The sequence below is a fragment of the Corallococcus sp. CA049B genome (assembly GCF_003611685.1).
In the GTDB taxonomy this organism is placed as follows: domain Bacteria; phylum Myxococcota; class Myxococcia; order Myxococcales; family Myxococcaceae; genus Corallococcus; species Corallococcus coralloides.
The window spans coordinates 1-47098 of the sequence record NZ_RAWC01000050.1 but is presented as its reverse complement, the minus strand read 5'-3'; the positions used below and the strand labels follow the sequence as shown (position 1 = coordinate 47098).

The 47098-nt window shown below is 69.2% G+C and carries 43 protein-coding genes; 30 read left to right on the top strand and 13 right to left on the bottom strand.

The window, feature by feature from the left end; translation table 11 throughout:
• The 13 genes from D7W82_RS14225 to D7W82_RS14165 form a co-directional block, all read left to right on the top strand.
• A partial coding sequence (locus D7W82_RS14225) for an ABC transporter permease (RefSeq protein WP_147439336.1) occupies positions 1 to 1179 on the top strand: 1179 nt, incomplete at its 5' end.
• Positions 1180 to 1181: 2 nt separating this feature from the next.
• Positions 1182 to 2306: an ABC transporter permease gene (locus D7W82_RS14220; protein ID WP_120618871.1), complete on the top strand. Its 1125-nt coding sequence runs from the start codon at positions 1182 to 1184 to the stop codon at positions 2304 to 2306.
• Between the two features lie 34 nt (positions 2307 to 2340).
• Entirely contained in the window at positions 2341 to 3108 is a 768-nt protein-coding gene (locus D7W82_RS14215; protein ID WP_120618870.1) for a hypothetical protein, read from the top strand.
• Positions 3109 to 3216: 108 nt separating this feature from the next.
• Complete coding sequence (locus tag D7W82_RS14210; protein ID WP_120618874.1) at positions 3217 to 4671, top strand: hypothetical protein; 1455 nt, start codon at positions 3217 to 3219, stop codon at positions 4669 to 4671.
• Positions 4672 to 4736: 65 nt separating this feature from the next.
• Positions 4737 to 5651 (top strand): class I SAM-dependent methyltransferase, encoded by a 915-nt coding sequence (locus D7W82_RS14205; protein ID WP_120618869.1) that lies wholly within the window; start codon positions 4737 to 4739, stop codon positions 5649 to 5651.
• Positions 5648 to 6172 carry a hypothetical protein gene (locus D7W82_RS14200; protein ID WP_147439335.1) on the top strand — a complete coding sequence of 175 codons (525 nt, stop codon included), beginning with the start codon at positions 5648 to 5650 and terminating at the stop codon, positions 6170 to 6172. The genes D7W82_RS14205 and D7W82_RS14200 overlap by 4 nt, the downstream gene beginning before the upstream one ends.
• Positions 6173 to 6258: 86 nt before the next feature.
• A complete protein-coding gene (locus D7W82_RS14195) occupies positions 6259 to 7053 on the top strand; it encodes a hypothetical protein (RefSeq protein WP_147439334.1) in 795 nt (264 codons plus the stop codon).
• Between the two features lie 162 nt (positions 7054 to 7215).
• Positions 7216 to 7437, top strand: a complete 222-nt coding sequence (locus D7W82_RS14190; RefSeq protein ID WP_120618866.1) for a hypothetical protein — start codon at positions 7216 to 7218, stop codon at positions 7435 to 7437.
• Between the two features lie 44 nt (positions 7438 to 7481).
• Positions 7482 to 7703, top strand: coding sequence for a hypothetical protein (locus D7W82_RS14185; protein ID WP_120618865.1), 222 nt, complete (start codon positions 7482 to 7484; stop codon positions 7701 to 7703).
• 51 nt (positions 7704 to 7754) lie between these two features.
• Positions 7755 to 10739: a DUF1611 domain-containing protein gene (locus D7W82_RS14180; RefSeq protein WP_120618864.1), complete on the top strand. Its 2985-nt coding sequence runs from the start codon at positions 7755 to 7757 to the stop codon at positions 10737 to 10739.
• Between the two features lie 17 nt (positions 10740 to 10756).
• A complete protein-coding gene (locus D7W82_RS14175) occupies positions 10757 to 12541 on the top strand; it encodes an ABC transporter ATP-binding protein (RefSeq protein WP_158617662.1) in 1785 nt (594 codons plus the stop codon).
• Between the two features lie 26 nt (positions 12542 to 12567).
• Positions 12568 to 12858, top strand: coding sequence for a hypothetical protein (locus D7W82_RS14170; protein ID WP_120618862.1), 291 nt, complete (start codon positions 12568 to 12570; stop codon positions 12856 to 12858).
• Entirely contained in the window at positions 12855 to 13553 is a 699-nt protein-coding gene (locus D7W82_RS14165; RefSeq protein ID WP_120618861.1) for a S8 family serine peptidase, read from the top strand. The genes D7W82_RS14170 and D7W82_RS14165 overlap by 4 nt, the downstream gene beginning before the upstream one ends.
• Positions 13554 to 13558: 5 nt before the next feature.
• Here the strand turns inward: D7W82_RS14165 and D7W82_RS14160 are convergent, their stop codons facing one another.
• Positions 13559 to 16159, bottom strand: coding sequence for a carboxypeptidase regulatory-like domain-containing protein (locus D7W82_RS14160; protein WP_158617661.1), 2601 nt, complete (start codon positions 16157 to 16159; stop codon positions 13559 to 13561).
• A 192-nt stretch (positions 16160 to 16351) separates the two neighbouring features.
• Here D7W82_RS14160 and D7W82_RS41510 point away from each other — a divergent pair, with 192 nt between their 5' ends.
• From D7W82_RS41510 to D7W82_RS14135, 4 genes are all read left to right on the top strand, one after another.
• Positions 16352 to 16729 carry a 2Fe-2S iron-sulfur cluster-binding protein gene (locus D7W82_RS41510; protein WP_233587532.1) on the top strand — a complete coding sequence of 126 codons (378 nt, stop codon included), beginning with the start codon at positions 16352 to 16354 and terminating at the stop codon, positions 16727 to 16729.
• Positions 16730 to 16740: 11 nt separating this feature from the next.
• On the top strand, positions 16741 to 17949 hold the full coding sequence (locus D7W82_RS14145; RefSeq protein WP_147439332.1) for a DUF6068 family protein: 1209 nt from the start codon (positions 16741 to 16743) through the stop codon (positions 17947 to 17949).
• A 123-nt stretch (positions 17950 to 18072) separates the two neighbouring features.
• The gene (locus D7W82_RS14140) at positions 18073 to 19632 is read left to right on the top strand and encodes a hypothetical protein (RefSeq protein ID WP_120618858.1); all 1560 of its coding nucleotides are present in this window, start codon (positions 18073 to 18075) and stop codon (positions 19630 to 19632) included.
• Positions 19633 to 19792: 160 nt separating this feature from the next.
• A complete protein-coding gene (locus D7W82_RS14135; protein ID WP_120618857.1) occupies positions 19793 to 21991 on the top strand; it encodes an RCC1 repeat-containing protein in 2199 nt (732 codons plus the stop codon).
• Between the two features lie 162 nt (positions 21992 to 22153).
• Here the strand turns inward: D7W82_RS14135 and D7W82_RS14130 are convergent, their stop codons facing one another.
• From D7W82_RS14130 to D7W82_RS14115, 4 genes are all read right to left on the bottom strand, one after another.
• A complete protein-coding gene (locus D7W82_RS14130) occupies positions 22154 to 24400 on the bottom strand; it encodes a hypothetical protein (protein WP_120618856.1) in 2247 nt (748 codons plus the stop codon).
• Positions 24397 to 25179 (bottom strand): hypothetical protein, encoded by a 783-nt coding sequence (locus D7W82_RS14125; RefSeq protein WP_120618855.1) that lies wholly within the window; start codon positions 25177 to 25179, stop codon positions 24397 to 24399. The genes D7W82_RS14130 and D7W82_RS14125 overlap by 4 nt, the downstream gene beginning before the upstream one ends.
• An 80-nt stretch (positions 25180 to 25259) precedes the next feature.
• A complete protein-coding gene (locus D7W82_RS14120; RefSeq protein WP_120618854.1) occupies positions 25260 to 26945 on the bottom strand; it encodes a hypothetical protein in 1686 nt (561 codons plus the stop codon).
• A gap of 87 nt (positions 26946 to 27032) precedes the next feature.
• On the bottom strand, positions 27033 to 27677 hold the full coding sequence (locus D7W82_RS14115; protein WP_120618853.1) for a TetR/AcrR family transcriptional regulator: 645 nt from the start codon (positions 27675 to 27677) through the stop codon (positions 27033 to 27035).
• 96 nt (positions 27678 to 27773) lie between these two features.
• Between D7W82_RS14115 and D7W82_RS14110 the strand changes: the two genes are divergently transcribed.
• The 6 genes from D7W82_RS14110 to queD all read left to right on the top strand — a co-directional run bounded on the left by D7W82_RS14110 (position 27774) and on the right by queD (position 31587).
• Positions 27774 to 28589 carry an alpha/beta fold hydrolase gene (locus tag D7W82_RS14110; protein WP_120618852.1) on the top strand — a complete coding sequence of 272 codons (816 nt, stop codon included), beginning with the start codon at positions 27774 to 27776 and terminating at the stop codon, positions 28587 to 28589.
• Between the two features lie 16 nt (positions 28590 to 28605).
• Positions 28606 to 29607 (top strand): PHB depolymerase family esterase, encoded by a 1002-nt coding sequence (locus D7W82_RS14105; protein ID WP_120618851.1) that lies wholly within the window; start codon positions 28606 to 28608, stop codon positions 29605 to 29607.
• Between the two features lie 164 nt (positions 29608 to 29771).
• Complete coding sequence (locus D7W82_RS14100) at positions 29772 to 30314, top strand: hypothetical protein (RefSeq protein WP_147439331.1); 543 nt, start codon at positions 29772 to 29774, stop codon at positions 30312 to 30314.
• Positions 30315 to 30408: 94 nt separating this feature from the next.
• Positions 30409 to 30726, top strand: a complete 318-nt coding sequence (locus tag D7W82_RS14095) for a helix-turn-helix transcriptional regulator (RefSeq protein ID WP_014394264.1) — start codon at positions 30409 to 30411, stop codon at positions 30724 to 30726.
• Positions 30723 to 31127, top strand: a complete 405-nt coding sequence (locus D7W82_RS14090) for an SRPBCC domain-containing protein (protein WP_120618849.1) — start codon at positions 30723 to 30725, stop codon at positions 31125 to 31127. The genes D7W82_RS14095 and D7W82_RS14090 overlap by 4 nt, the downstream gene beginning before the upstream one ends.
• A 61-nt stretch (positions 31128 to 31188) precedes the next feature.
• On the top strand, positions 31189 to 31587 hold the full coding sequence (gene queD / locus D7W82_RS14085) for a 6-carboxytetrahydropterin synthase QueD (RefSeq protein WP_120618848.1): 399 nt from the start codon (positions 31189 to 31191) through the stop codon (positions 31585 to 31587).
• A gap of 8 nt (positions 31588 to 31595) precedes the next feature.
• Here the strand turns inward: queD and D7W82_RS14080 are convergent, their stop codons facing one another.
• The 3 genes from D7W82_RS14080 to D7W82_RS14070 are packed head-to-tail and all read right to left on the bottom strand — an operon-like array spanning position 31596 to position 34446.
• Positions 31596 to 32297 (bottom strand): SDR family NAD(P)-dependent oxidoreductase, encoded by a 702-nt coding sequence (locus tag D7W82_RS14080; protein ID WP_120618847.1) that lies wholly within the window; start codon positions 32295 to 32297, stop codon positions 31596 to 31598.
• Complete coding sequence (locus D7W82_RS14075; protein WP_120618846.1) at positions 32290 to 32790, bottom strand: 6-carboxytetrahydropterin synthase; 501 nt, start codon at positions 32788 to 32790, stop codon at positions 32290 to 32292. The genes D7W82_RS14080 and D7W82_RS14075 overlap by 8 nt, the downstream gene beginning before the upstream one ends.
• Positions 32791 to 32829: 39 nt before the next feature.
• A complete protein-coding gene (locus tag D7W82_RS14070) occupies positions 32830 to 34446 on the bottom strand; it encodes an NADP-dependent glyceraldehyde-3-phosphate dehydrogenase (RefSeq protein WP_120618845.1) in 1617 nt (538 codons plus the stop codon).
• Between the two features lie 143 nt (positions 34447 to 34589).
• Between D7W82_RS14070 and D7W82_RS14065 the strand changes: the two genes are divergently transcribed.
• The 6 genes from D7W82_RS14065 to D7W82_RS14040 all read left to right on the top strand — a co-directional run bounded on the left by D7W82_RS14065 (position 34590) and on the right by D7W82_RS14040 (position 41701).
• The gene (locus tag D7W82_RS14065; RefSeq protein WP_199727749.1) at positions 34590 to 36614 is read left to right on the top strand and encodes a von Willebrand factor type A domain-containing protein; all 2025 of its coding nucleotides are present in this window, start codon (positions 34590 to 34592) and stop codon (positions 36612 to 36614) included.
• Positions 36615 to 36625: 11 nt separating this feature from the next.
• On the top strand, positions 36626 to 38470 hold the full coding sequence (locus tag D7W82_RS14060) for a HAMP domain-containing sensor histidine kinase (RefSeq protein WP_120618844.1): 1845 nt from the start codon (positions 36626 to 36628) through the stop codon (positions 38468 to 38470).
• Complete coding sequence (locus D7W82_RS14055; RefSeq protein ID WP_014394255.1) at positions 38467 to 39171, top strand: response regulator transcription factor; 705 nt, start codon at positions 38467 to 38469, stop codon at positions 39169 to 39171. The genes D7W82_RS14060 and D7W82_RS14055 overlap by 4 nt, the downstream gene beginning before the upstream one ends.
• Positions 39172 to 39189: 18 nt before the next feature.
• Positions 39190 to 39546, top strand: coding sequence for a carboxypeptidase-like regulatory domain-containing protein (locus tag D7W82_RS14050; RefSeq protein WP_120618843.1), 357 nt, complete (start codon positions 39190 to 39192; stop codon positions 39544 to 39546).
• A gap of 53 nt (positions 39547 to 39599) precedes the next feature.
• A complete protein-coding gene (locus D7W82_RS14045; protein WP_120618842.1) occupies positions 39600 to 40361 on the top strand; it encodes a type 1 glutamine amidotransferase domain-containing protein in 762 nt (253 codons plus the stop codon).
• A gap of 128 nt (positions 40362 to 40489) precedes the next feature.
• The gene (locus tag D7W82_RS14040) at positions 40490 to 41701 is read left to right on the top strand and encodes a glycoside hydrolase family 19 protein (protein ID WP_120618872.1); all 1212 of its coding nucleotides are present in this window, start codon (positions 40490 to 40492) and stop codon (positions 41699 to 41701) included.
• A gap of 4 nt (positions 41702 to 41705) precedes the next feature.
• On the opposite strand, the gene D7W82_RS40520 is transcribed toward D7W82_RS14040, so the two are convergent.
• The 4 genes from D7W82_RS40520 to D7W82_RS14025 form a co-directional block, all read right to left on the bottom strand.
• On the bottom strand, positions 41706 to 42740 hold the full coding sequence (locus tag D7W82_RS40520) for a HEAT repeat domain-containing protein (RefSeq protein WP_158617660.1): 1035 nt from the start codon (positions 42738 to 42740) through the stop codon (positions 41706 to 41708).
• Positions 42741 to 42837: 97 nt separating this feature from the next.
• Positions 42838 to 43224, bottom strand: coding sequence for a VOC family protein (locus D7W82_RS14035; protein ID WP_120618841.1), 387 nt, complete (start codon positions 43222 to 43224; stop codon positions 42838 to 42840).
• 32 nt (positions 43225 to 43256) lie between these two features.
• Positions 43257 to 43823, bottom strand: coding sequence for a DNA-3-methyladenine glycosylase I (locus D7W82_RS14030; protein WP_120618840.1), 567 nt, complete (start codon positions 43821 to 43823; stop codon positions 43257 to 43259).
• A 73-nt stretch (positions 43824 to 43896) separates the two neighbouring features.
• On the bottom strand, positions 43897 to 44601 hold the full coding sequence (locus D7W82_RS14025) for a bifunctional 2-polyprenyl-6-hydroxyphenol methylase/3-demethylubiquinol 3-O-methyltransferase UbiG (RefSeq protein WP_158617659.1): 705 nt from the start codon (positions 44599 to 44601) through the stop codon (positions 43897 to 43899).
• Between the two features lie 109 nt (positions 44602 to 44710).
• On the opposite strand from D7W82_RS14025, the gene D7W82_RS14020 reads away from it, so the two are divergent.
• The gene (locus D7W82_RS14020) at positions 44711 to 46366 is read left to right on the top strand and encodes an FAD-binding dehydrogenase (protein ID WP_120618838.1); all 1656 of its coding nucleotides are present in this window, start codon (positions 44711 to 44713) and stop codon (positions 46364 to 46366) included.
• Between the two features lie 55 nt (positions 46367 to 46421).
• Here D7W82_RS14020 and D7W82_RS14015 read toward each other — a convergent pair whose 3' ends face one another.
• Positions 46422 to 46871 carry a GFA family protein gene (locus tag D7W82_RS14015; protein ID WP_120618837.1) on the bottom strand — a complete coding sequence of 150 codons (450 nt, stop codon included), beginning with the start codon at positions 46869 to 46871 and terminating at the stop codon, positions 46422 to 46424.
• Positions 46872 to 47098 lie beyond the last annotated feature (227 nt).

Here is a 47098-nt window from a genome sequence, read left to right as displayed (position 1 = left end):
AGACTCAGCCGGAGCCCGGCCGCGCCACGGGTGGACCGGGCCGGGCTCCGGCTGAGTCTGGGCCGGCTGCTCGCGTATGCCTCCAACGAGACCAGTCAGATCCTCCGCGACAAGGTCCGGCTGGCGTTCGCCTTCATCGGCTCCGCGGTGTTGATGCTCGTCTTCGGCTTCGGCATCACGACCGACGTCGAGAACATCCGCTATGCCGCGCTGGACCTGGACCAGTCGCCCGAGAGCCGCGCGTACCTGGAGCAGTTCAGCGCGGCGAAGCCCTACTTCGCCCCGACCCCTCCTGCCCAATCCGCGGACGAGGCGCTCCGCAGGCTCCAGTCCGACGACGTCTCCGTGGTGATGGAGATTCCGCCCCGCTTCGGCCTGGACCTCCGCCGGGGCTCCGGCCCCGATGTGCTGGCGCAGGTGGACGGCGCCATGACCTTCCGTGGCGACACCGTGGAGCAATACGTCCAGGGGGTCCACAACCGGATGCTCCGGGATCCCGCGAGCGGCTTCCACTCCGCCAGCGCGCGGAAGTCCACGGCCAACATCGAAGAGCGCTACCTCTACAACCCCACCTTCAAGAGCATCTACTCCATCGTGCCGAGCGTCCCGGCGCTGCTGCTGCTGCTCATCCCGGCCATCCTCATGACGGTCAGCATCGTGCGTGAGAAGGAGCTGGGGTCCATCATCAACTTCTACGTCACGCCCACGGGGCGGCTGGAGTACCTGCTCGGAAAGCAGCTGCCCTACGTGGCCATTGGAATGGCCAACTTCTTCATCCTGACCGCGCTGGCGCTGGTCGTCTTCGGCGTCCCCATCAAGGGCAGCTTCCTGACGTTGGTGGTCTGCGCGCTGTTCTACGTCACGGCGACGACAGGCATTGGGATGGTGACGTCCACCTTCACCGGCAGCCAGGTCGCGGCCGTCTTCGTCACGGCCATCCTGACCATCGTGCCGACCATCCAGTTCTCCGGCCTGCTGCAGCCGGTCTCCACGCTCCAGGGCGGGGCCAAGGTCGTCGGCTCCATCTGGCCGGCCACCTATTACATGCACGCCAGCCTGGGCGCCTTCACCAAGGGGTTGGGCGCGGGCCTCATCCTGAGGGACGTCGCCTTCCTGGCCGTGTGCGTTCCCCTCCTTCTGGCCATCAGCGTCCTCGGCCTGAGAAAGCAGGAGAAATAGCAGTGAACTCGCTGCTGAACATCCTGTGGCTCGGGCTCAAGGAGATCCGCAGCCTGCTCAGCGACGCGGTGCTGGTCGTGTTCGTCGTCTATGCGTTCACCCTGGCCATCTACGTCCAGGCCACGGGGACCTCCAGCGAGGTGAACAACGCCTCCATTGCCTTCGTCGACGAGGACGGGTCCGCGTTGTCCAAGGAGCTGCTCAACGCGTTCTATCCGCCCCGCTTCATGTCGCCGGAGGTCATCACCTCGGAGGACATCCAGCCGGACATGGACCGGGGCCGGTTCATGTTCGTCGTGGTGATTCCGCCGCGCTTCGAGCACGACCTGCGCGCGGGGCGCAACCCGGACGTCCAGCTGAACATCGACGCGACCGCCATGCAGCAGGCGGGCATCGGCTCCGGCTACATCAAGAACATCCTCAATGACCGCATCTCCTCCTTCCTCAAGCGCACGGAGGAGACGGGGCCGAAGCCCGTCAACCTGATTGTCCGCAAGCTCTTCAACCCCAACGGGGTGTCGTCCTGGTTCAAGAGCGTGGTGGCCATCATCAATCAAATCACCCTGCTGACGGTCGTCCTCACGGGCGCGGCGGTCATCCGCGAGCGCGAGCACGGAACGCTGGAGCACCTGCTGGTGATGCCGCTGACCTCGTTCGAGATCGCCATGGCGAAGGTCTGGGCCAACGGCCTCGTCATCCTCGTCGCGACCGGGGCTTCGCTGTTCCTGGTCGTGCACCTGGTGCTGAAGGTGCCGTTCGCCGGCTCGGTGGTGCTGTGGTTCGTGGGCGTCGTGCTCTACCTGTTCTTCGCCACGGCGCTCGGCATCTTCCTGGGGACCATCTCCCGCTCGATGGCGCAGTTCGCGCTGCTCATCATCCTGGTGGTCCTGGTGCTGATGCTGCTCTCGGGCGGCAGCACGCCCGTGGAGAGCCAGCCGAAGTGGCTGCAATACGTCACGTACCTGCTGCCGGCCCGGCACTTCGTCAGCTTCTCGCAGGTCATCATCTACCGAGGCGGAGGGCTGTGGGCCGTCTGGCGCCAGTTCCTGATGGTGAGCGCGGTGGGCGTGGGGTTCTTCGTCTACAGCCTGGCGCTGTTCCGCAAGTCCATCGCGGTGAGCAAGTAGGGCCGGGCGCGCGGAGGCTCTATCCTGTCCCGCGATGCCATTTCTGCCCCGCCTCCACCTCTTCGAGTTCCTCGACCAGTCCTGGCTGCCCGCGCCGCTGCGCCGGGGCGAGGTCGACTACCTGCACGTCGTGCTCGACAAGACGCGCCCCTATGACGGCATGGCGACGCAGCTGGCGGCGCTGCTGCGCATGGCCGGCACGAACCAGATTGTCGACCTCTGCTCCGGCACCGGCGGTCCGTGGCGCACCCTGCTCCCGGTGCTCCAGAAGCAGAACGCCGAGGCCGAGGTGCTGCTCACCGACCTCCACCCCACCCCTGGACTGGAGCTGCCTCCGGGCGCGCACTACCGCGACACGCCGGTGGACGCCACGCGCGTCCCCGAGGAGCTGACGGGCGTGCGGACCCTCTTCGAGGCATTGCACCACCTCCGCCCGCCGCAGGTCCGCGCCCTCCTGGAGGACGCCGTCGCGCGCCGGGTCCCCGTCGCCGCCTTCGAGCTCACGCAGCGCTCACCGCTCTACATCCTCTTCCAGCTGCTGCTCGTCATCCCCCTGGTGTGGGGCTTCACCCCGCTCATCCGCCCCAGGCGCTGGTGGCGATGGCTGCTCACCTACCTGGTGCCCATCATCCCCCTGCTCGTCCTCTGGGATGGCGTGGTGTCGTCGCTGCGGACCTACGCGCCGGAGGACCTGGAGAAGCTGACGGCGGGGCTCGACGCGAATGGGTACACCTGGCACACGGGCGTCCACCGCGCGCGGGGAATGGCCATCACCTACCTCATCGGGCAGCCCGGCGAATAAGGGGCGCCCCGCCCCGGCCTCGCGACACTCCCACCTCCTTGGGGGCCCCCTTGGAAGGCAAAGCCGTGCACCCCACCCTCCGCGTTTCCTGGACCGGGAGGCGTGGACATGCATGCAAGGAATTGGGGTGCCCTGCTGGGGTTGGGCCTGGCAGGGGTGGTGGGCTGTGGGGGATTGCCGGAGGCGGTGGAGGACGGCTCCCGCGAGGTGACCGCCCAGGCGTGCCCACCGGGAGTGGCGGCCCGGGTGGCGACCATCATGCCCTCGGCTTCCGCGGGCTTCATGGGGGAGCTCACGAACGTCCAGGGCACCCTCTACTTCGTCACCTCGGGCTTCGACGCCGGGTCGGTCCTGTGGCGCAGCGACGGCACGGAGGCAGGAACCGTCCAGGTGAAGGTGTTTCCGGGGCCCCCCGGCGTCTATCAGCCCCAGAACCTCGTCGCGGTGGGCAACAAGCTCTTCTTCCAGACCCGTACCGACACCACCGGCATGGAGCTGTGGAGCAGCAACGGGACGGAGGCGGGGACCCGGCTGGTCAAGGACATCACCCCGGGCGCGGAAGGCTCCGTGATGACCAACGCCACGGAGCTCAATGGCCGCCTGGTGTTCTTCCGCTGGGTGCCCGTGCCGGGAGACGGGGCCCGGCCGGAGCTGTGGCGGTCCGATGGCACGGCGGCCGGCACGCTGAGGGTGAAGGACTTCGGCGGACTCACGAACCTGGGCTACTACACGTTGAAGGCTGGCAACGCGTTGCTCTTCATCTTCTCCGAGGACACGGGCACCACGCTGTGGCGCACCGACGGCACGCACGCCGGGACGACCTCCGTCAAGCGGCTGGACGCGGGGAACGCCTACCTGTCCGGGGTGAGCAGCCCGGGTGAGCCGCCGTTGTTCATCCTGGAGGACGGCCCCAACTCCGAGGTCTGGAAGACGAATGGCACCGCCGCGGGGACCGTTCGCCTGGAGGCCTTCGGCAGGCGCGTGCACCTGCTCGGGACGCTGGGCGCGTATGTCTATCTGACGTCCGTGGACAACCCGGTGACGAAGCGGCTGCGCATCGACCGGCTCTCACTGAGCGGCGGCGGCAAGACGGGGATCACCACCCTGCCCAACCCCTACGCATCCGACGAGTACGCGTATCCCGCCGTGCGGTCGTCCGTGGTCTCCGGCGGCGACATCTATTTCTTCGTGAGCATCGGAAGCGATGCCCCCGTGTCCAGGGACGTAGCGCTGTGGGCGACGAATGGCACCGCCGAGGGGACCCGCCAGCTCTTCGACAATCCCAATGTGGAGTACGGGTACCGCTACCCGCTGTTCGCCACCGGCAAGGGCCAGGTCCTGTTCGGCGGCGCGCCGGACCCCCTCGGGCCCGTCTTCCCCTACTTCACCCGGGGCTCCGTGGCGACGCAGGGCCGGCTGGCGGACATCCAATTTCCGGGCTCGTTCACCCGCGTGGGGCATCGCATCTTCTTCACCGGCGTCACCGACGCCGACGAGGGCCAGCTGTGGTCCGTGCCGGCCCACTTCAGCTGCCCGCCCGGGCTGACCGGAGCAAGGGAGTAGGTAGGGCCGACGCCGGGGCGCTGAGCCGCCCCGGCGTTGAGGTACACTCCGGCGCACTCGCTGGAATGCCCTCCGACCTGCTGGAAATCTCAGACCTCATCGTCGACTACGACGTCGCGACGCTCCAGCCGCGTCCGGTGTCCCGGTCAGCGGTGGTGGCGCGGCTGATGGCCAATGGGCAGCGCTCCGCCGCGCGGCTCGTGCAGCGGCTTCCCGCGTCCAACGACACGCTCGACTTCGAGGCCTGCAGCCTGGCCCTGCTGCGCTCCCACATCGAGCTGCAGCGGCTGAGCGAGGAGTTCCTCCAGGCGGACCGCATCCGCTGCGTGCTGCTGCCCCTGTTGCAGGCGCTGCGTGAGTCCGGCGTGAAGCCTCCGCTGCGCATCGTCGATGTCGGCTGCGGGCTCGGCTACGCCGTCCGCTCGCTCGCGGCCCATGGGCGGCTGGGGCGCGACGTTGAACTCATCGGCTGTGACATGAACGTGACGCTGATCGAGAACGCCCGGCGGCTCGCGGAAGAGGAATCCCTCTCATGCGAGCTCCGGGTGGCGAACGCGTTCCAGTTGGAGCAGCCCGGCCACATCTACATCTCCACGGGCGTCCTGCATCACTTCCGTGGCAACGACCTGAACGCCTTCTTCGCCGGCCAGCGGCAGGGGCATGCGTTCGTGCACTACGACATCCAGCACTCGGTGCTCTCGCCCTGGGGTTCGTGGATGTTCCACCAGGCCCGCATGCGGGAGCCGCTCGCGCGCCACGATGGCGTGGTCTCCGCGCGGCGTGCCCATCCCACGGAGACGCTGCTGCCGGCGGCCCGGTCCGCCACGGGGTTCACCTGCGCGTCCCTGGACGGGGCCCGCAACCTCCTGGGCGCCATGCTCCGGCCCATGACCGCCACGGTGGGAACGCGCGCGGAGCTGTGGGAGCCGCTCCAGCGCCACCTGGGCCCGCTGCGCTCACGGCTGGGACCCACTTCATGAACGCCGCCCTTCCGATGCTGCTCGCCCTGCTCTCCGTCACCGACGCCGCGTTCTGCGGCTTCCGGGTGGCCGCGGGCCGGGATGCCCGCGTCTTCAAGGCCGACTACTACCGGGCCGCCGTCCGCCGGGGGATGGGGCGGGGACTCTTCACGACCGCGCTGGTGGGTGCCGGGATCGCCGGGGCCTGCCTGTTCTCACCGGGCCTGTTCCCCCAGCTGCTCGTCTGCGCCCAGGCGATCCTCTGGGTGCTGCTGCCCTACGCGACGCTGACGCTGATGGGCATGGGCGTCTGGGCCGCCGCGGAGGCCGACGTGCGGACGCTGGCGAGCGTGGTGGTCATGGGGCCGTTCACGCTGCTCCGCCCCTGGGTCATCGCCACGGCGGCTGTCGTTGGCGCGTGGAAGGCGCCGGGCGTCACGGCCGCGCTCGTCACCGTCGCGGCGTGCGGCGTCCAGCTCGCGCTCGAACCCTGGCTGAACGTCGGCATGCGGCCCCGGATGCCTCTCGTTCGCAACGGGTAGGAACCCACCCTCACGGGGCGTACGTTACCGGCGGCCCCTCCAATCCATTACCTTCACATCCTCGCCTGATGGCAGAGGGGGAATGGATGGATTGGTCCAGCGTGCTGGGCAGTGCATTGATCGGTGCCGTGGCGGGAGGTGTCGTGGGACTCCTGGGCCGCGTGTTGAAATTGGGGAAGAACGTCTCGGTGGCGCTCGTCACCGTGGCGGCGTTGAGCTCGTCCATGGGCTGGCGCGCATACCAACAACGGCGGCCCGTGGACTACGACAGCATGGTGGAGGCGCTCATCGCGAACGAGTCCAGCGGTGGCCTGGATCGCTATCTGCGGCAATGGGCCCTGGCCACGAAGGACCACCCCGAAATCCGGCAGTGGTTCGAAGTCACTCCCACCATGAATCGCCAGGAGCGGCAACAGCAGTCCATTCAGCTGGCGCAGGCCGGACTGCGCCGGCTCTCCGACCGGATCCTGATACAGCGGGCAGAAGCCCTCTCTCATATCGTGGACCTGGCCGACGAGAAGGACTGCGCCGCGTTCGGCCGTGGCAACGTCACGGATGCAGGACTGAGCCGGATCTTCAGCATCATGGATGACGAGGCACTCGGTCGCATCAGCGTCATCGCGGCCAGTGCCCTGGCAGCGGAGCTGCGGCAGGCTCCCCTGTCCCGGCAGGCCATGGCGACCGACGTGGAACAGGCCTTCGTCGAGATCAGCATCCGTGTCGGCAATGAGGACACACAGCGGCTGGCCAACAACCTGCAGCGGATGAGCACGCTCGCCGATGAAGAGGCCTGTTGGACGACCCGGATCCTCTACAAGCAGATCGCGACCCTCCGGGGCCGCAACCAGGACGCGCTGGCCCTGGCGCTCGTCAGCAACTGAGCCGGGGGATGCCGGGGTTCCCGTGACACCGTGAAACAGGAAAGCGCGCGTCTTTCCTGACACTTCCGGGGACCCTGCCCTGCCCTGTCTTGCCCGCTCCTCCGTCCCTTCCTAGGATTCAGGGCTCCGCTGATCTCCCCCTCATCACCTGGAGTCCTCACCATGCGGTACACGCGCAAGAACATCTCCGAGCTGCTTGGCACCGTGCAGGGCAACCCCGACGTGGTGGGCTTCTGGACGTCCACCATCGGCGGCTACACGTACAACATCACCCCGTCGGCGGGCGGCAACATCCTCCAGGACATCTACAACCCGAATCACCGGATTTGTGAGGACGGCGGCCAGGTCGTCTTCGAGGACCGCGCCCAGGTGGGCTGCTACTAGCGCCCCCCTTCGCCGTTTCCCCACGCCACACCCGGAGCACTCCCATGCGTTACACGCGCAAGAACGTCAGTGACCTGTTGAACGCGGTGCAGGGCAGCCCGGATGTCCAGGGCTTCGGCACCTCCACCTTCGCCGGCTCCACCTGGAACCTGGTGCCCTCCTTCGGCGGCGGCGCTGTCTGGCAGAACTACTGGACCTACCAGTGGACCTGCGAGGACGGCGGCTCCGTCACCGCCGAGGACCGCTCCACGTTCGGCTGCTACTAGCCCCGCGGTCCGCAGTGCCTCCCCCGCTTCCCCCCGTCTCGCGGTCCCCTCATGAACACGCGCCTCACCCTGATCCTCAACACCCACATGCCGCAGGTGTTGGGCGAGGGGCCCCTCTTCGATGAGCCGGAGAACTGGCTCTTCGAAGCGCTGACGGAGACGTACATCCCGCTGTTCCGGATGTTGGAGCGCTGGGACGCCCAGCGCTTCGCCGGCACGCTGGTGATGTCCTTCACCCCGTGCCTCTTCGAGCAGCTCGTCGCCTGCGAGGAGCGCTACACCGGCTACCTCCAGCTGCTGAAGCGCATCGCCACGCGCGAGATGGAGCGCACGTCGCGGTTGGACCTCTACAACCGCTACGAGAAGTACCCCCAATCCCTGTCGGGCGAGGCGCTCGCGCGGGTGCACCGCACCGCGGGCATGTACCTGCGCCGCGTGGAGGACAGCCTCGCGTTCCTCCAGCAGCACAGCCTGCGGGACGTGTTCGCCTCGCTGGGGCGCTCGCGGCCGTCCAACGTGCAGCTGTGGACCTCCACGCCGCAGCACAACTTCCTGCCCTTCTTCCAGCCCGCCGTCGCGGACCGGCTGGTGGCGCGGGGCGTGGAGTCCTTCCAGGACACCTTCGGCCGCGAACCGGACGGCCTCTGGCTGCCCGAGTGCGCCTTCCAGCCAGGGCTGGAGCGCGTGCTCAAGCGCCATGGCATCCGCCGCACCGCGCTCAGCCTGACAGGCATTGGCGCGTCCCAGGCCCAGGACCCCAGCGGCGTGTTCCGCCACGAGGACCTGGAGGTGCTAGTCCACGACTACCGAATCGGGCTGCACCTGTGGAAGTCGCCCGAGTCCACGTTCCCCGCGCACCCGGTGTACCGCGAGTTCTTCCGGGACGTGGGCTTCGACCTGCGGCCTGAATACTTCGAGGAGCTGGGCGTGCCCGTGCCCGCGAACAAGCGGGGGCACGTGTGGACGGGCCTCAAGTACCAGGCGGTGACGGGCCAGAAGGTCGACCTGGGTCAGAAGGCGCTCTACGACGTGGAGGCAGCCCACTCCCAGGTGAAGCACCACGTGCGCGAGTTCTGGGAGCTCTTGGACTCACGCCGCGCGCTCGTGCAGGACGGGCAGACGTTCGTGCTCGCGTTCGACACGGAGCTGTTCGGCCACTGGTGGCATGAAGGCATCGACTGGCTGGAGGGCGTCATGCAGCCCGCCGCGCCCGTCGAAATCCAGGCCGCCACGCCACCGCCCGAGCCGCCGTCGCTGCCCCGGCTCTACTATTCGACGTGGGGGCGCGACTTCTACAGCGAGCACTGGCTGACGCCGGGCAACGCGTGGATGTACGCGCTCATCAAGCTGGTGGAGGCGCAGCTGCCGGAGCCCGTGGACGCGGAGACGCGCGAGACGTGGCGCCGCTTCGAGGTCTTCAGCGGCAGCGACCTGCTCTTCATGATTCCGGACCCGACACAGCGGGACCGGGCACGGGCGCTGTTCCTCGCGCGCTATGCGGACGTCGTGTCGCGGCTGAAGGACTTCTCCTCGGAGCTGCTCACGTCCTTCCCGGTGGACCCCTTCAAGTGCGTGCTCATCCAGGTGAGCAAGGCCGGTGGGCAGGAGCAGCCGCCGTTCCTCCTGCGCCGGCTGTCGCTGGAGGGCGTGAACACCGGGGCGCGCCGGGAGCTGACGTTGGACGCGGAGGTGCTGGAGGTCGCGGGCCTGCGCGTCGCGTTCCAGTACTTCCTGCTGCACCCGCAGGGCCGCTACGCGCTGCGCGTGGAGGGCTCCGAGCGCGAGCACGTCTTCCAGATGCCGGACTACGGCGTGCCGCTGCTCATCGCGCCGGACACGCGCACCTATCCCAAGTACGACCCGGAGGTGCTGTACCGGAAGCTGGGTGAAATCTGGGAGGGCGACCAGCGGCTGCCCCTGAAGATGAACCCCACGCTGCGCAGCCGCCACATGTACACGCGCGCGCAGGTGATGGAGGTGCTCGCGGGCAAGCGGACCGCCGTCTTCAAGTACAACAAGGAAGGCTACGCGCTCCTGCGCTTCCGAGACCGGAGCCCGGCCCCGGCGTGCGTCGTCTTCGACGACACGGTGACGCTCAGCGACGCGGGCACGTACATCCAGGCCGGTGAGCTGTCCGTGCCCGTGGTGAACGACCCGGCGGCCATCGCGAGCCATGACTTCGACGCGGTCGTGTTCACCTGCTCGCTCAACTTCGAGACGGAGGTGCCGCACGTCCGCGCGCTGCTGGAGGTGGCCACGCGCAGGCGGCTGCCGGTGGTGTCGCTGTACGACGACATCCTCTATTACGACCTCTTCGACGGGCTGGAGCCGGACCCCGAGCTGTTCTTCCGCGTGGCGGTGCCGGAGCAGGACGCGCTCGCGAAGCCGGCCCTGGAGGACTACGGCCCACGCAACCTGCTGGGCGTCTTCGGCACGGACACGGTGCAGGGCAAGTTCACCACGCAGGTCTACCTGCGCGAGGCGCTGGCGAAGCACGTGCGCGTGCGCCACCACGCCACGGAGCCCACGGGCATCCTGCTGGGCTCGGACACGGGCTACTCGCGCGTGCTGCGCGTGGAGGGCCCGCAGCGGCTGGCGTTCGAGCGGCGGCTCATGGCGGACCTGGCGAAGGACTGCGACCTGGTCATCACCGGCGGGCAGAACGGCCTGCTCTATGTGCCCCAGGGGCAGGACCGCCGGGCCAACGCCTCCACGCACATCTACGAGACGTTCCTGCCGCGCCTGGTGGTGCTGACCGTGGCGGTGGACACGAAGCCCGAGGACGTCATCGCGACGCGCGAGTACGTGGAGTCGCTGGCCCGCGAGCACCACGTGCCCTGCACGGTGGTGGGCCTGGCGATGATGGGCGGACGCAAGCTCTTGGGCAGCCGCTGGACGGAGACGTGGTTCCTGGGCGTCCGGGATGAAGTCCTGGAGGAGGCGCGGCGGAAGATGGAGCAGCACACCGGCCTGCGGGTCCACGCCATCCCGGAGGAAGTGGACGCGCTGGCGCGGAGCGTGCTCACGCACCTGTGATGGAAGCGGGCGGCGCGATGCGGACAGAAGGGGCTCCCGGGCTGCGGCAGTCGGCGCGCTATCTCGCCGCGCTGCTGCGGCTCTTGCGTCCCGCGTGGGGCTCGCTCGTCAGGAGCGCGCTCCTGGGCCCGGTCATCGCCGCGCTCCTGCTCATCCCGCCCTTCCTCACGCGGCTGCTGTTCGACCACGTGTCGACCCCGCAGGACCTGGGGCTGTTGCACGTGCTGGTGCTGAGCATCCTCGCCGCGTCGGTGGCGGCGGCGCTCGCGGAGTCGCTGTTCGGCTACTACTCCTCGTACCTCACGGTGAAGCTGGAGAGCTCCGCCGCGCTCTACCTCTTCAACCATCTACAGCACCTGCCGGACCGCTTCTTCTCCCGGCGCCAGGTGGGAGAGCTCACCAGCCGCTTCGACGACGCGAAGGCCGGCATGGCGCTGGTGCTGGGGCTCATCCGGCTGGTCTTCTCACAGCTCACCTTCCTGGTCGTCATCCCCTTCACCCTGGCGTCGCTGCACTGGGAGCTGGCGCTCGCGGCCGTGGCCACGCTGCCCTTCGTGGTGGCGGTGCCGCTGCTCATCGGCCGCGCCATGGGGCTCGCGTGGCAGGAGGTGATGGGCGTGCACGGCGCCCTCCAGGCGCTCCAGGTGGAGACGCTGCGACAGAGCCGCACGACGAAGGTGCTCGCGCTGGAGCCGTTCATCTACCAGCGCGCCGCGGGGCTCATGCAGTCCGTGCTGCGGGCGCACCTCAAGGCCCATGGAGTGGAGGGGCTGCTGCGCCTGTTCGAGCGCACGGTGGAGGCCGCGCAGACGGCGCTGTTCACCTGGCTGGGCTGGAGGCTCATCCTCCAGGGGAAGCTGACGCTGGGCGGCTTCGTGGCCTTCGTGGCCTATGCCGCGTACCTGCGCGGGCCGGTCATCGAGGTCATCGGCTTCGTCACCGGCCTGCAGCAGCGCGGGGTCCACCTGCGCCGCTTCTTCGAGTACCTGCACGAGACGCCGGAGCAGGACCCGGCCCGCTCGCTGACGCCGCCGGCGCCGGTGACACAGCGGCTCTCCGGCGGGGTGGAGCTGGAGGACGTGTCCTTCGGCTACCTGCCCGGGCAGGACGTGCTGCGCGAGGTGAGCGCGCGCATCCAGCCCGGTACGGTGGTGACCATCGTCGGCTCCAGCGGCTCCGGGAAGACGACGCTCGCGCGGATGCTGACGCGGCTGGAGGAGCCGGGCCGGGGGCGCGTGCTGTTCGACGGGCAGGACGCGCGGACGCTGGAGCTGTCCGACCTGCGCCGGCAGCTCGCGGTGGTGTGGCAGGACGTGGAGCTGTACCACGGCACCGTGCGAGACAACCTCACCCTGGGGCTCCCCGCCGTGAGCGATGAGGACCTGCGGCAGGCCGTGCGGCTGTGCGCGCTGGAGCCCGTCCTCGACGCGCTGCCGCAGGGCTTCGACACGCCGGTGGCCGAGGCGGGCGCGAGCCTCTCCGGAGGACAGCGGCAGCGGCTGGCGCTGGCCCGGGCGGTCTTGCGCGACGCGCCGGTGTTGCTGCTGGACGAAGCCACCTCGCAGCTCGACGTGGAGACGGAGTCCGCCATCGTGCGGGCGCTGCTCGCGCGGGCCCGGGAGCGCGGCCAGACGGTGCTGTTCATCACGCACCGGCTGGCCAACACGCCCCTGGCCGACGAGGTGTGGATGCTCGCGGGAGGCCGGCTGGTGGGCCAGGGAACGCACGCGGAGCTGCTCGCGCGCTGCGCTCCCTATCAGCGGCTGTTCCGTGCGGGCATGGGCGAGGCGGACGCCGCCTGACGCGGCGTAAAGGAAGGGTCCCGGTCATGGCGAACGAGCTCACACGCCCCACCGCGCAGCCGCTGCCCTCGCGGCTGCCCATCCTGGAGGACCCGGACCACGCCGGCCTCTTCGTCGTGCGGCGGATTGGCACGCTCACGTTGCTGCTCGTCCTGATGTTGGGCGCGGGGATGGTGCTCGCGGGGTCGCTCGTGCACCTGACCGTGTCCGTTCCGGACGCCGTCCCGCCCCGCACGGAGTCCGTGTCGCTGGGCACCTATGTGTTCAGACAGTTGAAGCTCTGGAGCCCTTCGCGGCCGGGAGGCGCCTCGCCGTGAAGAAGGTGGGCATCATCGACAGCGGCGTGGAGGTGGCCTTCCTGCGCGAGCACGGGATGCACCTCGCCGGGGCGGCATCCTTCTCGCTCGACCTGGAAGCGCAGGTGCTGGAGGCGCGCGCCTACGAACGGGAGGAGCTGGAGGCGTGGCGGGACGGCACGGGCACGCTGGACCTGGAGGACACGCATGGGCACGGCACGGCCGTCCTGAGCATCCTCCACGACCAGGTCCGCCCCTGGCCGGACGTGGAGGTCTACGTCGCCCGCGTCCTCGACCGGAACAGCCGCGGACACTCGCTGTGCCTGGTGGAGGCGATGGGGTGGATGCTCGATGAGGTGGGCGTGGACGTGCTCAACCTGAGCCTGGGCACGCCCCACCGCGCGCTGGAGGCGTCCATGCGGGAGCTCACGGACCGCGCGGTGGCCCGGGGCGCCATCATCGCCTCCTCCGCGGGCGGGATGCCTACCCTGCCCGCGCAGCTGGAGTCGGTGGTGTCCGTGGGGGACCCCGCCCTCATGGAGCGCGTGGGCGCGGACGTGAAGGTGGACCACGTCGTGAAGGAGCGGGAGGTGAAGCTCTACATGGGCGGCCACTGGATGCAGGTGCCCATGACGACCAGCTTCGCCTGCGCGGTAGCGGTGGCCGAGGTGCTGCGCGACGGACCTCCCCCGGGCTGGCGGCGCAAGGCGGGCTGAGCGCCTCACGGCGTGGGCTGAGCCACCTCCAGGGTGACGTCACCCAGGTCCAGCTCATCGCCTTCCTTCAGCTTCAGCGGCCGGCGCAGCCGTCCCTGGGACGGGCCGCCCTGGATGATGAGGACGCGCTCACCCGCGCGCACGCCACGGATGAGGAAGCGGCCTTCCTCGTTGGAGGGCTGCGCCAGGGAGGCCTGCTCACCCTCGATGAACATGAACGCGTTGGGGACGGGCGCCTTCGTGGTCGCGCTCAACACGCGGCCTCGCACGGAGGCAGGCGCCGACACGGAGAGCTCCACTTCGAGCACCGCGCCCGTGCCGGGAGACACCAGGGCCTCGCCGACGGAGCCGTCCACCGTGCGCGCCATCAGCTTCACGGGCTCGGGCGGAACGTCGCGCAGCTCGAAGCGGTCGCCGGAGAACTCGAAGGGCCCCGTGCCTTTGGGGAGGAAGCCCTTCTGGAGCTGGAGCGCCAGGGTGAAGCCCCGGACGGGTTCGCCCTTGCGCACCACGCGGCCACGGAGGAAGGCCGAGGGCCGCAGCCGCACGACCACGTCCTGGCCGGCGGTGACGGGCACGGCCTCGCTCGAGCGTCCACCGTTGCGCGCGATCAGCAGCACCCGGCGCGTGGGAGAGCCTCCTCCACGAGAGAGGGGAATGGCGAAGCGTCCCTCTTCATCCGTGGGCGTCATCGACAGGGGAACGCCCTGCCCCTCTACCGCCGTGAGGGTGACGACAGCGCCGGGAGAGGGCGAGCCATCCGGCTCCAGGACGACGCCCCGGTATTCGTTCACGTCGCGCGTCTCCTCCCAGATGAACTCGACCTGGGTCGTCCGCCCCGCCTCCACGCGCACGTGCTCCCGCTGGCCCTGGACGAAGCGTCCGCGCGCCATGAGCAGCAGCGTGTAGCCGCCCGAGGGAAGCACCATCCGGAGTCCGCCGTCCGCGTTGACGACGACATGGCCCACGCCCGGCGCCGGGCCTTCCACGTCATCCGCCAGGGCCGTCACCTCCAGCGTCACGTCCGGCAACGAGCCCCGGGCCGCGCGCACCCGGACCTCCACCGTGCCCGTGCCATCCAACGTGAAGTCCGCCCGGGTCGTGCGGTCCGCCTCCACGACAACGCTCTGGCGGATGCCGACCGTCGACCCCTCGTGGCTCGCGGAGAGCGACAGGTTGCCCGTGGCGAGCCCGTCGAACCGGTAGCGGCCATCGGCGTCGGTGCGGAGTTCCATGGGATGGGCATCCCGTTCGTTGGGCCAGACGTTGATGCCCGAGACACGGGCCGCCGCCACTGGCGCGCCACTCCTGTCGCGCACCTGGCCCTCCACCGAACCGGTGCGGGAGAGCTTGAACTCCACCGGGAAGCGTTCGCCCTGGGCGACCGTCAGCCCCGTGCGCGTGGCGGGCGAGTGATTGAGGGCCGTGACCTTCGCGTCGTACCTGCCGGGCGCGAGTCCTCGCACGAGGAATCGCCCCTCCGCGTCCGACACGGCGACGCCGGGGCCCCCGTCCTCGCCCGAAGGCGTGACGTCGACGCGCGCGTCTGGCACGGGTTCCCCCGAGGACGCCTCCACGACGCGGCCTTCCAGCACGGCGCCCGGTCCCAACTGGATGCGCACATCGCGCACGGTGCTGCCCGCGGCACAGAGGACCGGCAGATCGAGCGCCCCGGTCTCCTCGCCGCGCCGCGCGGACAACGGATGGGAGCCGGGCTCCACCTCCACGGAGAAGCCGCCCTGCGTGCCCGTCGTCACGACCTGGGAGGGATTGCCGCCCACCCGCACCTCGGCGTCCGCGGCGGGCAGGCCCTTCGAGTCCACGACGAAGCCCTCGATGACGCTGGCCAGCCGGAGCGCCAGCGTCAGCGGGCCGTCCGTGGGAATGCGCAGGCGGTTCAGAACCACGCGCGCATAGCCAGGCGCGCGGGCCTCCAGCAGATAGGTGCCCGGGGCAAGGCCGTCGATGCGGAAGCTCCCCCGCTCATCGCTCGTGGCATAGATGCGCTCATCGTCGGGGGCCTCCGCGCGTTGCCAGACCTCCAGCTCGCGAGCGTGCGCGGTGAGGACGACCTCCACGAGCGGTAGCGGTTCATTCGATCCGCGCACCACCGTGCGGCCCGTGAGGGATTGCGCGGGCTCCAGGGAGATGCGCAGCGCCGTGCGCGACTCACCCAGCGGGCGGACCACGTCGCGCAGCAGCGGGGCCCGGTCCGGGGCGCGCACCGCCACCAGATAGCGGCCAGGACCCGCGGCGAGACGGACATGTCCCGTCGGATCCGTGAGGCCGGAGCCCGTCAGCGTCCATGCGGACGCCCGTGCGCCCGGTGCATAGAGCCGCACGGTGGTTCCGGCCGAAGGCTTCCCGCCCGCGAGCACCTCCACGTCCAGGATGCCATCGGCCTCATTCGGGGACTGCGACGTCGGGAGCCCCTCCACAGGGCCGGAGCGTTCCGGTATGGGCGCGAGGTTCGCGGGGCGCTTCCGCGTCAGTGTGGCTTCCGCGTTGCCCTCCGGCGCGGCCGGTCCTCCGGAGCGCAGCGCGAGGAACAGCATGAGGCCGCACGCGACCAGGAGCACCACCCCACCGATGAGCCACCTGCGCATGACCGCCGTCCTCGTCCCCGCCTCCGTGGGGCACATGGCCACCAGTATCCCCCGAAGCCGCGGGCACGTCCCGCCCCAGGACTCCATGTCTCCGGTCGTGTCCCGGATGCTTTCCGCGCTCCGGGTGACAGGTGCCGCACAGGGCTTGCCAGGTCGTTGGGGCCGCCCGTGGCCACGTGCCACACTTTCTCCATGGCTGACACGCTGCCCACGGACGCAGCCCCTCCCCCCAGCGAGCTGGCGGAGGACGCCACACGCGTGCTGCTGCCGGGGGTCTCTCCGCTGCCGAAGCCTCCGAGCAAGTACACCGTGGCCGGTCATCCCACGGGGCGCGTCGACGCACGGGACATCGTCACCGGCGCGGACGTACTCGCAGGCCTTCGCCGCTCGCGACGCATTGCAGGTTACCTGGACTCCTGGTTCTTCGCGCTGCTGCGCAGGAATCCCCAGCCGACCGACGCGGCCATGAGCGACAATGTCTGCCGCTGCGGCACCTACGTCCGCATCCGCGCCGCCATCCACCGCGCGGCGCTGCTGCTTCGCAACGGCGCGGTCCCCCGGGAACGGTGAACAGGGAGCACATGCGGCCGAACCTCCTCCTGCTGTGCACGGTGCTCGTGGCAGGCCCCGCCTGCGTGGGCATGAAGCCCGTCCCCCTTCCGCCGGAGGCCGCAGCCTCTCCGTGGAAGTACGCCCGCGTGGGGGATCGCGTGGAGTACACCTTCAGCAGCACGCTGTTCGATCCCTACATCCCGTTCGACACGCAAGCCTTCCTCCAGGGGAAGATTCGCGAGGAGCCCCCGGGACGTACGAACACGGTCGAGGGCCGGGTGGCGGTGGAGGTCGTGGCCGTGCGGCCTCCGTGGGCCTGGCTCGCCATCACCTTCACGAATGACTGGGGCCGTCCCCATCCCCATCGCGCGCTCACCCAGGCCCATGTGTTGCCCATGCGCATGGAGGAGTCCCAGCCGCGCCCGCCCGTCCCACTCCGGGGCGATGACGTCACCGAGGAGCGGTTCTCCGCCGCGGGACGGACCTGGAGCGCATGGCGCTCCGAGCACGACTCCCGCGTCAGCGATGGCTCGCGGGAGGTCCGCGTCTACGCCTCGGTGCCCGGACCGCTGTACCTCACCCAGGGCCTGCTCGAAGCCAGCAGCGAGCCCGCGGGAATGGGCGTCACCGTCTCCTCCGAGCTCAAGCTCCGGTCCTTCCGCCAGGGCACCCTCGAGCCCGGCGAGGTCCCCACCCTGGAACACCCCCTGGGTCCGGGCACCTGGTACGACATGGTGACGGAGGCGGACAGCGAAGCCCCGAAGCTGCATCGCGCCTGCATGAGCGCGGAGGCCGGCCGGCTGCTGACGACGACGTGGCAGGGCGCCCCAGGCGAAGCGCCTCCCTGCGGCGACTTCCAGGGCGCGGCCAGCACCTTTCTGGGAGCAGCCCTGCACGGCTTCATCGTCCAGGCCGCGACGGTGTTCCCCTGGTGGCCTCCCGTCCTGGGAGAGCTCAAGCCCACAGGGCAGGAGACCGTCACCCGGGGCTCACACGCCATCCCCGCCACCGTCTGTACACAGCAGTGGGGCCAGCAGGACGCCCAGGGCTCCACGGCGCAGGAGGTCCGGTACGCGGTGGATCCCTGGGGCAAGGAGCTCGACGGCCTCTCCAGCTTGATCCGCTTCACGCCGCTGTACGACGGCACCTTCCACGTCCCGGCCCAGGGTCCGCGCAAGCTGGAGTACTCCACGGCCCTGGAGGACTGGGGCGTCTGGTGGAAGGCCGCCGGGAACTGACGCTACCGGGACGCCGGCCGGAACCACGTGGGCTCGGCGCGGACCGTCGTGCCGCCCGTGAACACGCCTCCGGTGCTTGGGGCAGCCCCAGCCCCACCCTCGAGTTGGCTGCACGGCCCGTGCGTGAAGCTCCTGGCGAAGCAGGACATCGCCAGGGAAGTCAGCACCCTGGCGGAGGACCGGACCGACCCGTCGGTGAAGGAGGTCCTCGACGCGCTCAAGGTGCCGCTGATGCGCTCCTGGCGGCTCGACTCCCACTCGAGTGGCGTCTTCTCCCAGATGTACTGCAGCAGCCAGCCTGGATGTGCCTACATGTTTGGGGCCAATATGTGCGGCGGCGTGGCCATCGCGTGCGAGAAGGCCACCACCGAAGCGTTCTGCAAGAAGATCAAGGGCTGCTCCTGGAAGCAGCCCGCTCGCACACCCGGGGACTCCATGCCGAAGCGTGAATTCGACGAGGGCATCGACACCGCGACCCTTCCCCGCATCTCCATCCTGTTCATCCCCTTCGACGCGGCGAAGAAGTTCTACAAGGCCAACACCACCAAGGGCGTGAAGGGGCTGAGCGCGACGCTCGATGACACGGGGATGCGGGTGGACGGGGCGAACCTCGCGAACCCGCTCGTCCCCAGCATGGGGGCCAGCGCGTTCCTGCAGGGGCCGGACATCGCCGCGAAGCTCGCGGACATCGTGGAGCAGGAGTGCGACCTCATCCGCAACATGCACGTCCGCGACGCCGACTATGACGACAACCTCCAGTCCTGGTTGAAGAGCAACGGCCCCCAGGCGGCGGACACGTCCCAGTGGAGCGACCGGCGCAAGAGCCGCGTCGAGCGGAACCTGCGCGGCTACAAGCACTACCCCGTCTTCATCTTCCTGTCGGAGAACCCCACGGGTTCGCCCTTCCCGGACCGCATCGACGTCGCCGGCCTGGGCATGTCGTACGTCCGCAAGCACCTGATTGACGACGCGACGGTGAAGGGCATCAAGCACGTCAACGAGATTGCCCTCTACCTGCGCGAGGACATCGACGGGCAGTTGGACAACGTGAAGGAGGACGGCTTCTACCTGGAGGCCACCACGCTCACGCGCAAGACGGCGTCCATCCAGACGAAGCTGAAGTCCAAGGACGAGTACATCCTGAAGGTGACGCTCGGGAACCGGTATGGCTATTCGGTGACGGTGGCCGGGGTGCACCTGCGCGCGTCGCTGACGGGCTCCAACCCGCACGAGCGGCAGGTGGAGCGCACTGCCTTGCAGGCCTTCTGCAAGTCCGAGGGCATCCAGGTGATGGTGGGGGACTTCAACATGGACCTCCAGGAGACGGCCCAGGGAAGCCGGGGCGTCTTCTTCGACGGCCGTCCGGAGACGCAGCCCACGTACATGCTGGCCCACAAGAGCAGCGAGGCCATCCCGCTCTTCCAGCAGCAGTATTCGAACTCGGCAGGCAACGCCCACTACATGGGCTACTACCAGGCGGACACGGAGCACCTGGAGCTGTCCGGCCCCGGCATGTTCGGGCTGATGGGCGCCAGCGGCTCCCGGCACCTGAAGTCCGAGGGCAAGTACTACTCGGACCATCCCTCCATCTACCTGCAGGTGAAGTCCACGCGCCTGACCGACGAGGCGCGCGACAAGATCTTCCGGCGGAAGATCTTCCGCATCGTGAAGCCCAAGCAGTAGGCAGGACTATGGGTGCGCAATGCCCCAGTCCTGACAGGTTGCAGCGAGCGTCCCGCCACACCAATTACCGGATTTTCTTTTTTCACGGAGAGAAGTCAGTTAATTCGGCTTGAGTGGTGATGCCGCGTCTCTCGTTGGCGTCCCCTTACAGGATCCCACAATGCAACCTCAAAGAATAACGTTTGCCCTCTCGCTCGTATTGTATGGGTTGCTTTGGAGTGGCTGTGGACCAGCCGCCCCGACCGAGCCGGAGGTATCCGAGGAGAGTTTCACGGCACAGGAGCAGGCCCTTGCCACCACGACACCTGCCGTTGCTGCGGGCAATGGCCATACGGTGGTACTGAAGGCCAACCGCACGGTCTGGACCTGGGGCGGCAACTATTACGGTCAGCTTGGAGATGGGACTCAAAGCGATCGCCAGTTTCCGCGACGGGTTGACTCCCTGAAGGACATCACCGCAGTCGCTGCTGGCAGCTATTTCACGCTGGCGCTCAAGGCAGATGGCAGCGTCTGGAGCTGGGGTGACAACTACGCGGGCCAACTCGGCGATGGCTCGACCCAGACGAGCTACCGGCCGGTCCAGGTACAGGGGCTTTTGACCGTCGGTGCCCTGACGGCCGGGGCCTATCATTCGGTGGCGCTCAAGATTGATGGCACCGTCTGGTCATGGGGCGACAACTATTACGGCCAGCTTGGGGACGGCACGACCCAGTCCCAGTGGCTTCCCACCCAAGTGACGGGTCTGACGGGCGTGACCACCATCGCCGCGGGCGACTACCACACCCTGGCGCTCAAGTCGGATGGCACCGTCTGGGCATGGGGCGACAATACCCTGGGTCAGTTGGGGGATGGCACGCTCGATCCCAGCGCCTTCCCGGTGCAGGTGCCGGGACTCTCGGACGTCAAGGCGATCGCCGTAGGCAGCACCCACTCCCTGGCCCTCAAGTCAGATGGAACCGTCCTTGCCTGGGGCGACAACGCCTATGGGCAGCTGGGTGATGGCACGATGGATTCAAGCTCAAGCCCCGTGCAGGTCGCCAATCTCACCGGCGTGGCTGCCATTGACGCGGGCGGCTCCCACTCCTTGGCATTGATGACGTCGGGTGAATTGCAGGCATGGGGCGACAATTACCTCGGCCAGCTCGGGAATGGGACGACCGACACGAGCCTCACCGCCACGCCGGTTCAGGGCATCATGGGAGCATCAGCGATTGCCGCTGGTGGCTTCTATACGGTCGCGCTGGTCAACGGCTCCGTGAAGGCCTGGGGCGACAACAATTCCGGTCAACTGGGAGATGGGTCCTTCACCGAGAGCCTGACCCCCATCCAGGTGATGGGCTTCAACAACATCGTTTCCATTGTCGCGAGCGACAGCAATCACCTAGCACTCAAGGAGGATGGAACCGTGTGGTCCTGGGTCGATGTCGGAGCCACGGCTCCCGTGCAGGTTCCTGGACTGACGGGCGTAACTGCCATCGCCACGAGTCCCGATCATGCCTTGGCCCTGAAGTCGGATGGCACCGTCTGGGCGTGGGGAGCCAACCATTATGGTCAGCTTGGAGACGGCACCTTCACGTCGCGATCTACACCCAGGCGTGTCCAGGGACTTTCGAGTGTGACTGCCGTTGCCGTTGGCCGGTATCACTCACTCGCGCTGCGCTCCGATGGGACTGTTTGGGGCTGGGGCTTCGGAGTGTGGGGGCAGCTGGGGGATGGGAGTATTTCGAACCGCGTCACACCTGTGCGGGCGAGGATTACGGGGGTCAGCGCCATCACCGCCGGCTTTTACACCTCGTTCTTCCTAATGCTGGATGGAACCCTCTTGGGAACGGGGTATGGACAATACGGTGAGCTGGGAAGCGCTACAGTGTCCCCCCTCGGAGTCCCAATGAGGATCGAGGGCATCACCGGGGCGGCAAGCGTGACCGCAGGCTACTTCCACGTGGTGGCACTCAAAGCGGATAGAGCCGTGTGGAACTGGGGCCTCAACAGCGATGGACAACTTTGCAATGGGACGACCTCCAATAGCTCCGTTCCCACCCAGGCACTTTATTCAGGGCGAGGCATCGTGACCGGCGCCTACAACACGTTCATCTACTTCAACATTGGTTACATCCACGCATGTGGCGACAACAGTTCGGGCCAGCTAGGGAATGGAACGACCAACGACTCCTCCGCCACGCATGGGAACTACGCGTCGCTTCCTTCCAACATCCTCATGATTTCCGCGAGTGAGGCTCGGTCGTTGGCCTTGGGCTCGGACAACACCGTGTGGGCATGGGGCGGAGGGACTTCGTACCCAACCCAGGTGCAGGGCATCACTCCCACTCAGGCCACCGCCTTCACCGTTACCCCGTAGTCCAGCGGTCCGCATCACCTGGAACCGGGCTGGGGCTCTCTGGCGCTCCGACCCGGTTCCACCGTCTCAACGGGTGCGACTCCTTCGCGGCGCAGGAGCGGCAATGCCTGCTCACGAAAGAGTCCGCTGCGTCCTCCTGACGCGCTGGACGGCCCTCACGCGTCAGTACACGTAGGGCGTTTTGCGCGCCCACTCCGTCTTGCCGTAATGCTTGTGGAGGTACGCGAAGGCCTTCTTGGCCTCCGGGGTGTTCTGGCCGCAGCCGCGCTTGCTGGAGCGGACCGCGCGGAACAGCGCGATGGGCGAGCGCGGGTCCTGCGGGTGCGCCTTCGCCCAGTCCAGCGCCACACGGGAGAAGAAGGCCACGGAGGAGCCCGCCTCGTTGAGGGCCTTCCACTCCGCGGCGGCGTCCGCCCGCTCCTCCGGGCTCGCGAACGGGAGCGGCGTCTTCAGCGGATCCTCCAGGTTCTTCGTCCCCGGCACGCACCAGCCGTTGCGGTACCAGCTGAGGTCCTCGGTCAGGTCCAGCTTCGGGGAGACGTTGGCCAGACGATCCCTGGCGGGCTCCAGCCTCGCGGAGACGACCGGCAGCCCCATGATCAGCAGCCGCGCGTCGAACAGACGCTCCTCCGCCGTGGGCCGCCCCACGATGGCCAGCAACTCCGCGCGCGCCTTGGGCTCCGTCTCCGCGAGCGTGGTCGCCTGGGCCGTGAGCATGGCGTCATCCCCCACCACCGCGGCACGGGCGAACACGGCCCACGACAGCTGCCGTCGCAGCTCGGGAGTCAGCGTAGGAAGCGCGGCCCATTCGCGCAGCCTGCGCGTGGGGACATGGGACTCCAGGAAGGTGGCCCGCGCGGCGCTGAGTCCCATCGGTGCGCTGCCGTCCTGCTGGGGGGCCAGGACGAACTCCTCCACCAGGATCTGGGCCGCGTTGCGCAGGGCCTCGTCCCAGCTGTGCGCCAGATGCAGCCGTTCCTCCCGCAGGGCGTTGTCCACGGAGGCCAGGTCGCGCACCTGCTCCGGGGGAATGGCGTCCAGCCGCGCCCGGGCCTCCGCCAGCTGTCCCCGCTCCCGCAGCAGCTGCACGGAGCGCCACGCGAGCGTCATGCCTGCGGGGGACTCCACCGGCACCGCCGCCGCGTCCGTGAGCAACTGGGGCACCTCCGGCGCGTCGGCGCGGGCCGACAGCAGCGCGAGCACGAGCCATGGCTGATGCCCGGACTTCTTCCAGCGCGCCACTGCGGTCCCGTAGGCCTTCGCGGGCCATGGCGTCTCCGGAGCGCCGGTCTCCTCGGAGGCGGAGGCGGACATGAGCCGGAGCCACTCGAAGAGCTCCGCCGCGCGAGGCCTCAATCCCGGGCAGGTGACGGCGTTGCCCTCCGCGTCGGACCCCAGCGAGAGGCCGGCCAGCTCCGACTCCAGCCCAGAGCCCGTCCCCTTCTCCAGCACCCGCGAGAACAGCTCGCACCGCCAGGTGGCCGGCGACAGGCGCAAACGCACGAGGGACAGCAGACGCCGCGAGGGCCCGTGCACCTCACGCAGCTTCGGATCCGCGAGCACCTTCTGGATGGCCTCCTCCGCCCGGGTGAAGCGCGCGAGCGAGGCCTCGTCCAGCGTGCGCGCCTCGTAGTAGTCGTCCGGCTGTAGGAACAGCGCCTCGCGCACGCGGGTGCGCGCCACGAGGTACGCGCCGAGGACCCGGTAGGGAGAGTCCGCGGCACTGGCGATGTTCTGGAACGCCTCCGCCGCCGCGTCGAACTTCCCGCAGTACAGGTGCATGGCCGCGGCCTGGTAGTCGCGCTCGGCCTGCCTGCGAGCCTTCTCGCGCGGCGTCAGCGACTCCTCGATGCCCGGCGCCGGGTCGGCCAGGGTGCAGCCCTTGCTGAAGACGATGTCCTGATTGCCCACCCACTCCTTCAGCAGGGCCGGGCGCTGCTTCCATTCCTTCGCGAGCGCGCGGACCGTGGCCGCTGCATGCAGGAAGGCATCACCATGGATGTAGGCGTCGTTGGAGGCGTACACCATCTCGTTGACGTCCACCTGCGGCAGGTCCTTGGCGGGCACGACCTCCTGCCGGACGGCGGTCCATTGATCGCGGGCCCAGCCCGGGTTGGGCCCATAGCGGGACTCCGCGTCCTCCCAACCCGCCGCCAGATGCTTCTGCTCATCCGCCGTGGTGGGGATGCCCATCATCGAGCGAAAGGCGAAGGCGAGGTACGGCGGGTCGAAGGTGCGGCGGAGGATGCCCAGGCGTCCGGCGGCGTAGTGGCTGAAGGGCTGGTCGGGATTGTCGACGACGGAGAAGCGGGGCTCGGGCCCGAAGTCAGGCCCACAGGCATCGGCGATGACAGGAGGCAGCAGGACCGCGAGGCCCACGAGCCCCAGGACTGTTCTTGCGTTCTTCATGGTCGGGTCTCAGCCACGGCGCGAGCGAACGCATCAGGCGTCCACGGCCGGGGGTTGAAGAGATAGAGGGTCGAAACGCCGGGAGGCACGGGCTGCCACTCGTCCATGGCCATACCCATGCTGCCCGAGCACGGGCCGGGCAGTCCGCGCGCGAACCGGGCACGCCAGACCGGCGCGTCCGGGCCCATGCGGAAGAGCTGCGGCACCACTTCATCCACGGGCGCGCGCGCAATCCAGCTGCCGGGCACACACCACGACGCGAGCCCCGTGATGGACAGCGGCATCCCCGGAGGCAGGCGCGCGCGCAGCCGCTGGAGCAGGTCGACGTAGGCGTCGTATTCCGATGCACGGGCATCGAAGTCCAGCTGCAGCGCCGTCACGTCAGGGCGGCGGCGCACGAGCGCATCCAGACTCCCAGCCAACGACTCCAGGCGCTCCGGCCCGAAGCGCGCGAGCGAGTTCCCCGGGAGCACCTGCAACCGCACGGTGGCCTTCAACGCCGTGCCCGACGGAACCCGGAGCGGCTGCCTGCGCGGCAGCACATGGACGTCCTTGTCCGTGAGGTCGAGCGTCGCGAGCAGGAAGGCGACCTCCACCGCGCGGCCCTCCAGGAAGCGCAGGTCCTCCGGGCGCTCCCAGGCCCAGAGGACGAGCCGGGGCGGCGGAGTCACCGGCGTGGACACCGACAAAGGCAGGCACAGCAGCGTGAGGACGGCGGTGGCCCGCAGGCCGCGCCGTGGGCCGGGTGCCGCATGCGGGAAAGGAGGTTCGGGGAGCATCGCGGCCACGGAGCCACGGCCGGGCACCCTGCCCGGCCGGCACGGTGACACTTAGCAACCCGTGCGCCACCCCGTCCCGGTCATGAGTCCAGGATCTCCCTCAGCACCAGCATCTTCGCCACCGGCGCCACGAAGGTGAGCTGGCGCATGCGGATGAGGTTGCCCCGGTAGTCGCGAGCGATCTTCTTGTTGTTCTTCCCGAACTCGTCGAGCTCTCCCCAGTCCAGGAACTCGGTGAACCACACCGAGTCCTTCACCTTGGGCTGCTTCTTCGCCGAGCGGTCGAAGAGGTCGTCTTCCTGATTGTCGTCCTCCTCCGCCTGGAAGAGCTTCGTGCCCATCGAGTCGACGACGGTCTTCATGCCGTTGACGTTGCCGTGTTTGAAGTACAGCTCACACGCCGGCATGATCAGCTCCTTGAGTTTGCGGGTGTGCTCCTCCTCCGGGCTCAGCGTGTACTTGGCCGTGTTCGCGGACGCGAGCAGGGTGCCAATGGAGGTCACCTCCTGCTCGGAGCGGAAGTCCAGCTGGAGGTAGGGGCGGACCTCCGCGGCGAAGGTCATGTTGGGGTGGAGCAGGTCGTAGAAGGTGAGCCGGGTCCGCGCGATGCACTGGAGCGCGTCCGCATTGGAGATCCAGATGGGCAGCGAGTGCCGGGGCTCGGTCACGAAGAGCACGGCCAGGAAGGACACCAGGGCGGCCTCGACGGTGAGGTGCGCGGGCCCCTCCACCACCGTGCGCTTCTGCCCGAAGGCCTTCAGCTTGGGTTGGTAGAGCAGCGTCTTCTCCAGGAAGTTCGCCGTCGGCATCGGCACTTCCTCACCAGTCCCCAAGAGGAAGCAGAGGAGCCGCGCCAGCCCCGCGCTGTCCCCGAAGAAGCGGGACTCCACCTCCTCCAGCAGCGCGTAGAGCTCCGCGTAGGACAGGTCCGCGATCCGCAGGCCGTCCAGGGCCTCGGCGGAGGCGACCTCCGGGGTGATGAGCTTGCCGTCCTTGTCCACGAAGGAGATGACGCGCGTCGCCCCTTCGCCGTTCTTCTTCTTCGAGTTGTGGATCCACACACCGGAGTGGCTGTTGCCGAGCCGGACCTCCGTGAGGATGTGGAACCAGCCATCCTCCGTCTTGTATTGGGCCACCTTCGCCAGCTCCGCGCCCTGCATGCGTTTGCGCAGGGCCGTCAGCCGCACGAGCGCGTCAATCCAGGTGTCCCGGTCCCCGGGAATGACCTCGACGTGGCGCATGTCGGCCTCGGCCAGACCGGAGTACCGGCTCTTCTTCTTCTTCCCGCTCGCGACACGGTCGACCGTGCGGTCCACGCGTGACTCGAACGTCTCCGGCTTGGAGGACGTCGCCTTCGGCGCGACTCCCAGCTCGGACAGGTGCTTCGCCTTCAAGTCCTTGTAGCTTTGATGGAACTCGCCGAAGTCGGTGTTGAGACCGAGATAGGCCTTCTGCATCTTGAGGTCCGACGCGCCCTCCAGGAGCCCCGCGGAGACCGTGAACAGCCGCTTGGCGACGGTCTTCAGCGGGGTGAGCGTGTCGAAGCTCCGGGGTGGCTTGTGCCGGGTCCGCTCCACCAGCCAGAACACCCGGTCCCAGGCCGCGGCGTCCTTGCAGGTGCCGACGATCTCCATCAGGTAGGACCTGATGATCGTCAGGGTCGTGCCGTGGCAGCGGGCGAGCTGCTGCTCGAAGACAACCCAGTTGTCCGTGTCCAGCCCGATGCCCGCGAACTTCGTTCGGATTTCCTTCGGAGGTCCCGCCATGCGCACACCATACGAACCCGCGTGGCAGGCACTCCAGGATACCGTGGGTGACGCGCCCACCGCCCGACGCCGCGCCACCTCCCCTCCTCACTTCCCGGCCTTGGCCCCCAGCATCCGCAGCGCCAGCTCCGCGTGCAGGTCCGCCAGCGCGTCCACGTCGAGCGCGGGCGTGGGTTCGAACCAGTAGGGCAGCCGCAGCCCCATGGCGGAGATGGCCGCGGCGACGACGCCCGCGTTCGGCACGGAGAACACGCCCTGCGCGCGGCCCCGTTCGATGACCGCCATCAGCAACGCCGACGACTGCTCCCGCAGCGCCAGCGACGGCGCCGCCAGCTCCGGCGGCAGCGCATGGATTTCGTCGTTCACCACCACGGCCAGCTGCGGATGCGTCGCGTGCAGCTGCGTGTGCGCCCGGACCAGCGCCCGGAGCTGCTCCACCGGCTTCGCCCCCGCGCCGAGCAGCGCCGTGCGCAAGCCCTCGTGGTGCGCCTCGTGCCCCAGCCGCACCAGCTCCGCGAGCACATGCTCCTTGGAAGGAAAGTGCGCGTAGAGCGCGCTGGGCCGCAGCTCCAGCTCCTTGGCCAGGTCCCGGATGGACGCGTCATGGAAGCCCCGGCTCGCGAAGAGCTGGAGCGCCGTCTCCAGGATGCGGCGACGCGTGCCGTCCGCCAGCGCCGAGGCCGGAAGCACCGCCTTGCGCGCGCGGAGACGGGACGGAGAGGAAGACGCCATGGGGGCCACCTTGAAAAACGAACGGTCGTTCAGCTACGGTTCCACCGACGCTGGAAGCGTAGTCCATCCCCCCTCTGAACGGTCGTTCACCTGACGATGCCCACGTTCTCCCTCCCCGACGGCGTCACCCTGCACCTCCAGGAGTCCGGCGAGGGAGCGCCCATCCTGCTCCTCCACGGGCTGGGTTCGTCCGGCAGCGACTGGGACGCGGTGGTGCCCCGGCTGTCCGCGCATCACCGGGTGCTGGTGCCGGACGCGCGCGGCCACGGCAAGAGCGACAAGCCGGCGGGCGCGTATGGCGTGGCCCTCTTCGCCAGGGACATCGCCGCGCTGTGTGACGGACTGGGCCTGACGCAGGTGCACGTCATCGGCCTGTCCATGGGCGGGATGATGGGCTTCCAGCTGGCGGTGGACCGGCCGGACCTGGTGCGCAGCCTGACCGTGGTCAACAGCGGGCCGGACATGGTGGCGCGCACGCTCCGACGGAAGCTGGAGTTCGCGGCGCGCCTGCTGGTGCTGCGCCTCCTGGGTCCCCGGGGGCTGGCGAAGCGCGTGGCCCCGAAGCTGTTCCCCAAGCCGGAGCAGGAGGCCCTGCGCCAACGGGCCATTGAGTCCCTGGGCGCCAACGCGCCGGACGTGTACCTGCGCGCGACGCGGGGGCTCATCGGCTGGAGCGTCCAGGACCGGCTGAAGGACATCACCTGTCCCGTGCTCGTGCTGCACTCCGAACGGGACTACACGCCGCTGTCCACGAAGCAGGCCTACGCGGGCCAGCTCCAGGACGCATGGCTCCAAGTGCTGACGGATTCCGGGCATGCCGCGCCCGTGGATCAACCCGGACAGGTCGCCGACGCGGTGGAGAGGTTCCTCCGGGAAGTCGAGTCACCCGGGCGCATGACGCGTCCTGGCTGAAGCAGGAGGCAGACACATGTCGGTGACTCGGAAGGTCCAGGCCATGGCTCGCATGGCGGTGGCGGTGTGCGCGCTGTTCGCGGTGCTGGGCGCCACGCCGGCCCGCGCGGGCGAGTGGGTCCACGGCGTCTATTCCAACGTCTGGGGCACCCGGAGCTTCCAGCTCTGGGTCCCCACCGGCTACCAGCCCGGTGAGCCGCTCCCGCTCGTCGTGGGGCTGCATGGCTGTCTTCAGAACCCGGACCAGTTCGCGGGCCTGTCGCGGCTGAACGCGAAGGCGGACGCGGAGCGGTTCCTGGTGCTCTATCCCAACCAGGCGATGTTCGCGAACGGCACCCAGTGCTGGAACTTCATGTTCTCCTCCAACCAGGAGCGAGGCATTGGCGAGCCGTCGCTCATCGTCGGCATGGTGGATTGGGTGAAGGGCCACTACGCGGTGGACTCGCGCCGCGTCTACCTGGGCGGCGTCTCCGCGGGCGCGGTGATGACCAGCGTCCTGATGGCCTGCTACTCGGATGTGTTCGCCGCGGGCATGGTGGGCGCGGGCGCCATGTACAAGGCGGCCACCACCGCGTCCGGCAGCCTCTACGCGATGACGTTCGGCAGCATCTATTCGCCGGATGACCGGGGTCATGACGCGTGGGCGTGCTCGGGCAAGGCGCGCCGCAAGGTGCCGGTGCTCGTGGTCCATGGCACTTCGGATGACGTCGTCAATCCCGTCAATGGACAGCAGGCCGCGCGCCAGTTCCTCCAGACGAATGACTACGGCGATGACGGCGCCAACAACAACAGCGTGTCCAACACCCCGGCCCGGGTGACGTCCGCTGTTTCACCCGGAGGCCGCAAGTACACCGTGAGGGACTACGTCTCCAACGGCGTGCTCCTGGTGCAGCACATCGAAATCCAGGGCATGGGGCACGCATGGCCCGGCGGTGACGGCGCCTTCCCGTTCGCGGACCCAGCGGGTCCCGACGGAACCACCATCCTGTGGGACTTCTTCAAACAGCACTCCCGCTGAAGGGCGCGGCCTGTCCGGCGGTTCCAGGACTACCCGGGAAGACGTGGACATCCCATCCGGCGCCATGTTGAGCTTGGGTCAAAGGCATCCATCGCCCGCCCACCCGAGACGCAGGCCCCATGTCCTTCTTCGAAGTGCTTTCACCGGTTCCACAGAAGATGGACATGGGGGGCGACCTCCCCCTGCGCTTCCACACGCGTCCGCTGATCGGACAGGTCGTGTGGCCCCTGCTCGGGTTCGTGCTGCTCGTCGTGATCCCCGTCGCCTACGCGCTGGACCAGGGCCTGTCCCTGGCCCTGCTGCGCGAGCAATGGATGCTGCCGCTGGTGGGCGTCCTGGCCCTGTTCGTGACCGGGACGCGCATCGTGCAGTGCCTGACCACCCGCCTGGAGGTGGTGGTGACCGCCTCGGAGGTGTCGCTGCGCGGCGCCGGAGCGCTGAGCGCCTTCACCTGGAGCGAGCCCCTGGAGCACTACGCCGGACTGGACTGCGAGCGGCGCCACCACCCGGACTGGATTGGCGCGCAGGACGAGTACGGCATCGCGATGACGCACCGGAAGGACCCGGAGCGCAACGTCGTCGTGCACTGGGGCCGCGATGCCCGGCGCTTCGAGGACCGGCTCGCGCGCTACGCCCAACTCCTCCGGCTCCCCGTCCGCCGGGAGCAGCGCGCGCCCCTCGCGCAGGCACGCGCCGCCCGCAGATAGCCGCTTCACGCGAAGCCACGGACGCCCGGCGACGCGTCGGGATTCTCCGACGTCTCTTGACGCGTCGGATATTTCCGACGTATCACTCCGGGCCATGTCCGAACCGGATGTCTTCGCGGCGCTCTCCAATCCGGTGCGCCGGGAAATCCTGTTGCAGCTGCGCAAGGGGCCGCGCGCGGTGAACGACCTGGCGAGCGGCTTCCAACTGGGGCGGCCCGCCGTCTCCGAACATCTCCAGGTCTTGCGCAAGGCGCGGCTCGTCCGCGAGGAGCCGCGCGGCCGGGAGCGCTACTACCACCTGGATCCGCGTCCGCTGTCGGAGGTGGACGACTGGCTCAAGGCCTTCACGCACTACTGGAAGCAGCGGCTCGCCGCGCTCGAGGACGTGCTCGACGAGGAGTCACGCAAATGAATCCCCCCGCCGTCATCCAGCTGGACCACCTGTATGCCCATCCTCCCTCCGCCGTGTGGAAGGCTTTGACGGACCCGGCGCTCCACGCGAAGTGGTGGGCCGCGGGCGACGTGCGCCCCGTCGTGGGCCACCGCTTCACGCTCGACATGGGCGCCTGGGGCCAGCAGCCCTGCGAGGTGCTCGCGGTGGAGCCGGAGCGGCTGCTCCAGTACCGCTTCGCCACCGGCACGCTCGACACCACCCTCACCTGGAGGCTGGCGCCGGAGGGGACGGGGACGCGGCTCACGCTCGTCCACGAGGGCTTCAACCTGGACTCGCCCATGGGCCGCCGGGCCTTCGAAGGGATGAAGCCGGGCTGGCCGGGGTTGCTCGCACGGCTGGGCACCGCGCTCGAAGGCTGAGCGCCCGCCCCCTGAGACGAGCCGTGGACGCAAGGGGGGAACGCGGATACAAGGCCGCCGAATGGAGGCCGTCCCCGTGAAGAAGACCCCCCTCGTCACCGAAATCTCGAAGGAGTTCACCTTCGAGGCCGCGCACCGCCTGCCCAACGTTCCGGAAGGGCACAAGTGCTCGCGGGTGCACGGCCACAGCTACCGCATCGAAATCACCCTCCGCGGCCCCGTGCATCCGCAGTTCGGGTGGATCGTGGACTTCGCGGAGCTGAACGCCGCCTGGCAGCCGCTCCACGCCCAGCTGGACCACCGGCTGCTCAACGACGTCCCCGGCCTGGAGAACCCCACGAGCGAGCTGCTGGCCGCGTGGCTCTTCGAGCGCGTGAACGTGCCCGGCACCACCGTCGCGCGTATCCGCGTGGCGGAGACCTGCACGTCCTCGTGCACCGTCTACGCGCAGGAAGGCTGAGAGCCGCTTCAGCGCTCGATCTGCCCCAGGTTGGCGTGGATGACCGCGCCATTCAGGACCGGGGTGGTGGCGCAGAGGTAGAGCACGCCGGCGATCTCCTCCGGCGTGATGAGCCGCCCGAACGTCGTCAGCCCCGCCACGCTCGCCCGGACGGCGGGGTCCGCGCCCATGTGCTCGCGGAGCATCTCCGTGTCCGTGAAGCCCGGGCAGACGCAGGCGGTGTGGACCTGGGTCCCCGCCAGGTCCTGGCAGGTGGCCCGCATCATCCCGATGAGCGCGTGCTTGGTCGTCACGTAGGACGCCACGCCCTTCACGGCCTTCTCCCCCAGCGTGGATGACACGTAGAGCAGGGACGAGCCGTCCGTGAGCAGCGGCCGCGCCAGGCGGTTGAGCACCAGCGGGGCCACGACGTTGACCTCCAGCACGCGGCGCAGGTGGTCCGCGTCCATGGTCAGCGCGTCGTCATGCTCGTAGAGCGCGGCGTTGTGGATGACTGACAGGCGCCCCTGCCCCGCCCCGTCGCGCAGCGCCGCTTCGACCGCGGGCTCCCAGCCCGGCACGGCCAGGTCCACCGGCACGTTGACGACGTCCGGCACGGTGCAGGGGCTTCGCGACACGTTGATGACGCGCCAGCCCTCCTTGCGAAAGCGCTCCGCCGCCGCCCGGCCAATGCCCCGGCTGGCGCCGGTGATGAGGACCTGATCAGACATCGCGTCTCCACTCCCAGGAGGCCCACTGGCCAGGGCCCGAAGCGCACTTCACCACCAGCCCCGTGATGTGGTCGCGCGCCATGCCGCTGCCGTCGCCCACCAGCTCCTCGCCGAAGACGCGCGCCAGCTCCTCCAGCGACACGTTGGCCACCGGGAGCACCGTGACGTCGCGCGCGAGGAAGCGCAGCTCCTCGCCGTTGAAGTGCGCCACGTGGTTGCCCTTTTCGTCCCGCTCCAGCCGCAGGTGCTTGGAGTGGGCGGGCAGGAAGAACGTCTCGTTCCAGGCCTTGCAGCGCTGGATGATGGCCTGCTTGAGCGGGCCGTAGTCCGCGAGCAGGCCGTCGTCGGACACCTCCCCCGTCAGCGCGACGTAGACGGAGAAGTTGTGCCCATGCAGGTTCTCGCGGTGCGTGGCGGAGAAGATGGTGAAGTGCCCCGCGGAGAACTTCATCTCTTCCTTGTGCAGCTCGAGGGTCGTGGTGCGCGGCGCCATGGGATGGCCCAGGGCATACCACCCAGGGCCAAGGCGGGACTAGAAGAGGAAGTCCGTGGTGAGGAAATCCGACTCTCTGCGGGTCAGGATGGATTGCACGAGCGCGGTGTTGTCCGGCGTCGTCTTCGTCGCCACCAGCGTGCGGATGGAGAACACCCGCAGCGCGTCCGCCACGGACAGCGTCCCTTCCGCGGAGTCCTTGCGGCCATTGAACGGGAACGTGTCCGGCCCGCGCTGGCACTGGCAGTTGAGGTTGATGCGGCCCACCTGGTTGGAGAACGCGTCGATGAACCGCCCGATGCGCGCGGAGTCCTTGCCGAACAGGCTCAGCTGCTGACCGAACTGCGACTCCACCACCAGCCGCACGGCCTCCGCGTCCTCGTCGAAGACCATCACCGGCACCACCGGACCGAACTGCTCCTCCGTGGCCAGCCGCATGTCCCGCGTGACCGGGTACACCACCGTGGGTGAATAGAACGACCGGGACGCCTGCCCGCCCGTCTGGTTCACCACGCGCGCGCCCTTCCCCACCGCGTCGTCCACCAGCCCCTGGAGGTACGTCCCCTTGCCCGGCTCCGGCAGCGGCGTGACGGCGACGCCCGGGTCCCAGGGCATGCCGGGCTTGAGCTTGTCCACGGCGGCGGTGAACTTCGCGAGGAACGCGTCCACGATGTTCCGGTGCACCACCAGCAGCTTGAGCGCCGTGCACCGCTGGCCGTTGAAGGACAGCGTGCCGGTGATGCACTCCTTCACCGCGTTATCCAGGTCCGCGTCCTCCAGGATGATGGCCGGGTTCTTCGCGTCCAGGCCCAGCACGGACTTGAGGCGGTGCGGCCGGGGGTGCATGCGCTTCAGTTCGCTGGCGCCCTTGTTGGTGCCGATGAAGGCGAACAGGTCCACCTGCCCGCTCTCCATCAGCGCGCCCACCGTCTCCCGGCCGCGGCCGTAGATGATGTTGATGACGCCGGGCGGGAAGCAGTCCCGGAACGCCTCCAGCAGCGGGCGCACCAGCAGCACGCCGAACTTCGCCGGTTTGAACACCACCGTGTTGCCCATCAGCAGCGCGGGGAAGAGCGTGCTGAAGGTTTCGTTCAGGGGGTAGTTGTACGGCCCCATGCACAGGGCCACGCCCATGGGCGCGCGGCGGATCTGCGCCATGATGCCCTGGTCCTGGACGAAGCGGGACGAGGTGCGGTCCAGCTCCTTCAGCGCGCGGATGGTCTCCACGATGAGGTCCACCGTGCGGTCGAACTCCTTCTCCGAGTCCGGCTGCGTCTTGCCAATCTCCCACATGAGCAGGTTCACCACCGCGGTGCGCTGGGCGCGCATGGCGGTGAGGAAGCGCTCCACGTGCTCGATGCGCTCGGCCACCTTGAGGGAGGGCCAGACGCCCCGGCCGGAGTCGTACGCCTTCACCGCCGCCGCCAGCGCATCCAGCGACTCGCGCGAGGTGAGCAGCGGCGTGGCGCCAATGACCTTCTGCTTCAGCCCCTCCGGGGTCCGGACGAACACGGGGCTCGCCACCGGGTTGAGCTCGCCGGCCCAGGTGCGCAGCTCGCCTCCCACCAGGTACTCGCGCTGCTCCAGGTACGCGGGCAGCCGCACGCCGGGGGGAAGCTGCTCTTCGGAGGGAAAGAGGGTGTCGAGTGCCGTCATGGACGGCCTTTCTAATCAGACACCGCGCCCCCGGCACGGTTTCCCTTCATGATGAAACCATGATGAGGAGACGAGCCCGCCATGCGGTTCGATGCGGGGCGCATCTGGATGATGGCTCCACCCTGATGCGCGAGAGGTGGTCCATGCTGAAGTCCCTCCTGAAAAGCACCCTGCCGCTGCTCCTGATGATGTCCGCCGTGCCCGTGAGCGCCCAGCCGGACGCGGGCGCTCCCCCCACGAGCGCCATCTTCGGCACGGTGATTGACGTCGAGACCCGGAAGCCCATCCAGGACGTAGTCGTCAGCGCGACCTCGCCGAGCCTGCAGGGCGAACAGACGGTCGTCACGGACGCCCAGGGGAACTACCGCATCCCGCGGATTCCCGCGGGCACCTACACCGTGAGGTTCGAGAAGGAGGAATACAAACCGTACGCACGCCCGGGCATCGAGCTGCGAGTGAATCGCGCCATCCGGCTGAACGTGGAGCTGCTCGGTGAGAAGTTCTCGTCGGTGGAGCTCATCGTCGGCGCGCCCCCGACCATCGACGTGGGCTCCACGAACCAGGGCGTCAACGTCGACCAGGAGTTCATCAAGCGCATCGCGGTGGCACGCCCGGGCGGCCCGGGCAGTGCGGTCCGCTCCAGCCAGCCCCTGGCGGGACCGGCGCCTGACCACGGCTACGTGGTGGACGGCTCGCCGCAGCCCGCGCCGGAGCGCACCCTGGCCCCGAATGGCCAGCCCTTCTTCGACATGTACTTCAAGGGCTACGGCGTGAACCCCACCGTGGACACCGAGGAGGAGCGCTTCTCCACCTTCTCCGTGGACACCGACACGGCGTCGTACACGCTGACGCGTGCGTACCTGGAGCGCGGCTCGCTGCCAGACGAGCAGGCCGTGCGCGTGGAGGAGTTCGTCAACACCTTCGACTACGACTACGCCAGCGCCACGGACGCGCCGTTCAGCGTGAACGTGGAGGGCTTCCCCTCCCCCGCGCGAAAGGGCTACCAGGTGGTGCACATCGGCGTGAAGGCGCGCGACGTGAGCCGCGACCAGCGCAAGCCGGGGAACCTGGTCTTCGTCATCGACGTGTCCGGCTCCATGAACATGGAGAACCGGCTGGGGCTGGTGAAGCGCTCGCTGCGCCTGCTGGTGGACGCACTGGATGAGCGGGATTGGGTGTCCATCGTCGTCTACGGCAGCACCGCCCATCAGGTGCTCGCCCCCACCAACGCCTCGCAAAAGGCCGCCATCCTGAGCGCCATCGACAGCCTCCAGCCGGAGGGGGCCACCAACGCACAGGCGGGCATCGAGCTGGGCTACGCGCTGGCCGCGAGCCACCTCGTGAAGGGCGGCATCAACCGCATCGTCCTCTGCTCGGACGGCGTGGCGAACAACGGCATCACCGAGGCGGATGGCATCTGGGCGCGCGTGAAGGACCAGGCGGCGGCGGGCATCACCCTGTCCACCGTGGGCTTCGGCATGGGCAACTACAACGACGTGCTGATGGAGCGGCTGGCCCAGGTGGGGGAAGGCAACTACTCCTACGTGGACAAGCTGCAGGAGGCCCGCCGCATCTTCGTGCAGAACCTCACCGGCACGCTCCAGGTGGTGGCCAAGGACGTGAAGCTCCAGGTGGAGTTCGACCGCAAGACGGTGTCCCGCTACCGCCTCATCGGCTACGAGAACCGGCTGCTCACCAAGCAGCAGTTCGACGACGACCGCGTGGACGCGGGCGAGGTGGGCGCGGGCCACGCCGTCACCGCCCTCTACGAGGTGAAGCTGCGCGACCCGTCCCAGACGAACTTCGGCACGCTGCGCATCCGCTACAAGGCCCCGGAGGGCGGCAGCTCGAAGCTCATCGAGAAGGCGATGCCCGTGACGCTCCTGCGCCCCGCCTTTGAGAAGGCCGCCTCCCCCACCCGCCTGTCCTACGTCGCCGCCGCCTTCGCGGAGAAGCTGCGCGGCTCCTACTGGGCACGGCCGCTCACCTACGACGCGCTCATGTCGCTGTGGGCGGAGCTGGGCACGCCGCTGAAGACCCGCCAGGACGTGGTGGAGCTGGGTGAGCTCATCCGTCTGGCGAAGAAGCTGGACCTCCGCGAGGACCGCTTCGAGTCCATCTCGCCGGTGCGCACCATGGACGCCGACCGCGTCCCCACCATCAAGTAGGCACGTCCCGGATGCCGCGCAGGCTGCTGCCCACCCTCGTCGCCCTCGCGCTCGGCCTCGCCGGGCTCGGGGTCGGCCTGGGCTACCTCCACCGCATCTTCGCCGCGGAACGCGAGGATGCGCGGGCCTCGCTCCGCTCCCGGCGCGAGGCCCTGGAGCAGTACGCCCGCGCGTCACTGGCACAGGCACTGCGCGACGGCATGGAGGACACGCGCGACACGCGGGCGGCGGCCAAGGAGGATCCGCTCGTGGCCACGCCGGGGCTGTACCTGCGGGAACAGGGGGAGCAGGTGCTGCCCCGGATGGCGCGGTTCGACACGGCCGGGGACGCGCCCGCGAAGGAGCGTTACGCCAGGCTGCGCGCGGGCACGGAGGTCGCGGACGAGGACGAAGGCCCCTGGAAGGAGCGGCTGGAGCGGCTGGCGCTGGTGGAGCAGGCGCTGAAGGCGAAGGACCGGAAGGCCACCCAGCTGTCGCTGATGGCGCTGCTCCAGCACCGCACCCGCTTCGTGCTCGCGTCCACGCGCGACCTGCCGTCGCTGCTGGTGGTGCTGGAGGACGTGGCGGCGCGGGGCGACGTGGTGCCGGACCTGATGCGGGGACTGGTCCGCGACGGACTCGTGGACGGCCAGGGGGGTGGCCGGCTGGAGGGGTTGCAGCGGCTGCTGTTGCTCAAGCGCTCGCGCTTCACGCCGGAGGACTTCGACTTCCTGCGGGAGAAGGTGGCGGCGCTCTCCACGCGCGTAGGCTTGCCGGTGGCGGACTTCGAGGCACGGGTGCGAGAGCTGGCGACGTCGCCGCTGCCCATGCCAGCGGACGTACCGGAGCCGATGCTGACACGGTCCGGCTGGTACCTGGAGCCGTTGTCCGGAGGCGACGTGCGCGGGCTGGCGCTGGACCTGCCCGGGCTGCTGGCGGGGCTCACCCGCGAGATGCGCGAGCGCGGCCTGCTGGAGGCGGACGGGCGCGTGACCCTGTCGGTGGATGCGGCGGTGGTGCCGCTGACGTCGCTGCCCGTGGCGGTGGAGTCGTCCATGTGGGCGCGGAGCGAGGACGCGCTGGAGAGCCGCTACCGGCTCAAGACGCTGATGCTGGCCCTGTGCGCGGCGCTGGCGCTCACCATCGCGGCGCTGGCCTTCGTGGCGCAGCAGCGCAAGTACCGCTTCCTGGAGCTGAAGAGCGACTTCGTGGCCACGGTGTCGCACGAACTGCGCACGCCGCTGGCCTCCATCCGCCTGCTCGCGGAGACGCTGGAGTGGCGGGTGGCGGAGGGCGCGGACGCGAAGGACTACCCCGCGCGCATCATCCGCGAGGCGGACGGGCTGGGCTTCCTGGTGGAGAACCTGCTGTCCTTCAACCGCATCGACAAGGGGCGCTGGGTGCCAAAGCTCGCGCCGGTGCGGCTGGACGAACTTGTCTCCAACCTGCGCCGCGACCTGGAGTCCGGCGCGCCGGTGCCGGTGGAGCTGACCGCGGACGTGGACGCGCGCGAATTGAACGCGGACGCGCAGCTGTTGCGGCTGCTCCTGGCGAACCTGGCGCGCAACGCGTGCGCCTACAACACCCGCAGCCCCGTGCGGCTGCACGTCCAGACGCTGCCCGGTGGGCGCGTGCACTTCACGGACAACGGCACCGGCATCCCGGCGTCCGAATGGGAGCGCGTCTTCGGCGAGTTCTACCGGCTGTCCGGCCGCGACGGCCGCGAGGTGCCCGGCAGCGGGCTGGGGCTCGCGCTGTGCCGGAAGATTGCCCGGCTGCACGGAGGCACGCTGCGCGTGGCGGCCTCCAGCCCCGAAGGCACCACCTTCGAATTGACCCTTCCCGAGTACCGGCCCGAGGCCCGGAGCACCGCATGACCACCGCCGCCCCCACCGTCCTCGTCGTGGAGGACGACCCGAACCTGCGGCTCGCGCTGCGCGACAACCTGGAGCACCAGGGCGGCTACGCCGTGGAGGAGGCCGCCACGGTGAAGGAGGCGCGGGAGCAGCTGTCCCGCCGCGACTTCCAGCTCATCCTCCTGGACGTGATGCTGCCGGATGGAGACGGCTACACGCTCTGCCGCTCGCTGCGAGAGGAGGGCCTGAGCGTGCCGGTGCTGATGCTCACCGCACGCACCCTGGAGGAGGACGTGGTGCGCGGCTTCGAGTCCGGCGCGCAGGACTACCTGGGCAAGCCCTACCGGCTGCGCGAATTGCTCGCGCGAGTGGGAGCCCACCTGCGGCGCGGCGGCGTGGCCCCGGCGAAGGTCCTGCGCTTCGCGGGCTACAGCGTGGACCTGGACCGGCGGCGCGTGGAGACGCCCGAGGGCGCGGAGGTGGAGCTGACGCGCAAGGAGTTCGACCTGCTGGCCTTCTTCCTGAAGGAGCGCGAGCGGGCGCTCAAGCGCGACGAAATCCTGGACGCGGTCTGGGGCACGGACGTGGTGGTGGATCCGCACACCGTGGACAACTTCGTCTCCAGCCTGAAGCGCAAGCTCAAGTGGACCAGCGCCTCCCGCTTCTCCATCCAGACCGTGCGCGGCGTGGGCTACCGTATGGAGGTCGAGCGCGGTTCCTGAGTCGAGAGGGGGTCACCGATGAGGTTCCTGTTCCACGTCCTGCCCTGCCTCGTGTTGTTGCTGGCCTCTGCCCCCACGAGCGCACAGTCCGACAGCGCCATCTTCGGCACCGTCATCGACGCCGTCACCCGGAGACCGCTCACGAACGTGGTTGTCATTCTCAGATCGCCTGCCCTCAAGCAGGAGGCGGTTCTGGTCACGGACGACCAAGGAAGCTTCCGCTTTCCAAATCTTCCCCCCGGGCCATACGCCTTGCGCTTCGAACAGGATCACTACCACCCGCACGTGCGCAATGACCTTCAGCTCCGGGAGGGCCGCTCTCTCCGGGCGCGCGTTGCACTGGTCTGGGATCCAAACGCCCCCGTCATCTGGTGAGGCCTTTCGCCTGACGGCTTGTCAGCCTCAAAGCTGCGGAGAAGACTCGTCGCATGGCCTCCGCCCGCCGCGTCCTCGTCCCGCTGCCCGACCATGACTTCGACGTCACCGAGGTGGCCGTGCCCTGGCGCATGCTCACCGACGCGGGCCATGAAGTCGTCTTCGCCACGGAGAGGGGCCACATGCCCGCCGCGGATCCGCTGCTGCTCACGGGCGTGCTCTTCGGGAAGCTGGGCGCGGAGCCGGAGCCCCGGCGCTTCTACGGCGACCTCACGCTCACGGAGGCTTTCCAGAAGCCGCTGACCTGGGACGCCGTGACGCCGTCCGACTTCGACGCGCTCCTCTTGCCCGGGGGCCATGCGCCGGGCATGCGGCAGTACCTGGGCAGCGGAGCACTCCAGACGAAGGTGGCGGCGTTCTGGGCGCTCCAGCGGCCCGTGGCGGCCATCTGCCACGGCGTGCTGGTGCTGGCGCGCACGAAGGACCCGGCCACCGGACGCAGCGTGCTCCACGGCACGCGCACCACGTGCCTGCCCAAGTACATGGAGCGCTCCGCGTACCTGCTGACGGCGTGGAAGCTGGGGCGCTACTACCGGACCTACCCTGCCTACGTGGAGGAGGAGGTCGTCGCCGCGCTCGCGGACCCGAGTCACTTCGAGCGCGGCCCCCGCGTCCTGTCCAAGCGCGGCACCGCGACGGACCACGCGCCCGCCTTCGTGGTGGAGGACGGGCGCTACGTGTCCGCGCGGTGGCCAGGAGACGCGTACCTCTTCACGGAGCGCCTCCTGAAGCGTCTTTCGGATTCCCCGGATTGACTGGATATCTAGCCTGATGGCATGAAGCCAGGAGACTTTGTTCTTTCAAAGAACAAAGTCCACCTGGGATGTACGAATCCACCTCCCAGGAGTTCCTTCACCTGCTGGCGGTACTCACGGGAGACGTCATGAGCCACAAGGGAATGATCCGCGGTCTGTCGTTGCTGGGAGTGGTGGGCGCGCTGGCGGGATGTTCGGGTCCGGAGGCCGGAGACACCGCGCCAGAAACCGTGGGCCAGGTGGAGAGCGCCGCCGTGGTGTCGACCATCACGGAGGGCGACTACGTCATCCGCTCGGTGCGGACGAACAAGTGCATCGACGTGGCGTCGTCCAGCACGGCGGACGGCGCGAAGGTGCAGCAGTGGGACTGCAACGGCACCAACGCGCAGAAGTTCCGCATCTCGCCCACGTCCGGCGGGTTCTGGAAGATCATCAACGTCAACAGCGGCAAGGCGCTGGACATCCAGGGGGTCAGCACCGCGGAGAACGCGGTCCTCCACCAGTGGACCTACCTTGACGGCGCCAACCAGCAGTTCCAGTTCATCAACCGGGGCGGCACGCAGTTCAGCTTCCACCCGCGCCACACCGGCATGGCCATGGACCTGTCGTGGGGCTCCTTCGACAACGGCACGCTCATCGTCCAGTACCCGTACTACGCGGACCGGGACAACCAGCGCTGGACGTTCGACAAGGTCTCCGGCGGTGGGAGCGGAGGCTCGGGCTTCGGGGCCATCCTCACCCGGGACATGTTCAACACCATGTTCCCCAGCCGCAACGGCTTCTACACGTACGACGCGCTCATCGCCGCGGCGAACGGCTTCCCGGGCCTGGCGACGACGGGTGACTCCGACACGCGCAAGCGCGAGGTGGCCGCCTTCCTGGCCAACGTGTCGCACGAGACGGGCGGGCTCGTTTACATCGAGGAGATCAACAAGGGCGACTACTGCGACACGTCGTGGGGTCCTCCGGGGTGCAGCTGCGCTCCGGGCAAGCGGTACTTCGGACGCGGCCCCATGCAGCTGTCGTGGAACGGCAACTACTGCGCCGCGGGCAACGCGCTGGGCCTGCCGCTCCAGGCGAACCCGGACCTGCTGGCCCAGGACGCGAACGCCGCGTGGCGCACGGGCTTCTGGTTCTGGACCACGCAGAACGGCGCCGGCTCCATGACGGCCCACAACGCCATCGTCAACGGCGCGGGCTTCGGTGAGACCATCCGCACCATCAACGGGTCGGTGGAGTGCTACGGCCGCAACCCCGGCCAGGTGCAGAGCCGCATCGACAAGTACCTGCAGTTCTGCTCCCTGCTCGGCGTGAGCCCCGGCAACAACCTGGGGTGCTGACGCCTCAAGGCAGCTGACCCAGCAGCTCGAAGAGGGCCTCGCGCGTCAGCCCCGCCGCGTCGCGAGCCACCGCCTCCAACATCCCCCGGGCCCGGCCCAACCGGGCCGGGTCCGCCTCCTCCAGCGCGGCCACGGCGGCCTCCTGGAGGTCGCGCGACGCGGCCGGGCCCAGCTGGCCCTTCAGCAGGAAGAGGGCCTCCGCCGCCGGAGCGCCGGAGCGCACCAGCGCCACGGCGGAGCGGGCCGCGACGTGCGGACTCTCGTCGCGGAGGTGCTCGCGCAGGGCCGCGACGACCTCCGGCGACAGCGGACCGCACAGCCCCAGCAGCGCCGCCGCTTCCTGCCGGATGGGCGCCTCCGGCGCGGTCAGGGGGCGCAGCAGCGCGGACTCCAGGTCCGGCAGCGCGGGCGCGGGCCGCGCCTCTCCGTTCAGCTCCTCCAGCAGGCCCCGCAGCGACACCAGGGCCAGGTAGAGGCGCGCTCCGTCCGACGTGCGCACCTGCTCCAGCAGCCGGGGCGCGGTGAGGTCCGGCGCCAACGGAGCGAGCGCGGCCAGGGACTCCAGCGCGGAGAGCGCCACGGGCTCCTCGTCCTCCAGGAGCGCCAGCAGCTGGCGCAGCTCCGACGCCGCGGCGGTCCCCAGCCGGCCCACGACCTTCGCCATGGCGCCGCGCACGGAAGCCCTCGGGTGCTGGAACAACCCGTCCAGCGCGGCGAGCTGGAAGGGATCCACCCGGCACACCCCGGCGAGCACGCTCGCCGCGTTCTCCAGCGCGGGGGCGTCCGCCTCCATCCGCGTCAGCACTGACAGCACGCTCTGGACGGCGAGCCCGGTGAGGCCCGCCTGCGGCGGCCACCAGCTGCGCTGCAACAGGAACAGCAGGGGCTCCTCGACCGATGTCCCGGGCCGCCCCAGCTCTTCCAGGAGCGCCCGCGCGGTCCGCTCCCGCGACTCCGGCTCCCCGGATATCAGCAGCTCCTCCAACGCCGACTGCGCCTCCTCGCGTGCGCTCACATCGCGCGAGGAGAGTCGCCCCAACCATTCCTCCACCCTGCGGACACGGCCCTTGCTGCGCTCCGAAGACATGGCTCCACGCTAGCGCAACACCCCGGGAGCCCGGGGCAACATCACAGGCTCAGACCTGCGCCATCTGGATGAGGTTTCCGCAAGTGTCCTCGAAGACAGCGACGGTGACGGGGCCCATGACGGTGGGCTTGCTGCGGAACACCACGCCGAGTTTCACCATGCGTTCATATTCCGCCTGACAGTCGTCCACGCCGAACGACGTCAACGGGATGCCCGCGTCGAACAGCGCCTTCTGGAACACGCGCGCGGGCGCGAAGCCCATGGGCTCCAGCAGAATCTGCGTGCCCTCCGGCGCGTCCGGCGCGACGACGGTCAGCCACCGGTCCTTGGGGCCCAGCGGGACGTCCACCTTCAGCACGAAGCCCAGGACCTCCGTGTAGAACTTCAGGGCCTTGGACTGGTCATCCACCATCACGCTCGTCACGCTGATCCGCATTCCGTATCTCCTAGGTGTTTCGTCGGTTCACGTCACCGGTGCCGCACGCCGTGCCGGAAGCAGTCCACCGTGTGGTCATCCACGATGCCCGTGGCCTGCATCCACGCGTAGACGATGACCGGCCCCACGAACTTGAAGCCGCGCTGCTTGAAGGCCTTGGAGTACGCCTCCGACAGCTCCGTCTTCGCCGGCACGTCGCCCCGGCCCTTCCACACGTTGCGGATGGGCTTCCCGCCCGCCATGCCCCAGACGAACGCGGAGAAGTCCTCGCCCGCCTCCTGCATCTTCAGATAGGCGCGCGCGTTGCCGATGGTCGCCTCAATCTTCGCGCGAGCCCGGACGATGCCTTCATCCGCCATCAGGCGCGTGACGTCCTTCTCCGTGAAGCGCGCCACCACCTTCGGGTCGAAGCCCTTGAACGCCTTCCGGAAGGCCTCGCGCTTGCGCAGGATGACGATCCACGCGAGCCCCGCCTGGAAGCCCTCCAGCATCAACATCTCCCAGAGCGCGCGGCTGTCGCGCACCGGCACGCCCCACTCCTCGTCGTGGTAGATCTGGTACAGCGGATCCGCTCCCACCCACACGCAACGCTGTTGCATCCGCGCTCCTCGCTGGTTCGCGGCAGGGCTACCACGGAGCCTGAACAGGCGGCCAGTCCCGTCCTCTGTCTTTTCAGCGCGGCCGGGTCAGCAGCGCGAACAGCCCGTCGCTCCACCACCGGCCGCGCAGCCCCGGCACGAACCGCTGCCAGTACACGCTGCTGCGGGGAATGCGCCCGGGCAACGGGTAGTCGAAGTCGATGGACTGGAACCCCGCCTCCACGGCCATGCGCCGCGCGTCCAGCTCCGTGATGGGCGTGATGTGTCCGGAGTCCCGGTAGTCCTGCTCGCAGAACGCGGGGAAGTAGCCCCGGACCAGGAAGGACAGCCGCGCCGTCAGGCTGTCGTTGTTGGGCGTGGTGAAGAAGAGGTGGCCTCCGGGCTTGAGCACGCGGAAGGCCTCCTTCACGAAGTGGCGCGGGTTGGCCAGGTGCTCCAGCACTTCAATGGCGAACACCCAGTCCACCGACGCGTCGCCCCACGGCAGCGCGTCCCGGGACACGTCCCGCAGCTGGAACTCCACACCCGGCAGGCGGCTGGCGCCCGCGTCGTGGATGTCCGTGCTGAGGATGCGCTCGACGGCGGGGTTGCGCTGCAGCCGGCGGATCCACCCGCCACTGCCCGAGCCCACGTCGAGCACCACGCCGAAGGCCCGCTGCCCCGCCACGCTCCAGGCCGCGTCCCGCAGCGGCTCCGGGGACAGCCCCTCCTGACGCTGCGCGTAGGCGGCGGCATCATGGCCCAGCGGTCCCGTGTTGCCCTTCACATCTGGCTCCATGCGCGGGGAGTCTAGCCTCCGGAGCGCCGGGATGCGCAGGTGAAGGAAACCCTGCCCTTTCGGGCGAACCGCTATCATCGCGCGCGCCAGGTGCTACCGGGAGGCACGCATGGGACAGGAAGTGGATGTCATTGTCGTGGGCGGAGGGCTCGCGGGACTCGTCGCCGCGACCGAGCTCGCGGATGCGGGCAAGCGCGTCGCCGTGGTGGACCAGGAGGGACCGCAGAACCTGGGCGGCCAGGCGTTCTGGTCGTTCGGCGGCCTGTTCCTCGTGGACTCGCCCGAGCAGCGGCGCATGGGCATCAAGGACTCCCACGCGCTCGCGATGGAGGACTGGATGGGCACCGCCGCCTTCGACCGCGAGGAGGACCACTGGCCGCGCCAGTGGGCGGAGGCCTTCGTCAACTTCGCCGCGGGCGAGATGCGCCCCTGGCTCGTCCAACAGGGCATGAGCTGGTTCCCCGTGGTGGGCTGGGCGGAGCGAGGCGGCTACGGCGCCGTGGGCCACGGCAACTCCGTCCCCCGCTTCCACGTCACCTGGGGCACCGGCCCCGGCGTGCTGGAGCCCTTCGTCCGCCGCGCCAAGGCGGCCGAAGCCAAGGGCACCCTCACCTTCCACTTCCGCCACCGCGTGGACGAGCTGCTCACGCAGAACGGCGCCGTGGTGGGCGTGCGCGGCATGACGCTCGAGCCCACGGACGTCCCGCGCGGCGCCAGCAGCTCGCGCGTGACGACTGGTGACTTCGAGCTGCGCGCGAGCGCGGTCATCGTCACGTCCGGCGGCATCGGCGGCAACCACGAGCTGGTGCGCAAGGCGTGGCCCCAGCGCATGGGCCCCGCGCCGAAGTTCATGATTCAAGGCGTGCCCGACCACGTGGACGGCCGGATGATCGCCATCACGGAGGCCGCGGGCGGGCGCCTCATCAACCGCGACCGCATGTGGCACTACACGGAGGGCCTGCGGAACTGGAGCCCCATCTGGCCCCGGCACGGCATCCGCATCCTGCCGGGCCCCAGCTCGCTATGGCTGGACGCCACCGGCAAGCGCCTGCCGCCGCCGCTGTTCCCCGGCTTCGACACGCTGGGCACGCTGGAGCACATCCTCAAGACGGGCCACGAGCACACCTGGTTCATCCTCAACCAGTGGATCATCAAGAAGGAGTTCGCGCTCTCCGGCTCGGAGCAGAACCCGGACCTCACCGGCAAGGACTGGCTGGGCGTGCTCAACCGCGCCGTGGGCAAGAAGGCCATGGGTCCGGTGGAGGCCTTCAAGGAGAAGGGCGAGGACTTCGTCATCTCCGACAACCTGCGCGACCTGGTCGCCGGGATGAACGCGAAGACGGCAAGCCCGCTGCTGGACTTCGCCACCGTGGAGCGCGAGGTGAAGGCCCGCGACCTGCAGATGGACAACCCCTTCAGCAAGGATTTGCAGCTGGCCGCCATCCGCCAGGCGCGCAACTACCGGGGTGACAAGCTGGTGCGCACCGCGAAGCCGCACCGCATCCTGGACCCCAAGGCGGGGCCGCTCATCGGCGTGAAGCTGAACATCCTCACGCGCAAGACGCTGGGCGGCTTCGAGACGGACCTCCAGGGCCGCGTCTTCAACGCCCAGGGGAAGACCATCCCAGGGCTCTATGCGGCAGGTGAGGTGGCCGGCTTCGGAGGCGGTGGCGTCCACGGCTACCGCGCCCTGGAAGGCACGTTCCTGGGCGGCTGCATCTTCTCCGGCCGCGCCGCGGGCCGGGCCGCCGCGGGGAATGTGTAGGCATGGGCGGTGACGGGCAGGGGCGCGAAAAAGGCCCCTGCCCCTCCAGGCGTCCTCAGGCCGCGGCCTGGAAGGGCCACGGCGTGGGCCGCATCCCGGCCGCCCAGTTGTCGTGCCGGCCGTCCCAGTAGTGGAAGGTGAGCAGCGACGGGTCCACGTCATCCAGCGTGTTGACGTAGATGGAGACGAACTTCCCGCCCAGCTCCGGGACGTCGCCGTCGCCGTAGCACACGACGCCGCAGTTCGAGCAGAAGCTGCGCGTGTTGGGGCTGCCGTCGCGCCCGTACTTCTTGAGGGCGTCCTGGCCCTTGAGGAGCCGGAAGGCGTCCGGCTTCATCCCCACGCCGCCGCCGTAGCCGTACTTCATGCAGATGGTGCAGTTGCAGCGGGTCACCCCGGCCAGGTCCACGGTGGCCTCGTAACGCACGGCGCCACACAGGCAGCCGCCCGCGTAGGTGTGCAGGCCGCGCAGGGGAAGGGTCTTCGACAGGTCGTTCTGGCTCATGGCGGAATCTCCGGTGCCGCGTTGTGGGAACGAACCCAATGTCGCCCCTGCCCGTGACAGCCTTATGTCAGGTTTGTCGCCCTCCTCTGTTGAACCCGGCGGGGCCTGGCCCAGAGTGCCCCGGTCCACCGTTCCAGGAGGCCGCATGCCCGCGTGGAAGTCCCTGTCCCGTGTCCTTGCCCCGACGTTGCTCCTGCCGCTCCTGGGGGCCGCCCCCCCTGCCACCC

Excerpts from the sequence above, each read along its gene's own strand:
- D7W82_RS14065 (WP_199727749.1), top strand. The coding sequence starts at position 34,590 with ATGCTGAAGTCCCTCCTGAAAAGCACCCTGCCGCTGCTCCTGATGATG.
- D7W82_RS14170 (WP_120618862.1), top strand. The coding sequence starts at position 12,568 with ATGGCGAACGAGCTCACACGCCCCACCGCGCAGCCGCTGCCCTCGCGG.
- D7W82_RS14095 (WP_014394264.1), top strand. The coding sequence starts at position 30,409 with ATGTCCGAACCGGATGTCTTCGCGGCGCTCTCCAATCCGGTGCGCCGG.
- D7W82_RS14205 (WP_120618869.1), top strand. The coding sequence starts at position 4,737 with ATGCCCTCCGACCTGCTGGAAATCTCAGACCTCATCGTCGACTACGAC.
- D7W82_RS14210 (WP_120618874.1), top strand. The coding sequence starts at position 3,217 with ATGCATGCAAGGAATTGGGGTGCCCTGCTGGGGTTGGGCCTGGCAGGG.
- D7W82_RS14045 (WP_120618842.1), top strand. The coding sequence starts at position 39,600 with ATGGCCTCCGCCCGCCGCGTCCTCGTCCCGCTGCCCGACCATGACTTC.
- D7W82_RS14185 (WP_120618865.1), top strand. The coding sequence starts at position 7,482 with ATGCGTTACACGCGCAAGAACGTCAGTGACCTGTTGAACGCGGTGCAG.
- D7W82_RS41510 (WP_233587532.1), top strand. The coding sequence starts at position 16,352 with ATGGCTGACACGCTGCCCACGGACGCAGCCCCTCCCCCCAGCGAGCTG.
- D7W82_RS14090 (WP_120618849.1), top strand. The coding sequence starts at position 30,723 with ATGAATCCCCCCGCCGTCATCCAGCTGGACCACCTGTATGCCCATCCT.
- D7W82_RS14215 (WP_120618870.1), top strand. The coding sequence starts at position 2,341 with ATGCCATTTCTGCCCCGCCTCCACCTCTTCGAGTTCCTCGACCAGTCC.
- queD (WP_120618848.1), top strand. The coding sequence starts at position 31,189 with ATGGAGGCCGTCCCCGTGAAGAAGACCCCCCTCGTCACCGAAATCTCG.
- D7W82_RS14105 (WP_120618851.1), top strand. The coding sequence starts at position 28,606 with ATGTCGGTGACTCGGAAGGTCCAGGCCATGGCTCGCATGGCGGTGGCG.
- D7W82_RS14040 (WP_120618872.1), top strand. The coding sequence starts at position 40,490 with ATGAGCCACAAGGGAATGATCCGCGGTCTGTCGTTGCTGGGAGTGGTG.
- D7W82_RS14130 (WP_120618856.1), bottom strand. The coding sequence starts at position 24,400 with ATGAAGAACGCAAGAACAGTCCTGGGGCTCGTGGGCCTCGCGGTCCTG.
- D7W82_RS14030 (WP_120618840.1), bottom strand. The coding sequence starts at position 43,823 with ATGCAACAGCGTTGCGTGTGGGTGGGAGCGGATCCGCTGTACCAGATC.
- D7W82_RS14200 (WP_147439335.1), top strand. The coding sequence starts at position 5,648 with ATGAACGCCGCCCTTCCGATGCTGCTCGCCCTGCTCTCCGTCACCGAC.
- D7W82_RS14180 (WP_120618864.1), top strand. The coding sequence starts at position 7,755 with ATGAACACGCGCCTCACCCTGATCCTCAACACCCACATGCCGCAGGTG.
- D7W82_RS14080 (WP_120618847.1), bottom strand. The coding sequence starts at position 32,297 with ATGTCTGATCAGGTCCTCATCACCGGCGCCAGCCGGGGCATTGGCCGG.
- D7W82_RS14115 (WP_120618853.1), bottom strand. The coding sequence starts at position 27,677 with ATGGCGTCTTCCTCTCCGTCCCGTCTCCGCGCGCGCAAGGCGGTGCTT.
- D7W82_RS14060 (WP_120618844.1), top strand. The coding sequence starts at position 36,626 with ATGCCGCGCAGGCTGCTGCCCACCCTCGTCGCCCTCGCGCTCGGCCTC.
- D7W82_RS14160 (WP_158617661.1), bottom strand. The coding sequence starts at position 16,159 with ATGCGCAGGTGGCTCATCGGTGGGGTGGTGCTCCTGGTCGCGTGCGGC.
- D7W82_RS14100 (WP_147439331.1), top strand. The coding sequence starts at position 29,772 with ATGGGGGGCGACCTCCCCCTGCGCTTCCACACGCGTCCGCTGATCGGA.
- D7W82_RS14190 (WP_120618866.1), top strand. The coding sequence starts at position 7,216 with ATGCGGTACACGCGCAAGAACATCTCCGAGCTGCTTGGCACCGTGCAG.
- D7W82_RS14035 (WP_120618841.1), bottom strand. The coding sequence starts at position 43,224 with ATGCGGATCAGCGTGACGAGCGTGATGGTGGATGACCAGTCCAAGGCC.
- D7W82_RS14110 (WP_120618852.1), top strand. The coding sequence starts at position 27,774 with ATGCCCACGTTCTCCCTCCCCGACGGCGTCACCCTGCACCTCCAGGAG.
- D7W82_RS14075 (WP_120618846.1), bottom strand. The coding sequence starts at position 32,790 with ATGGCGCCGCGCACCACGACCCTCGAGCTGCACAAGGAAGAGATGAAG.
- D7W82_RS14020 (WP_120618838.1), top strand. The coding sequence starts at position 44,711 with ATGGGACAGGAAGTGGATGTCATTGTCGTGGGCGGAGGGCTCGCGGGA.
- D7W82_RS14195 (WP_147439334.1), top strand. The coding sequence starts at position 6,259 with ATGGATTGGTCCAGCGTGCTGGGCAGTGCATTGATCGGTGCCGTGGCG.
- D7W82_RS14070 (WP_120618845.1), bottom strand. The coding sequence starts at position 34,446 with ATGACGGCACTCGACACCCTCTTTCCCTCCGAAGAGCAGCTTCCCCCC.
- D7W82_RS14175 (WP_158617662.1), top strand. The coding sequence starts at position 10,757 with ATGCGGACAGAAGGGGCTCCCGGGCTGCGGCAGTCGGCGCGCTATCTC.
- D7W82_RS14025 (WP_158617659.1), bottom strand. The coding sequence starts at position 44,601 with ATGGAGCCAGATGTGAAGGGCAACACGGGACCGCTGGGCCATGATGCC.
- D7W82_RS14050 (WP_120618843.1), top strand. The coding sequence starts at position 39,190 with ATGAGGTTCCTGTTCCACGTCCTGCCCTGCCTCGTGTTGTTGCTGGCC.
- D7W82_RS14135 (WP_120618857.1), top strand. The coding sequence starts at position 19,793 with ATGCAACCTCAAAGAATAACGTTTGCCCTCTCGCTCGTATTGTATGGG.
- D7W82_RS14055 (WP_014394255.1), top strand. The coding sequence starts at position 38,467 with ATGACCACCGCCGCCCCCACCGTCCTCGTCGTGGAGGACGACCCGAAC.
- D7W82_RS14125 (WP_120618855.1), bottom strand. The coding sequence starts at position 25,179 with ATGCTCCCCGAACCTCCTTTCCCGCATGCGGCACCCGGCCCACGGCGC.
- D7W82_RS14120 (WP_120618854.1), bottom strand. The coding sequence starts at position 26,945 with ATGGCGGGACCTCCGAAGGAAATCCGAACGAAGTTCGCGGGCATCGGG.
- D7W82_RS14015 (WP_120618837.1), bottom strand. The coding sequence starts at position 46,871 with ATGAGCCAGAACGACCTGTCGAAGACCCTTCCCCTGCGCGGCCTGCAC.
- D7W82_RS14145 (WP_147439332.1), top strand. The coding sequence starts at position 16,741 with ATGCGGCCGAACCTCCTCCTGCTGTGCACGGTGCTCGTGGCAGGCCCC.